The 56,962-nt window shown below is 59.8% G+C and carries 56 protein-coding genes and 1 tRNA gene; 36 read left to right on the top strand and 21 right to left on the bottom strand.

The genetic code is table 11. The features are described 5' to 3' along the window. The first annotated feature begins 97 nt into the window (after positions 1–97). A tRNA-Met gene (locus CS919_RS01870) sits at positions 98–174 on the top strand. Between the two features lie 300 nt (positions 175–474). Here CS919_RS01870 and CS919_RS01865 read toward each other — a convergent pair. The 5 genes from CS919_RS01865 to CS919_RS01850 form a co-directional block, all read right to left on the bottom strand. Further along, on the bottom strand, positions 475–876 hold the full coding sequence (locus CS919_RS01865) for a cupin domain-containing protein (RefSeq protein ID WP_234990741.1): 402 nt from the start codon (positions 874–876) through the stop codon (positions 475–477). Positions 877–895: 19 nt separating this feature from the next. Next, positions 896–2,263 carry a DUF6114 domain-containing protein gene (locus CS919_RS01860; protein WP_099297716.1) on the bottom strand — a complete coding sequence of 456 codons (1,368 nt, stop codon included), beginning with the start codon at positions 2,261–2,263 and terminating at the stop codon, positions 896–898. Further along, positions 2,253–2,567: a DUF6230 family protein gene (locus CS919_RS10995; protein WP_306345832.1), complete on the bottom strand. Its 315-nt coding sequence runs from the start codon at positions 2,565–2,567 to the stop codon at positions 2,253–2,255. The genes CS919_RS01860 and CS919_RS10995 overlap by 11 nt, the downstream gene beginning before the upstream one ends. Then, on the bottom strand, positions 2,568–2,744 hold the full coding sequence (locus CS919_RS10990) for a hypothetical protein (protein WP_306345831.1): 177 nt from the start codon (positions 2,742–2,744) through the stop codon (positions 2,568–2,570). It lies immediately after the preceding gene. Positions 2,745–3,010: 266 nt separating this feature from the next. Beyond that, positions 3,011–4,726: a dihydroxyacetone kinase family protein gene (locus tag CS919_RS01850; RefSeq protein WP_099297714.1), complete on the bottom strand. Its 1,716-nt coding sequence runs from the start codon at positions 4,724–4,726 to the stop codon at positions 3,011–3,013. A 190-nt stretch (positions 4,727–4,916) separates the two neighbouring features. Between CS919_RS01850 and CS919_RS01845 the strand changes: the two genes are divergently transcribed. The 3 genes from CS919_RS01845 to CS919_RS01835 all read left to right on the top strand — a co-directional run bounded on the left by CS919_RS01845 (position 4,917) and on the right by CS919_RS01835 (position 8,429). Then, positions 4,917–6,032, top strand: a complete 1,116-nt coding sequence (locus tag CS919_RS01845) for a glycerol dehydrogenase (RefSeq protein WP_099297712.1) — start codon at positions 4,917–4,919, stop codon at positions 6,030–6,032. A 202-nt stretch (positions 6,033–6,234) separates the two neighbouring features. Further along, the gene (locus CS919_RS01840) at positions 6,235–7,419 is read left to right on the top strand and encodes an acid phosphatase (protein WP_370737742.1); all 1,185 of its coding nucleotides are present in this window, start codon (positions 6,235–6,237) and stop codon (positions 7,417–7,419) included. 170 nt (positions 7,420–7,589) lie between these two features. Continuing rightward, positions 7,590–8,429, top strand: coding sequence for a S1 family peptidase (locus tag CS919_RS01835; RefSeq protein ID WP_143341737.1), 840 nt, complete (start codon positions 7,590–7,592; stop codon positions 8,427–8,429). Positions 8,430–8,512: 83 nt separating this feature from the next. On the opposite strand, the gene CS919_RS01830 is transcribed toward CS919_RS01835, so the two are convergent. Next, complete coding sequence (locus tag CS919_RS01830) at positions 8,513–8,812, bottom strand: chorismate mutase (RefSeq protein WP_099298018.1); 300 nt, start codon at positions 8,810–8,812, stop codon at positions 8,513–8,515. Positions 8,813–8,985: 173 nt separating this feature from the next. Between CS919_RS01830 and CS919_RS01825 the strand changes: the two genes are divergently transcribed. Continuing rightward, complete coding sequence (locus CS919_RS01825; RefSeq protein ID WP_099297708.1) at positions 8,986–11,655, top strand: UvrD-helicase domain-containing protein; 2,670 nt, start codon at positions 8,986–8,988, stop codon at positions 11,653–11,655. Between the two features lie 107 nt (positions 11,656–11,762). On the opposite strand, the gene CS919_RS01820 is transcribed toward CS919_RS01825, so the two are convergent. Then, positions 11,763–12,506, bottom strand: coding sequence for a M23 family metallopeptidase (locus tag CS919_RS01820; RefSeq protein ID WP_099297706.1), 744 nt, complete (start codon positions 12,504–12,506; stop codon positions 11,763–11,765). Between the two features lie 378 nt (positions 12,507–12,884). On the opposite strand from CS919_RS01820, the gene CS919_RS01810 reads away from it, so the two are divergent. The 6 genes from CS919_RS01810 (at position 12,885) to CS919_RS01785 (ending at position 19,966) form a co-directional block, all read left to right on the top strand. Next, complete coding sequence (locus CS919_RS01810; protein WP_143341736.1) at positions 12,885–14,705, top strand: cell division protein PerM; 1,821 nt, start codon at positions 12,885–12,887, stop codon at positions 14,703–14,705. Beyond that, positions 14,692–15,321, top strand: a complete 630-nt coding sequence (gene purN / locus CS919_RS01805) for a phosphoribosylglycinamide formyltransferase (RefSeq protein ID WP_234990740.1) — start codon at positions 14,692–14,694, stop codon at positions 15,319–15,321. The genes CS919_RS01810 and purN overlap by 14 nt, the downstream gene beginning before the upstream one ends. Further along, on the top strand, positions 15,318–16,901 hold the full coding sequence (gene purH / locus CS919_RS01800) for a bifunctional phosphoribosylaminoimidazolecarboxamide formyltransferase/IMP cyclohydrolase (RefSeq protein ID WP_099297700.1): 1,584 nt from the start codon (positions 15,318–15,320) through the stop codon (positions 16,899–16,901). The genes purN and purH overlap by 4 nt, the downstream gene beginning before the upstream one ends. A 36-nt stretch (positions 16,902–16,937) precedes the next feature. Next, positions 16,938–17,741 (top strand): hypothetical protein, encoded by an 804-nt coding sequence (locus CS919_RS01795; protein ID WP_099297698.1) that lies wholly within the window; start codon positions 16,938–16,940, stop codon positions 17,739–17,741. A gap of 105 nt (positions 17,742–17,846) precedes the next feature. Further along, complete coding sequence (locus tag CS919_RS01790; protein WP_200818322.1) at positions 17,847–18,659, top strand: serine hydrolase family protein; 813 nt, start codon at positions 17,847–17,849, stop codon at positions 18,657–18,659. A gap of 116 nt (positions 18,660–18,775) precedes the next feature. After that, positions 18,776–19,966, top strand: a complete 1,191-nt coding sequence (locus tag CS919_RS01785; protein ID WP_099297696.1) for an acetyl-CoA C-acetyltransferase — start codon at positions 18,776–18,778, stop codon at positions 19,964–19,966. 16 nt (positions 19,967–19,982) lie between these two features. Here the strand turns inward: CS919_RS01785 and CS919_RS01780 are convergent, their stop codons facing one another. Beyond that, positions 19,983–20,927: an AEC family transporter gene (locus CS919_RS01780; RefSeq protein ID WP_099297694.1), complete on the bottom strand. Its 945-nt coding sequence runs from the start codon at positions 20,925–20,927 to the stop codon at positions 19,983–19,985. A 159-nt stretch (positions 20,928–21,086) separates the two neighbouring features. On the opposite strand from CS919_RS01780, the gene CS919_RS01775 reads away from it, so the two are divergent. Next, positions 21,087–21,872, top strand: coding sequence for a hypothetical protein (locus CS919_RS01775; protein WP_099297692.1), 786 nt, complete (start codon positions 21,087–21,089; stop codon positions 21,870–21,872). Here CS919_RS01775 and CS919_RS01770 read toward each other — a convergent pair. The 6 genes from CS919_RS01770 to rpmB all read right to left on the bottom strand — a co-directional run bounded on the left by CS919_RS01770 (position 21,869) and on the right by rpmB (position 24,483). Then, positions 21,869–22,432: an RDD family protein gene (locus tag CS919_RS01770; protein ID WP_099297690.1), complete on the bottom strand. Its 564-nt coding sequence runs from the start codon at positions 22,430–22,432 to the stop codon at positions 21,869–21,871. The two genes, CS919_RS01775 and CS919_RS01770, sit on opposite strands and share 4 nt — an antisense overlap. Before the next feature lie 139 nt (positions 22,433–22,571). Further along, entirely contained in the window at positions 22,572–23,273 is a 702-nt protein-coding gene (locus CS919_RS01765; RefSeq protein WP_099297688.1) for an RDD family protein, read from the bottom strand. 233 nt (positions 23,274–23,506) lie between these two features. After that, the gene (rpsR, locus tag CS919_RS01760; RefSeq protein WP_099297686.1) at positions 23,507–23,755 is read right to left on the bottom strand and encodes a 30S ribosomal protein S18; all 249 of its coding nucleotides are present in this window, start codon (positions 23,753–23,755) and stop codon (positions 23,507–23,509) included. Positions 23,756–23,769: 14 nt separating this feature from the next. Beyond that, positions 23,770–24,075 (bottom strand): 30S ribosomal protein S14, encoded by a 306-nt coding sequence (gene rpsN, locus CS919_RS01755; protein ID WP_099297684.1) that lies wholly within the window; start codon positions 24,073–24,075, stop codon positions 23,770–23,772. 3 nt (positions 24,076–24,078) lie between these two features. Further along, positions 24,079–24,243 carry a 50S ribosomal protein L33 gene (gene rpmG, locus CS919_RS01750; protein WP_099297682.1) on the bottom strand — a complete coding sequence of 55 codons (165 nt, stop codon included), beginning with the start codon at positions 24,241–24,243 and terminating at the stop codon, positions 24,079–24,081. A gap of 3 nt (positions 24,244–24,246) precedes the next feature. Beyond that, positions 24,247–24,483, bottom strand: coding sequence for a 50S ribosomal protein L28 (gene rpmB / locus CS919_RS01745; protein ID WP_099297680.1), 237 nt, complete (start codon positions 24,481–24,483; stop codon positions 24,247–24,249). 365 nt (positions 24,484–24,848) lie between these two features. Between rpmB and CS919_RS01740 the strand changes: the two genes are divergently transcribed. The 6 genes from CS919_RS01740 to CS919_RS01715 all read left to right on the top strand — a co-directional run bounded on the left by CS919_RS01740 (position 24,849) and on the right by CS919_RS01715 (position 30,172). Further along, entirely contained in the window at positions 24,849–25,118 is a 270-nt protein-coding gene (locus CS919_RS01740) for a type B 50S ribosomal protein L31 (protein ID WP_099297678.1), read from the top strand. A gap of 14 nt (positions 25,119–25,132) precedes the next feature. After that, positions 25,133–25,303 carry a 50S ribosomal protein L32 gene (gene rpmF / locus CS919_RS01735; protein WP_099297676.1) on the top strand — a complete coding sequence of 57 codons (171 nt, stop codon included), beginning with the start codon at positions 25,133–25,135 and terminating at the stop codon, positions 25,301–25,303. 208 nt (positions 25,304–25,511) lie between these two features. Further along, a complete protein-coding gene (locus CS919_RS01730; protein WP_099297674.1) occupies positions 25,512–26,207 on the top strand; it encodes a response regulator transcription factor in 696 nt (231 codons plus the stop codon). Further along, positions 26,204–27,886 (top strand): sensor histidine kinase, encoded by a 1,683-nt coding sequence (locus CS919_RS01725; RefSeq protein WP_234990738.1) that lies wholly within the window; start codon positions 26,204–26,206, stop codon positions 27,884–27,886. Before CS919_RS01730 ends, CS919_RS01725 begins: the two co-directional genes overlap by 4 nt. A gap of 118 nt (positions 27,887–28,004) precedes the next feature. Further along, positions 28,005–29,426, top strand: a complete 1,422-nt coding sequence (locus tag CS919_RS01720) for a S1C family serine protease (RefSeq protein WP_099297672.1) — start codon at positions 28,005–28,007, stop codon at positions 29,424–29,426. Positions 29,427–29,590: 164 nt separating this feature from the next. Further along, entirely contained in the window at positions 29,591–30,172 is a 582-nt protein-coding gene (locus CS919_RS01715; protein ID WP_194186968.1) for a MogA/MoaB family molybdenum cofactor biosynthesis protein, read from the top strand. 299 nt (positions 30,173–30,471) lie between these two features. On the opposite strand, the gene mscL is transcribed toward CS919_RS01715, so the two are convergent. The 3 genes from mscL to CS919_RS01700 all read right to left on the bottom strand — a co-directional run bounded on the left by mscL (position 30,472) and on the right by CS919_RS01700 (position 32,653). Beyond that, positions 30,472–30,957: a large conductance mechanosensitive channel protein MscL gene (mscL, locus tag CS919_RS01710; RefSeq protein WP_099297668.1), complete on the bottom strand. Its 486-nt coding sequence runs from the start codon at positions 30,955–30,957 to the stop codon at positions 30,472–30,474. Between the two features lie 119 nt (positions 30,958–31,076). Then, positions 31,077–31,715 carry a 5-formyltetrahydrofolate cyclo-ligase gene (locus CS919_RS01705; RefSeq protein WP_099297666.1) on the bottom strand — a complete coding sequence of 213 codons (639 nt, stop codon included), beginning with the start codon at positions 31,713–31,715 and terminating at the stop codon, positions 31,077–31,079. Between the two features lie 2 nt (positions 31,716–31,717). Beyond that, complete coding sequence (locus CS919_RS01700; RefSeq protein ID WP_234990737.1) at positions 31,718–32,653, bottom strand: hypothetical protein; 936 nt, start codon at positions 32,651–32,653, stop codon at positions 31,718–31,720. Between the two features lie 140 nt (positions 32,654–32,793). Between CS919_RS01700 and CS919_RS01695 the strand changes: the two genes are divergently transcribed. From CS919_RS01695 to CS919_RS01670, 6 genes are all read left to right on the top strand, one after another. Then, positions 32,794–33,741 (top strand): UTP--glucose-1-phosphate uridylyltransferase, encoded by a 948-nt coding sequence (locus CS919_RS01695; RefSeq protein WP_099297665.1) that lies wholly within the window; start codon positions 32,794–32,796, stop codon positions 33,739–33,741. 72 nt (positions 33,742–33,813) lie between these two features. Further along, positions 33,814–35,121, top strand: coding sequence for a molybdotransferase-like divisome protein Glp (gene glp, locus CS919_RS01690; RefSeq protein WP_099297663.1), 1,308 nt, complete (start codon positions 33,814–33,816; stop codon positions 35,119–35,121). Between the two features lie 86 nt (positions 35,122–35,207). Further along, positions 35,208–35,894 carry a GNAT family N-acetyltransferase gene (locus CS919_RS01685; RefSeq protein WP_099297661.1) on the top strand — a complete coding sequence of 229 codons (687 nt, stop codon included), beginning with the start codon at positions 35,208–35,210 and terminating at the stop codon, positions 35,892–35,894. 137 nt (positions 35,895–36,031) lie between these two features. Beyond that, positions 36,032–37,387 carry a divisome protein SepX/GlpR gene (gene sepX / locus CS919_RS01680; protein ID WP_099297659.1) on the top strand — a complete coding sequence of 452 codons (1,356 nt, stop codon included), beginning with the start codon at positions 36,032–36,034 and terminating at the stop codon, positions 37,385–37,387. Positions 37,388–37,399: 12 nt separating this feature from the next. Continuing rightward, a complete protein-coding gene (locus tag CS919_RS01675; protein ID WP_306345830.1) occupies positions 37,400–37,822 on the top strand; it encodes a DoxX family protein in 423 nt (140 codons plus the stop codon). A gap of 18 nt (positions 37,823–37,840) precedes the next feature. Next, positions 37,841–38,635 (top strand): zf-HC2 domain-containing protein, encoded by a 795-nt coding sequence (locus tag CS919_RS01670; RefSeq protein ID WP_099297657.1) that lies wholly within the window; start codon positions 37,841–37,843, stop codon positions 38,633–38,635. A gap of 16 nt (positions 38,636–38,651) precedes the next feature. Here the strand turns inward: CS919_RS01670 and CS919_RS01665 are convergent, their stop codons facing one another. After that, a complete protein-coding gene (locus CS919_RS01665; protein ID WP_370737738.1) occupies positions 38,652–40,241 on the bottom strand; it encodes a dolichyl-phosphate-mannose--protein mannosyltransferase in 1,590 nt (529 codons plus the stop codon). 51 nt (positions 40,242–40,292) lie between these two features. On the opposite strand from CS919_RS01665, the gene rsmI reads away from it, so the two are divergent. Continuing rightward, complete coding sequence (rsmI, locus tag CS919_RS01660; protein ID WP_099297655.1) at positions 40,293–41,171, top strand: 16S rRNA (cytidine(1402)-2'-O)-methyltransferase; 879 nt, start codon at positions 40,293–40,295, stop codon at positions 41,169–41,171. 175 nt (positions 41,172–41,346) lie between these two features. Continuing rightward, on the top strand, positions 41,347–43,254 hold the full coding sequence (locus CS919_RS01655; RefSeq protein WP_099297653.1) for a BCCT family transporter: 1,908 nt from the start codon (positions 41,347–41,349) through the stop codon (positions 43,252–43,254). A gap of 108 nt (positions 43,255–43,362) precedes the next feature. On the opposite strand, the gene CS919_RS01650 is transcribed toward CS919_RS01655, so the two are convergent. Both CS919_RS01650 and CS919_RS10695 read right to left on the bottom strand, forming a co-directional pair. After that, a complete protein-coding gene (locus CS919_RS01650; protein ID WP_099297651.1) occupies positions 43,363–43,824 on the bottom strand; it encodes an RrF2 family transcriptional regulator in 462 nt (153 codons plus the stop codon). A 145-nt stretch (positions 43,825–43,969) separates the two neighbouring features. Further along, a complete protein-coding gene (locus CS919_RS10695; protein ID WP_159460942.1) occupies positions 43,970–44,200 on the bottom strand; it encodes a hypothetical protein in 231 nt (76 codons plus the stop codon). Between CS919_RS10695 and metG the strand changes: the two genes are divergently transcribed. From metG to CS919_RS01600, 10 genes are all read left to right on the top strand, one after another. Continuing rightward, positions 44,199–46,043, top strand: coding sequence for a methionine--tRNA ligase (gene metG / locus CS919_RS01645; protein ID WP_099297649.1), 1,845 nt, complete (start codon positions 44,199–44,201; stop codon positions 46,041–46,043). The two genes, CS919_RS10695 and metG, sit on opposite strands and share 2 nt — an antisense overlap. Positions 46,044–46,070: 27 nt before the next feature. Then, complete coding sequence (locus CS919_RS01640; RefSeq protein ID WP_099297647.1) at positions 46,071–46,946, top strand: TatD family hydrolase; 876 nt, start codon at positions 46,071–46,073, stop codon at positions 46,944–46,946. A gap of 277 nt (positions 46,947–47,223) precedes the next feature. Beyond that, the gene (locus CS919_RS01635; protein ID WP_099297645.1) at positions 47,224–48,396 is read left to right on the top strand and encodes a resuscitation-promoting factor; all 1,173 of its coding nucleotides are present in this window, start codon (positions 47,224–47,226) and stop codon (positions 48,394–48,396) included. A 124-nt stretch (positions 48,397–48,520) separates the two neighbouring features. Beyond that, positions 48,521–49,480, top strand: a complete 960-nt coding sequence (rsmA, locus tag CS919_RS01630) for a 16S rRNA (adenine(1518)-N(6)/adenine(1519)-N(6))-dimethyltransferase RsmA (RefSeq protein WP_099297643.1) — start codon at positions 48,521–48,523, stop codon at positions 49,478–49,480. Between the two features lie 3 nt (positions 49,481–49,483). Continuing rightward, on the top strand, positions 49,484–50,479 hold the full coding sequence (locus tag CS919_RS01625) for a 4-(cytidine 5'-diphospho)-2-C-methyl-D-erythritol kinase (RefSeq protein WP_099297641.1): 996 nt from the start codon (positions 49,484–49,486) through the stop codon (positions 50,477–50,479). A gap of 30 nt (positions 50,480–50,509) precedes the next feature. Continuing rightward, positions 50,510–52,393, top strand: coding sequence for an ABC-F family ATP-binding cassette domain-containing protein (locus CS919_RS01620; RefSeq protein ID WP_099297639.1), 1,884 nt, complete (start codon positions 50,510–50,512; stop codon positions 52,391–52,393). A gap of 77 nt (positions 52,394–52,470) precedes the next feature. Beyond that, positions 52,471–52,680, top strand: a complete 210-nt coding sequence (locus CS919_RS01615; RefSeq protein ID WP_099297637.1) for a heavy-metal-associated domain-containing protein — start codon at positions 52,471–52,473, stop codon at positions 52,678–52,680. Between the two features lie 30 nt (positions 52,681–52,710). Beyond that, a complete protein-coding gene (locus tag CS919_RS01610) occupies positions 52,711–53,286 on the top strand; it encodes a YdhK family protein (RefSeq protein ID WP_099297635.1) in 576 nt (191 codons plus the stop codon). Between the two features lie 73 nt (positions 53,287–53,359). Continuing rightward, entirely contained in the window at positions 53,360–53,683 is a 324-nt protein-coding gene (locus CS919_RS01605) for a putative quinol monooxygenase (RefSeq protein ID WP_099297633.1), read from the top strand. Positions 53,684–53,739: 56 nt separating this feature from the next. Beyond that, positions 53,740–55,194, top strand: coding sequence for an L-serine ammonia-lyase (locus tag CS919_RS01600; RefSeq protein WP_099297631.1), 1,455 nt, complete (start codon positions 53,740–53,742; stop codon positions 55,192–55,194). Between the two features lie 245 nt (positions 55,195–55,439). Here CS919_RS01600 and CS919_RS01595 read toward each other — a convergent pair whose 3' ends face one another. Next, a complete protein-coding gene (locus CS919_RS01595) occupies positions 55,440–56,096 on the bottom strand; it encodes a putative endonuclease domain-containing protein (RefSeq protein ID WP_099297629.1) in 657 nt (218 codons plus the stop codon). Between the last annotated feature and the right edge of the window lie 866 nt (positions 56,097–56,962).

Here is a 56,962-nt window from a genome sequence, read left to right as displayed (position 1 = left end):
TCCTGAGCAGGCGATTTCACTATTTGTCCACTCTGCGTTAGAGTAAATGAGTCGCTAACAAGGGCAATCGAAATGGTTGAACTAGTTAAGCACTCGACGCGGGGTGGAGCAGCTCGGTAGCTCGCTGGGCTCATAACCCAGAGGTCGTAGGTTCGAATCCTGCCCCCGCTACCAACTTCAAGTCCCGATCAGCTTCGCGCTGATCGGGACTTTTCGCTTTCTTGATCTATAGCTGCCTTTAGGTACCTGTGATCAGGCCAGCAATGATCCATCCGCCTAGGTCAATCTTGGCCCGACTCGCCTGCACCCAGGCTCTTCCAAATTTTCCTACCATTCCTTCACTGAGCGGTTCACATGCGTCACATTGGCCTGCGGAGATGCGTCGCCCTCTTTGAGGATTGGTACAGAAGTATGAAGAGGGGCGAGGTTGGCGTCGGAAAAGAAGGGGCAACGAAGGCCCAATAGTCACCTAATTTAATCAGCCTGGAGGATGACTAGCGTCGCGGTCGCCGGATTGTCTGCGCTCAAGCTGTGTACTTTCCTAGCGGCGATGTGAAGGGCAGTTCCTCGCTCAAGGCTAACTGTCGAAGTTTCGCCGTCGTCGTCGGAAATCGTGACCGCAATCTCCCCAACTTGCCCGAAGATGAGAATCGGGGACGGGGCCGTGTGATCCGCCATCGAATCTCCGGGGCGGAATGCCAGGCGAACCACGGTTGCGCCGTCAAGGCGTTCAATGACCTTGAGATTTGGTACTGCTCGCTGATCGTCAGTCCGTGGGATGCGATAGGGGTGATGCGAGATGGCTTCTGCGTCGCCGGGGTAAGGATTGGCGAGCCCAGTGAGTAGGGTCCATGATCCGTTGGATGGGTTCGCCATGGTGATTCTCCCTAACAAATTAAGGCGCAATGGTGGTTCCGGGGCCTTCGACGAGGTCGTCCGCGGAGATGTAGTACGTTACCATCGTACCGTCGAGCATCACCGTTTGCGAGGAAACAGCGTCCGGCAGCCCAGCGCCGATCTTCTTCAGCTCCTTGCCGGTGTTTTCCGGCACATCGTCCGCACTCACTGGAACCGCGAAGGGAAGCGGCACACCTGCAAGCTGCGGGGTGACGTCCAGGGAAGCCACGATGATGTGGAAGTTACCGTTCAGCGTACTGATCTGGCCTGGGCCGAAACGTTGCCAGATGTCCACTCCGATGGCGTGATCGCCGGGGAAGCGCACGCGCAGGTTGTCCAGGATCACGCGGTCGGAATCGATGCGAATGGCAGGCTTTTGTCCCTGAGCGGTGTCGAGGCCGCCGATTTCTGGCAGCGCCAGTCCGGAGAATTCTTTCGGCAGATCGACCTCGGCGTTAGGGTTCGGTGCCGGTAGGCGCGGAGCCTCCGGCAGCTTTGGTAGTTCGGGTAGATGTGGGACCGTCGGTGCCGATGGCGCCGGATTCTGCGTCAGTGGGTTCTCGTTCAGCTGGTCAGGGTTCTGCTGCTGATCGTTCTGATTAGGCAAAACGTCGTCGATGCCAGGCAACTGCAGGTTGGGCAGCTGTGCCTGGGCGTTGGACATGTGCGTGCCGGTGCCCACAGCCAGCGCGGTAAGCACAGCGATGACCGTCGTTGCCCCACCGTGTCCGCCGCGCTTGAAGAAGCTGCTTCCCTTTGGTGCCTGAGCCGCGGATTCCTGATCGTTGACGGTGGGGATTTCGGTGGTTTGGTTGTCGTCGAATTCTTCGTTCGACGCCACCTCGTCCTCGTCCGCTACAGTGAATCCTTCCGGCTCTTCATCAGCGGACTCGTCGGTGGGCTTGTCTTCGTAACCGCTCTCGCGCAGGCGCTTGCGCTCCTTGCGGCTCAACCGTTCTTCGGGGTCCCAAGACAAGGAAATTGCACCTCCGATGAGGGCCAGCATGGTGCCCAGAACGAAGCCGCCGAAGTTCGCGGCGGGCAGGGGGACGATGCCCAGCACCATCGCGGCCACACCGGTGAGAATGCGGCCTTCCGTGCGGGTCCAGGTGGAAATGCCACACGTGATCAACAGGATGCCCAGCAAGGCAGTGGAGACTCCGGACAAGGTGGAGATCTGCACCTGGATATTAGAGACCTTGAAGGACAGGTAAGCGGGGGCGAGCATAACCAGGCCGGAGAGGATCATGGCCAGGCCAGCGCCGAAGGGGCGGCGCTTACGCCACGACTTGAAGCGGCGGTTCCGTGGGCTGTCCTCTACTACGGCTTGCTCGTTGTCGGTGAGTTCAGGCTGTTTAGCAGGCACTATCTTCACTGTCTACGATGCTGATCTTTCCGCCCTTGGCGGTGAGCTTATCTGCAGCGATGGAGGTGGCGTGGATCGTCTGGTCGGAGGCTTCTAGGCCTTCGGAGACGATACCGCCGGAGCCGGGCACCGCAGAATCAGAAAGCTGACCCGCATCCACACCGATTTGTGGCTTGATCAGCGTCAGGGATCCAGCGAGGTCCTTGGCACCGATGACTAGGTTGGATGCGGTGGTGCCGTCATCCGGAACCAGCATCTGGAACTTCTTGTCTCCTACACCGGGCATGGAAATCGGGGCGGTCATTCACATGTCCGTAACCGTGGCCTGACCGATGCGCAGGCGGGAAACGGGAACGTCATCGGAGACATTGATATCGTGATCCACGAAAAGGCTGAAGCCGTCGCCATCGAGTCCGCCGACCTGCTGGGTGAAGATTGTGTCGGACAGTGCCAGGTTGGCGGACAGGCCGTTCTGTGCCATGGATACACCCATGCCACCAGAGACGAGAAGGCCGATGCCAAAAATTCCAGCGAACCTCAAACGTCGAGTGTGTCCCGTGATGACTTCCTTATTATCTTGAGAACCGGCGCTTCCTGAGATGCCTCAAGGGCTCATTACTGTGCCCAGTAGCGAGAAAAACTGCACTGTTGCGCAGCCCACGCTTTCGCGCCGGTGAATTTCAAAAGACTAGCGCTTCCACACCGCGTTTTCACTACTCTTGGCTCATAAGGACTAGAAAAAGAACTTTACTCCCCCGTGAAGTCTTTAACCTGGCCTGTTCCGCCGAAAATCCAGGACACAAGGATTGCGCCGGGATCGACCACTCCTTGGGATGCGGTGCCTAGATAGCTGGCGCGTCCCTTCTTGGCGATCATCGCGCGAGTTTTCTCTGCGCCTTGGGCTGCGGCCTCGTTGCACGTCCGCAAGACATCCTCGAAGGAAGCAGAATCCTCGGCGATTTCAGCTGCTGCTCGAGCTGCTGGCAAGAGGGCATCAACCAAGGTGTTGTCCCCCTCCCTGGCGCCGCCGAGTTCGGTGATGGCCTCGCAAGCCTTCGCGATCCCATCTCGCAAACCGATGACGTTAGACGGAGCATTCTCCATAGCCAAGGCGACCTCGCGGAACAGTGTGCCCAAGACTGCACCGGAGGTCCCGCCGGAACGGATGAACAGCCGGTGGGCGAGGGCGCTTAACACAGCAGAATCTTCTCCGCGAAGGGGAAGCTCAATGTCTCCAAAAGCCGCTTCCATGTTCTGCCCGAAGTCTCCATCCCCGGCCAGCCGGTCCAATTCGGTGAGATCGCCCGTAGCGTTTTGGACTCGCTCTACGAAGTTGCTGAGCCACGTGTTGACTTCGCCGGAAGAGGGAAGCTCGTCGTCGAACACGGTGCGCGCTGCTTCGTAACGCATCGCAGCGTCGCCGCCCTCCGGTGACTGACCACCCACTACGCGTGGCCAGGCGGGAGCGTCGGTGGGAGCGTCAAGAAGTTCCACGAGTTCATCGGTCGCCTCGGTAAGGGTGAGGGAGACACCCGCCATGTTCATTGAGGTCACGTAGGTGCCCACCATCGCACGGCGCACTGTGATGCCCCGCTGCTCTAGCTGGCGCAATGCAGAGCCGAAGACCAAGGAGAGCTCCAGCGGAGTGGTGCCGCCCAGCCCGTTGACGAGGCAGATATAGCTGCCCCTGCTGGCGTCGATCCCATCGAGAAGGCGCGTGACCACCTCATCGGCAGGCTCCACATCCACCCGATCCACGCCGCGTTCGCCGTGGATACCTACGCCGACCTCGATTTCGCCGGCGGGGAGATCAAAAGTGTCGCGGCCGTTCGTGGGCAGGTGACCTGGCGCGATTGCCACCGCCATGCTGCGGGAATGATCGGCGACCCACTGGCCCAGCTGGGCGACGTCGTCCAGGTTGTCACCGCGCCTAGCTGCCGCCCCGGCGATCTTTTCCACCAGAATCGTCGCACCGGTGCCGCGTCGTCCGGGGCCTTCCGATTCGTTGTCCTCGCCCTGTTCTGTGGCGACGTCATCGTCGACCAGAATCACTCGCGCTTCCACGTCCACGAGAGCCTGACGGGCGACCTTGAAGTTCATTACATCGCCGGTGTAGTTCTTCACCACGTGAACCACACCCGCTCCTTGGTCGGCCCACCGAGTGGCCTCGGTGATCTGCACTGCGTTTGGAGAGGTGAATAACAGGCCCGGGACGGCCGCTGCGAGCATTCCGTCGCCGACGAATCCCGCGTGCATGGGTTCGTGTCCGGAACCGCCGCCGGAGATGACAGCGACGGAAGGGGTGCCCTCGGCGGTGACGATAGGGGAGGACTGTCCGATGAAGCCGCTATCGTGCCATTGGGCATTGGGGTGCGAGGCTACGAATCCGCCGATTGCTTCGGGAAGGAAGTCAGCGGCGTGATTGCGAAAGGAACGGAGGGGTGAGCGCTCGGTGGAGTTCATATTTTCAAAGAGTAACAAGGCTTGCGCTGCCCAGCTAACTTCAAAAGATCTAAGGTACTTATTAGGAAAAATTGGCGGAGAACGCCTAGCGGCGCGAACAGAGCCGAGCGTAGGCTGGGCAGTGGAAAACCGAACCTCGCTACCCCGCGCTCCCGTACACAGGAGGTGGGAAAAGGAAGTGACCACCGACATGTCTGACCAGATGTTCACCAGCCCCAGCCGCTACGTGCAAGGCATCGACCTGCTGGAGCGGGCCGCGCAGTACGTCCGTCCTCTCGGCAGCACCCCGTTAATCATCGCCGACGAAATTGTGTGGGATATCGCTGGCGCTCGTTTGCAAGAGTCTTTGCGCGGCGATGAGTTGCAGGCCACCAAGGAGATCTTCGGTGGTGAGGCGTCCATGAATGAGATCAAACGCATCGCCGAGAAGGTCGAAGAGGCTGGCAATGACGTGATTATCGGACTGGGCGGTGGCAAGACCATCGATACGGCCCGTGCGGTGGCGGACCACGCGAAGTTGCCTGTGGCCATTTTTCCCACGGCCGTGTCTGCGGATGCGCCCACGGCGCGCGTGTCCGTGATTTACACCGATGAGGGAGTGTTCGATTCTTACCTCTTCTATGAGAAGAATCCGGAGCTGGTGGCTGTGGATACCCGCGTGATTGCCAACGCTCCGGTGCGCACGATGCGCTCTGGTATTGGCGATGCGTTGGCGACCTGCGTGGAGGCCCGTGCGGTCAATCGTGCCAATTCTCGACGCATGGACGATACTGCCCGGCCTACCCTCGCCGGCTTGGCTCTGGCCGAAATGTGCGAGGAGACGCTGTTTGCCTACGCGCACCAGGCTCTCCGAGACAACGAGGCACATATTGTCAGCCGGGCCCTAGAAAATATCTGTGAAGCGAATACCTTGCTCTCCGGGCTGGGCTTCGAAAACGGTGGTTTGGCGGCCGTGCACGCCATCCACAATGGGTTCACCGCGCTAAATGGCGATATCCACCACATGACGCACGGAGAGAAGGTGGCGTTTGGCATCGCGGTGCAGTTGATGTTGGAAGGCGCCGACGAGGCAGAGGCGGATCGTTACATCGGATTCATGCAGTCCGTGGGGCTGCCCACCACTTTGGAGGAGATCCACCTGCAGGATGCTTCTGAGGAGGATCTGCGCCGTATCGCGGAGCTGGCATGTTCCGAGGGCGAGACCATGAAGCAGATGCCCGGAGAGATCACGCCGACTGACGTGGTGGAAGCGATCAAGGCGGCGGATCTCTACGCCCGGGGGCTGCAGGAGCGCCTAGCGAAATGATGCGCGGTTGCGCTGCGGTATTTCGCCCTGCGGAATCCCACGGGGCATGACAGGATAAACAGGATGTAGAAAACCTGTGGAGATCCTGTCTCTCCCCCTGAAAGCTTGAAGGAAAGACTGCCCCGTGAAAATCCAGCGTCGCGCTCACTCGTACAAGATGGCTGCAACCGCAGCCCTTGCCGCTTCTGCTATCTCTTTCGGCATGGTGACTCCCGCCCAGGCTGAGCAGACTCTGCCCGCTATTGCTGGCGCAGAGGCTGTGCCTGGTTACCCCCTGCCTGTGCAGCACCCAGGAGCACCAACTCCCGCTCCGTTTAGCCCGGACTACGTGGGCGGGTTCATCTCTGACATCAGCTCCCACGACTATGGCGTGTACGTGGATGTCATTGATGGCTTCAATGATCTGCGGGCCAATCACCCGGAAGTGATGCGGCAGAACTTGGCGACCACCATCCGGATCAACAATGAAGCAGCCGGAAACCCTGCTGCTATTTCTCGCGCGCAGATGGATGCTGCCGCTGATAAGGACGGACTGCTCACTGCATTCTCTGACGCGTTGGGTGAGGAACTGGGCGGCCACTTCCGTGACGCACTGCGCGAAAACCGTCTGCCGAAGACGAACTACCTGTTTGGAAATGGTTACCTGGCTCGTGCGGGCGGATTGGCATCCTCGACCTTCGCAGAGAAGACCTACTACGGCTACGAGCGTCCATTCGTTGTCGCTCCGGACAAGATCAACCGCTACAACCTGCCGGGCGAGGACTTCTACGGAGATTCCAAGGCCTTCCCATCCGGTCACACCAACCAGGCAACCTGGTCCACCACGCTGCTGGCATTGGCTGTTCCAGAGTTGGGACCACAGCTGGTTGCACGTGGCTCCGAAGCCGGTTACAACCGCATGGTCATGGGTGTGCACTACCCATTGGACGTCATCGGTGGCCGGATGACCGGTAGCGCTGCAGCAGCGGACAGGTGGAATGACCCGAAGATGCGCGATGCTGTTCGCCAGGCTGGACAGGAAATCAAGGCAGAGCTGGAATGGCGCACCGGAAAGCCACTAGCTCAGGCTGTTGCGGAAGATTCTCCGTACCGCTCCACCGACGTGGCCGTGGATGAATACACCGAGCGCATGACCAACGGTTTCCAGCAGGTCTACCGCAATGATGCACCGATGATCGTGCCGCAGGCAGCGCCGGATCTGCTGCTGTCCGCTCACCCTGAGCTCAGCTACGCACAGCGTGCCTCGGTTCTACGCCAGACTGCTATTCAGTCCGGCTACCCGCTGGATGACCAGAGTCCCGAAGGCTCTTGGCAGCGCCTGAACATTGCAGCAGCAATGGCGGCCTATGTGCGGGTTAACGCCGATGGAAGCGTCACCGTGAAGTAACTGCTTCCTCGCCGGGCACAATCATTTTGTGTCCAAATTGTGACTTCCGTTCAGTCTGATATCGCGCATCAACGCGATATGCTGGACGGAATTCTGTTTGTTGGTGAGGTTTGCTTCTCCGATTGCGAGCCCGCGCGGACAGGTGATGACGTTGACGAAGAAGGATGGAAATGCGTAGTTTTACTCGCGGTTTTGTTGGATCCACACGACGGCGAGTATTTGCCGCATTTGGGTGTGCAGCGGTTCTCATCACGGGCAGCCTTTCGGCTACTGCCCAAGCCGAAGCGCAGTCTTCCGTGCCCTCCCCGGCGCAAGCTGCGGATATCTTTCTGACGCTCACGGGAGAGCCAGGCCCGCACCGCGTTCCTGGACACTACTTCACCTCTCCAGTGCCACCGAAGGCGCAAAATGATATCCGCCCTACGGCTCTTGTTGGCCCATCGACTCCCATCCTGGTGGGCGATAGCCTGTGCACCATTGCGGTTTCCGGATTCGATGCACACGGCAACAAGGTAGCCATCACCGCTGGTCACTGCGCTAACCCGGGCACCCCAGTCACCTCTGGTGACGCTCCAGAAGCTGGACGCATCGGCACCTATGTCCGCACCGGAAGTCCGGATTACGGCGTGATCAAGTTGAACAACAATGTGCGCCTGACTAACACTTACGGTCGCGCGTCCATCGGTCAGTTGGGCGGAGCGGTGCCGGCCACTCTGCAGCAGATCTGCAAGACAGGCATTTCCACGGGCACCTCGTGTGGCCCCGTGATCGGTGTTGATGGTTCTTACCTGCTGGCTCATCTCTGTGGCTCTCACGGAGATTCCGGCGGACCGATCTACGCTGGAAACCGCCTGGTAGCAATTGTCAACGGTGGCCTCGGCAACCTCCCGAGCTGCACCACTCCTTTGCAGGGCCCAGTCCACGCACCCGTGGCTGGCGCTCTATGGACCGTTATTCAGCGCAGCCTGGATGCCAACGGTGGCGTGGGCGATGGCTTCCGCCTTCCTTGATGAACTAAAGACAGGAGCACCCGCGATTACCAAAGGTCGCGGGTGCTTCTGTCTTGGGGCAGCTCTAATCAGGGAGCGGTTTCTTAGCCCAAGCGTCCTCGGCCAAGCTGCAGCAGTGCCTTGGCGATCTGCACGCCCTCGGTACCAAATTCCTCCCGGAACTGGTTGATGATGGCCACCTCGCGGGTGTGCACCAACTTGGTTCCACCGGAGGTCAACCTCGTTTTTCCGATGGCGCGGGAGACTTCCGTGCGACGATGAATAGATTCGCGGATGATCTTGTCTAAGCGATTGATCTCTTCGCGGTAGGTCTGAATCTCCGCATCGGAGAGTGGATCATCGGTCCCCGAAGGCATGCGGATGTGGAAGTCGCCGTCAGTCATGTATCCGATCATACGACGTTCCTGGTCAAAGTCTTCAGTGATTGTTGCAACAGATACCAGACTCATAATCGCTCATATGCTCGCCAGGAATGCAGAATTGTCTCGGGTGGAATGTAGCCTTGTGCATGCCAAGTAAATAACACCCGGCACATATCCAAGCGAATGAGGAGATCATGCGAAAGTCCGAGGAGCAGCCCACCTTCCAGGAGCAGCCCAACCTGTTTTCGGATTTCTCTGAGGTTCCCCTGCCAGAGGAACCAGTGGATGACGTGCCACCACCGCCGGAAGAAGATCTGCCACCGGAGGGCTACGATCAGCTCTTCGATAGCACGCGGGACAGTGCGGCAATTGTGCCGAGTGGGCGTCGGGAAAAAAGGGAGCAGATCCCACCGAAGAAGGCAGATACAGACCTGCTCACGGGGCTGAACCCACAACAAAAAGAAGCTGTGGAGCACCGCGGGTCGCCGCTGTTGATCGTGGCGGGCGCAGGATCTGGCAAGACGAGCGTGCTGACCCGGCGCATCGCCTACCTGCTCCACCAAGGTGCCGCTCCGTGGGAGATCCTCGCGATCACGTTCACCAACAAGGCCGCCGCGGAGATGCGTGAGCGTGTCATGGACTTGGTGGGTCCGCAGGCGGAGCGGATGTGGGTCTCCACCTTCCACTCCATGTGCGTGCGCATCCTGCGCGCTAACGCCCACCTCGCGGATGGGCTGAACTCGAACTTCACCATCTACGATTCCGATGATTCCAAGCGTCTGATCTCGATGGTGATCAAGGATCATGACTTGGATCTCAAGGAATTCAGCCCGCGTGGCACCCTGAGCGTGATTAGCAATTGGAAGAACGAGCTGGTCGGGCCAGATGAAGCGTTGCAGGATGCGAAGGTCAGCAGCAACTTTCACCGCGAGAAGATCGCCACGTTGTACAAGGCCTACCAACAGCGTCTCCGTGCTGCTAATGCGGTGGATTTCGATGACATCATCGGGGAGGTCGTTGCGATTCTGCGGCGCAGTCCTGAAGTCACCGATCATTACCGACGCCGCTTCCGCCACGTCCTAGTGGATGAGTATCAGGACACGAACCACGCCCAATACGTGCTAGTCAGCGCGCTGGTGGGTAAGGGGCCAGACATGGCAGAGCTCTGCGTGGTTGGTGACGCGGACCAGTCCATTTATGCTTTCCGCGGTGCGACGATTCGCAATATCGAGGAGTTCGAGCGCGATTACCCAGATGCGCGGACCATTCTGTTGGAGCAGAATTACCGCTCCACACAGACGATTCTCACCGCAGCCAATGCGGTAATCGATAAAAACCAGGGCCGACGGCCGAAGAAGCTGTGGACTGATTTGGGCGATGGCCAGCTCATCGGTGGATACGTGGCGGATAACGAGCACGACGAAGCCCGATTCATCGCCGAGCAGATCGATGACCTAGTGGATAACGAAGGCTTCCAGCACAAGGACATCACCATTATGTACCGCACCAACAATGCGTCGCGCGCGTTGGAGGATGTACTGGTGCGCAGTGGGCTGCCGTACAAGGTGGTTGGCGGTACGCGCTTCTACGAGCGCAAAGAGATCCGCGATCTGGTGGCGTACCTAAAGGTGCTGGATAATCCGGACGTTACGGTAGCTTTGCGTCGAATTATTAACACTCCACGGCGAGGAATCGGCGACCGAGCATTGGCGCTGGTCACGGTACACGCAGAGAATCTGGAGATCCCGTGGGCGGCGGCACTGCAGGACGCGGCTGAGGGCAAAGTGGCTCAGCTTTCGGGCCGCGGACGAAACGCCATTGGCGGGTTCCTCGAGATGATGACGGCACTGCGTAAGGAAACCGAGAACGCGGACATGCAGGCCTCGGACGGCACCAGCTTGGGCCTGCCGGATCTGGGCAAGGTCGTCAACGCTGTACTGGATATGTCCGGGTACCGCGCGGAATTGGAGAAGTCCAACGATCCGCAGGACGGCGCCCGCTTGGACAACCTGAACGAGCTGGTGGCCGTGGGCCACGAGTTCAGCCAGGAATCGGCCAACCTCAAGGCATACATCGATATGCCGGGGGACACCGACGGCGAATCCGAAGCCGAAGCGATGCTGAGCGAGGGCGAGGCACCCTTGGGCAGCCTGCAAGCCTTCCTGGAGCGCGTCAGCTTGGTTGCGGACGCAGACCAGATCCCGCCAGAAAGTCAGGACATGATCACGCTCATGACCCTGCACACCGCCAAGGGACTGGAGTTTCCCGTGGTGTTCCTCACCGGCTGGGAGGACGGGCAGTTCCCACACATGCGTGCTCTTTCTGATCCTACGGAGTTGGCGGAAGAGCGGCGCCTGGCCTACGTGGGCATCACTCGTGCCAAGCAGCGTCTGTTCATCTGTCGGGCGGTCACTCGGTCCGGGTGGGGGCAGGCTGTTAATAACCCGCCGTCTAGGTTCCTGGCCGAGGTGCCAGAAGAGCTGTGGGAATGGATTCGAGAAGAACCTACCTTCGCTGGCGGTTCGGGGAGTTATGGCTCCGGCAGCTATGGGTCAGGCTATGGCAGTGGCTCGGGTGGCTGGGCCGGTTCTGGTGGGTCGACCAGCTTCGGCAGTACGCCGATGTATCGCAACGGTGGCAAGGCTGCGAAGCAGCCAGCACCGAGTACCCGCAGCTCTACCGGCCGTGGAGGCAAGCCATTGGAGTTGGCAGTGGGGGACCGCGTGAACCACGACAAGTACGGCTTGGGTTCGGTGAAGTCCGTGGACCGCGTGGGAACGCATGCCACCGCGATGATCGATTTCGGTGGATCCGGAACGGTTCGCTTGATGCTGGTCGGTGGGCTGCCGATGGAGAAGCTGTAGTTGAGTACTGACTGACCGGCCAACGAAAGGGGCACCGAGACTAGAAAGTCTCGGTGCCCCTTTTTTCGAAGAAGGTAATTCCTAGCGGATGATCGCTAGAGTTATCCTTACTGGATGGTGATGCCGCGCTCCTGCAGCCAAGGCACTGGATCAATAGCGCCGCCGCCTGCTGGGTGGACCTCGAAGTGGAGGTGGGAGCCGGTGGAGAAGCCCTCAGAGCCCATGCCGGCGATCTTCTGGCCAGCGGTCACGTGCTGGCCAACTGCAACGTCCAGGGTGGACATGTGGCCGTAGACGGTGACGGTGCCATCGTCGTGACGGATACGGATCCAGTTACCGAAGCCGGATGCTGGGCCGGAATCGATGACGATGCCGTCCATTGCGGCCAAGATCGGGGTGCCGATGCCGTTGGCCAGGTCAATGCCATTGTGCATGGTGCCCCAACGCATTGAGAAAGGGGAGGTGTAAGAACCCTCAGCTGGCTTTGCAGCCAAAGGAGCGCGAGCCAGAAGATCGGCAGCCTCGCGAGCCTGGGCGAAGCGGAGAGCGGAGCTCAGCTGGTCAGACAGCTCGGCGATGGGGGCGTTCTGTGGAACTTCCAGAATCTGTGGAGCCTGAGCTTCGGCAGCCTGTGGGGCTGCGCTGCCTTCAGCACCTTGTGCAAGAAGGGTGGTGTTAGAAGCCAGGGAGACATCATCTGCGTTCGCCTGCTGTGCGCCGGCGGTAGCGCCAGCTGCACCGGCGGAAGTCACTGCGGACGCGGCAACTGCGACCATGGCCATGCGGCGCTTGGCGGCGTTGTCGGTCTTGCGGTGAGCACCCGCCTTGCGAACTTCAGTGGTCTTCTGCACTTTAATTGCTACCTTCCTGTCGGGGACGTGGCTACCGCCCCTACTGGGCGCAAAATTGTAACCACTTCGTTATCAACGAGATGTAACACTAATGTTTTGTAACGATTCGGGCAAGCGAATCAGTAAGAAAATAACGATTCGTAACTTATTGCACCGCTGTAGTTTTTGAGTACATGTGCAAAGGGCAATCGTTTCCCCAGCTCGCGCCGAGTAGTATTGGTTACTTTGTGACATTCAACACTTTTAAAAAAGTTACAAATTGGCCACGAATTGGGGTTCAACCATAGGTTTAGCGTTTTGCGCCGCTGCGCGCCCATACCCACCCACTAACGCGAGTCACAACTCCAGCTTGCCTCGCCCACGGTGCACAATAGGCGTGTGAATATTCCATCCGATGCTCAGCGTCCGCAGCCCCGTCGATCGTCTTCTCGACGTCGCAGAGGCGCGCGCCAGGTTTCGGGCTCACCTCAAGATGCGCGTGATAGAAGGAAGGCGTCTCAAGCTCGAGCCCAAGCTGCCCGCGAGGCAGCGGCGCGTGAAGCCAGCCGTCAGGAGCAGGCATCAGGCGCTGCTGCCAACAGATCTGCCCAAGCGAGTGCCAACTCTCGGCGTGAATCCACTGAACAGTCGGCTCACCGATTCGTCGATGAAAAGCACGGCGAGCGTCACCGAACCGCCGCAGCGACCGCTTCACTACATAAAGGAGAAGAGCCCAAGGGTGCGCTGGCGAGCCGCTGGGCGCTGTGGAAGCCCCACGTCAAGCGTTTTGCTGGGCCTCTGCTCATTAATTACGGTGTGACGTTAGGCATCATCGTTGCCTTGGCTGTGGTGGTGGGAATCGGCGCGGGCTTCCGTCGGGTGCCCGCCACAATCGGTTCGCTGTGGATGGTCGTCAACCTGGGCACGTTGAACATGACTGGCGCTCTGCTGGGCTTTTTACCGCTGGCGCCTGCGCTCATCTATATATGGGCCACGGCCCGCAGAACCACCAAGATCATCGGTAAAAGTGTCAGCGTTCGGGGCCTGCGAGTTTTCATCGTGCTGAGCCTGCTGATCCCACTGTTGATGACTCTTCTGGCGTGGTTCATGTTGTGGGATGCCTCCAAGGTCTTTGATCTGGCCGCGCCGAATGTGGGGGAGGCGTTGGTTTCTACCGCGTTGGTCAATGGTGCTGCCGTGGTTATTGGTCTGCGCTCGCGTATCTGGCGTGCGTTGCTGTTGCGCCGCGGGCTGCCCACCTGGCCGGTGGAGGCGTTCCGCCTCGCTGCGTCATTCTTGCTGCGGATGATGGTGGCAGGTGGTGTGGCTGCCTTGGTGTACGCGGCGACGAACATGGGCGCCGTGGTGGATTCGTATGGAATCACCAGCAGTCTTACCGGCGCGATCGGTTTGAGCTTGCTGGCGTTGCTCTACCTGCCCAATATCGCCATTGGTGCAATGGCCGTCTTGTTGGGCGGCGAGTTCCACGTGGGCGATGGCGCGGTGTCCTTGTTCACCTCCACGAACGTCAACTTGCCTCCGTTGCCGATCCTCGCGGCCGTGCCGAATCAGACAATCCCGGGCGGTCCGTTCTTCCTAGCTGTGACTGCCTTGGTGGCAGTGGCCACGGTGTACCGCTTCGTTAAGACCCGCGGTTTCATCGAGGCTCCCGTTGCCTTGGCCGTGGGATCCGGCGCGGCCGTAGCGTTCCTCGGGTTCTGTTTGTCGTGGTTGGCCGGCGGCGAGCTCGGTGTATACGGCAGTGCAGGCGCCCTGGAGTGGTTGTTCGCCGCAGAGTGCGCTGCCTGGCTGATGGTCCCCGCCCTCGTGTTCATGCTCTACGTTTCCCGTGCCGGTTCGGTTGTCGTGGAAGATGTTGAGGATTCTTCGTCGACGCCAACATCGACCGATTCCGACGAGGACCGCACCGAGGAATCAGAGGATCCGGGAGACCAGGACGATCGGAACAAGCACGTCACTCAAGGCGAGCAGAATGACCAGACTGAGGGCGTCGAGGATGACGAAGTGCCTGAAACCACTGAGGACGCTGAAGACACGGAGGCCACAGACTCTTCCGTAAAACAGGAATCTGACGAGCATTCCACTGGAGTTTCCGAAGCCGACACCTCAGATAAGCCCGCCGAGGCCCAGGAATCCGAAAAAACCCAGGAATCCGAACAAGAAGAGTCCGCCAGCGCACAAGACGATGACAAAGAATAGCGAGATTGAGACAGAGACGATGAGAGTAGTCATGCTGGCGTCGGGCCAGGGGACCTTGTTGCAATCGGTAATCGATATGGCACCAGAGAGCGTGCAGATCGTGGCCGTTGGGACGGACCGGCAGTGCTCAGCGCTGGAACGTGCGGAGGCCGCGGGGCTGGAGACTTTTCTCGTTGAATACTGTCCGGGGCAGACTGACCGCGCGCAGTGGAATCGCGACCTCGCGGAGGCCATTGCCGCCTTTGAGCCGGACGTTGTGGTGAGCGCAGGTTTCATGCGCATCATCGGAGCGGATGTGGTGGAGCGTTTCGCCGGCCGCATTATCAATACTCATCCCGCGCTGCTGCCGACCTTCCCCGGTGCGCATGCGGTGGAGGATGCAGTAAATTACGGTGTGCGGGTCACGGGGTCTACTGTTCACATAGTGGACAGTGGCGTGGATACCGGTCCCATCCTGGCTCAAAAGGCCGTCGCGGTGGAATTGGACGATACCCCGGAATCGCTCCACGAACGCATAAAAACGGTTGAACGGCAGCTACTAGTAGACGTGCTCACACAGGTTGCTGCACACGGAATCACAATTGACGGACGAAAGGCCTGGATCACGCAGTCATGAACGAGAACAACGGTCGCAGAAACATCCGCCGCGCACTGATCAGTGTGTATGACAAGACTGGTTTGGAAGAACTGGCCACCGGTCTGCACGAGGCTGGGGTGAGCATCGTTTCTACCGGCTCTACCGCGTCCAAGATCGCTGCAGCCGGAGTTCCCGTGACTGAGGTGGAACAGCTGACGGGCTTCCCCGAGGTGCTTGAGGGTCGTGTGAAGACCCTGCACCCACGCGTGCACGCGGGAATTTTGGCGGATACCCGCAAGGATGATCACCTGCAGCAGCTTGAGCAGCTGGAGGTCGAGGCCTTTGAGCTGGTCGTGGTGAACCTGTACCCGTTCACACAGACCGTGGCCTCTGGCGCGTCCTTTGACGAGTGCGTGGAGCAGATCGATATCGGTGGCCCATCCATGGTGCGCGCCGCTGCGAAGAATCATCCTTCCGTCGCGGTTGTGGTGGACCCTCGTTCCTATGGTGATGTCATCGAGGCAGCGAAGAACGGCGGTTTTTCCCGCGCCGAGCGCACCAAGCTGGCCACCGAAGCTTTCCGTCACACCGCTGCGTATGACGTGGCCGTTGCCAACTGGATGGGCGAGTCCGTACTCGAGGAAGGCGAGATCTTCCCCGAGTGGATCGGCAGCAGCTATGAGCGCACCAACGTGCTGCGCTACGGCGAAAACCCTCACCAGGCAGCTGCGTTGTACTCCACCGGGACGGGCCTGGCCAGCGCCAAGCAGTTCCACGGCAAGGAAATGAGCTACAACAACTACACGGATTCCGATGCTGCATGGCGCGCTGCGTGGGATCACCAGCGTCCGTGCGTGGCCATCATCAAGCACGCCAATCCGTGTGGCATCGCGGTGTCTGACACGTCCATCGCAGAGGCCCACCAGCTGGCTCACGCGTGCGACCCGATGTCCGCGTTCGGCGGCGTGATTGCCGTGAACCGCGACGTGTCCGTGGAGATGGCGGAGCAGGTCGCCAAGATCTTTACCGAGGTCATCGTCGCGCCGGGCTACGAAGATGGCGCGGTGGAGATCCTCAGCCAGAAGAAGAACATCCGCATCTTGCAGGCTGAAGCGCCTTCCTCCGAGGCCGCCGTGAACGTGGAGCGCCGCGAGATTTCCGGCGGTCTGTTGGTGCAGCAGCGTGATGTGATCGACGCCAAGGGCGATGACACCGCCAACTGGACCCTAGCCGCAGGCGAGGCAGCGGACGAAGCAACGCTGGCTGAGCTGGAATTCGCCTGGCGCTCGGTTCGTGCCGTGAAGTCCAACGCCATCCTGCTGGCTCGCGATGGCGCGACCGTGGGCGTAGGCATGGGGCAGGTCAACCGCGTGGACGCGGCCAAGCTTGCCGTCGAACGTGCGAATACGTTGGCCGAGGATTCCCAACGCGCACAGGGTGCCGTGGCGGCATCAGACGCGTTCTTCCCCTTCGCTGATGGCTTTGAGGTGCTGGCAAACGCCGGTGTCCGCGCGGTGGTGCAGCCGGGCGGTTCCGTGCGTGACGCGGAAGTCATCGAAGCGGCCAATAAGGCAGGCGTGACGATGTACCTTACTGGTGAACGCCATTTCGCTCACTAGAGCGCAGTAGGGAAAACGAGAGAAAGGTCGGAAGCCGTGAGTGATCCGCAACAGCCGAATGGAGGCTGGCAGAACTTCGGCTCCCGGAATCCAGATTTCAACCAGGATCCGCCCACCCAGGAGATCCGGTTGGATCAGGCGCAGGCGCAGCAATCCCGGCAGCAATCGCCGCAGCAGCCTCAACAACAGCCGCCGCAGTACCAGCGGCCCAATAATGGATGGCAGCAGCCCCAGTATCAACAGGCCCAGTACCAGCAGCCCCAGCAGGCTCCTCACCCGGGACCGTATGGCCGTCCGCCGCAACGTCCGGCGAAGAAGAAGTCAGACGCGGGGATCATCATTGCGCTGGTGGTTTCCATCGTGGCGGTGTTGTTTGCCATTGGAGTGCTCGGAATGAGCCGCGGCTGGTTCGATTTCGGCAGTAGTTCTGGCTCGTCGTCCTCTAACCAGCAGACCAGCGGGCAGGAATCCACCGGTTCGGACTCCGCTACACGGGAATCTTCTTCCTCGTCCTCCAGCAGTACTACGGTCTCCACGGAGGCACGTCCGAAGACCCCGTCGCTTCCTTCGGGAGCTATCCCGGCGAATGAATCGGCCCGCAACAGTGAGCCAGCAGGAGATTTCAACAACGTCTACCGCGGAACGGAAATCACCTCGGAGCCTTTCGCTCAGTCGGTGCGCGATGCGTTTGTGGAGCACTATCTCGATACAAAAAACACCAGCGGAACCATCGAGGCATACAGCTCTGTTACTGGCACGAGCTACACGATGAATTGTCGCGACAATAAGCAGTACGTCACGTGTACTGGTGGCAACAACGCCGTGGTGTACATCTCCTAAGAGCGCGCGGAGAAAACAACAGTGGCAATAAGGACCAATACTGAGAAGCAACCACGCCGGATAGTGTGCGCTGCGGCGCTCGCTGTCCTATCCTCTGGCTCGCTGATGCTTGCAGGATGCACTATCGGTGATGTCGCGGAAGATATCCCTGCGGACGTGATGAGCTCCGAGGATGGGCCGGCGCCCACGCGGGGAGGGGTGGCGTCGGAGGAAAATAACACGAATAGCGGCGAGATCACCGCCACCGACCTGCAGGACTTGGCGCTGCCAGACACGACCATCGCCGTGGCCGGAGTGGGCAGCACGCAGGAGGTGTCCGTGCCGGCGTGGTCGACCATCAAGGTGCCGCTGTCCATCGCAGCGGTGCGGGACGGATCCGCGGACATGAGCGCGCTGACCTCGGCGATTACCGTCTCAGACAATGCAGCCGCAGAGCAGCTGTGGGAAGGTCTGGGGCAACCTGCAGAGGTCGCGGAAAAAGTGGAGCGAGTGCTGAGTGAAGGTGGCGTGCAGACACAGGTCAGCGCGCAGGTCACGCGCCCAGGTTTCAGCGCGTTTGGGCAAACGATGTGGACCACGGAAGGCCAGGCCACCTTTGCCTCGCACCTGCAGTGCCTGGCGGGCGCGCAGTCAGTAATGGAGGCGATGGGATCGATCGCCGGTGGGCAAAACTACGGTCTGGGGCAGATCCCTGGCGCCATGTACAAGGGCGGATGGGGACCTAACGAGTCCGGTGCGTACGGCGTGCGTCAATTCGGGCTCATCCCGCGCGGTGATGGCACCTTTGCCGCAGTGGCCATCGCTGCGGTCTCCCCAGATGGCAGCTACGAATCCGGCCAAGCCCAGCTCAATCAATTGGCGCAGAAGCTTTCGGAGCGAGCGGCAGACCTGCCCGCCGCGGAGTGCTCCGGTTCCTAGAGCAAGCCCAGGCTGCTCCTGATTTCGCCCAAGCGTGCTACACAAGTAGATATATAGATTAAGAAGGCACTGTTAGTCGCCACAGAATTTATTGACCATGAAAGGGGCAATGAATCATGACTGAGACCAACCCGCAGGATGTCGTTATTGTCGGAGCCGTCCGTACGCCACAGGGTCGTATGCTCGGTGCGCTGTCCTCCCTGTCCGCCGTGGATCTCGGTGCGCACGTGATTAAGGGCTCTTTGGACAAGGCCGGTGTGTCTGCCGATGACGTGGATTACGTGCTGATGGGGCAGGTCGTGCAGGCCGGTTCCGGTCAGAATCCGGCCAAGCAGGCTGCCGTGCAGGCGGGCGTTCCCGTTAACGTTCCTGCGCTGACGATCAACAAGGTCTGCCTTTCCGGTCTCGATGCGGTGATCAATGCGTCCCGTTTGCTTCGTGTGGGCGACGCAAACATCGTGGTTGCCGGAGGTCAAGAATCGATGACCAACGCTCCTCACATCGCCGCTGGTGTGCGCGCTGGTAAAGGCTTTGGTTCCCTGAACCTCGCTGATTCCTTGGAGCGCGATGGCTTGGCTGACCCCATTGCCGGTACCTCCATGGGATTCGATACCGATGGCCACGCTGCGAAGGCGGGCCTGACCCGTGAGGAGCAGGACGAGATCTCCGCACAGTCGCACCAGCGCGCCGAGGCAGCGACCAAGGATGGTGCGTTTGCCGAGGAGATCCTGCCCATCGAGGTTAAGAAGCGCAAGGAGACCGTCACGGTCTCCGAGGACGAGGGCATTCGCCCAGGTACGACTGTCGAGGGCTTGAGCAAGCTGCGTCCGGCCTTCGTGAAGGACGGCACCATCACTGCTGCTTCTTCCTCGCAGATCACTGACGGCGCTGCTGCCGTGGTGCTTACGACCCGCAAGTACGCAGAGGATAACGGCTTGAACATCCTCGCGACCCTGGGCGAGTACGGACAGACCGCTGGCCCAGATACCTCGCTGTTGTCCCAGCCATCCCAGGCTGTGAATGCTGCACTGCAGAAGGCTGGTTGGTCCGTGGATGACCTGGACTTCTTGGAGATCAACGAGGCTTTCGCCGCTGTGGTGGCCCAGTCCGTGAAGGATCTTGGCTACGACCTGGAGAAGACCAACATTCACGGTGGCGGCATTTCCTTGGGTCACCCAATCGGTGCCTCTGGCGCTCGCCTGGTGGTTCACGCGGCGCACGAGTTGGCTCGCCGTGGTGGCGGCAAGTCCGGCGTGTCACTGTGTGGTGGCGGTGGACAGGGCGACGCCCTGCTCCTGTGGGCTTAAGCTTTTCGCTCGAGCTCTAGTTCAGTAACAACCAGACGACGGCCATGGCAGGTAATGCCATGGCCGTTGAAATAACCACGGTGTCCCGTGCCAGCACGGTATTGACGCCGAACCGCTGCGCGTAGGTGAATACATTTTGGCCAGTCGGAAGCGCTGCGACCAAGACCATCGCCAGCAACATTGGGCCGTTTGCGCCAAAAACTAGACTTCCGAGGCACCACGCGATTGCCGGATGAACAATAGTTTTCACTGCGGAAGCGGCAAAAACCGCCTTGATCGGGGAAGTACCTCGCTGTAGAACTTTGATCTCTGCCATGGACATACCGAAGGCGATGAGCGCGACAGCAATGGTGGCGGAAGAAATCATGTCGATCGGCTCCGCGATGACATCGGGTAGAACCCAGCCCGTGCGTTCACGGATGATGGCCAGCGCAATTCCCGTGGTAGCACCGATAATCAACGGATTTCGAATGATGGATAGCGCCAATTCGCGGACGATGCCGTGCCGTGCCCGATCTCCTGAGTTCATGTCCAGGAGCAACACCGAAAGCGGGCCGTAGAAGCCCACTTGGAACATCACCACCGGCAGTGTCACGGTGGGATCGTCCAACAAGTGCACCATCAGTGGTATGCCGAGGTGCGTGCCATTGCAATAAGAACTAGCGAGCATCGCCACGAGGGAATTATTGGGGGATTGGCGAGCAAAAACCCGATAACCCGCGTAACCGAGAATTCCTGCGAGCACAGTACTGAGGGCCACTACCGCGAAATTGGCTCCAAAAAGGAGGCTCAAATCTGCCGTCGAAAGAAAATGAATCAGCAACATGGGCAGCGCGATCCAAAACACGAACATGTTGAGCGTGTAGACCGCGTGGGAGCCCAATAGGCGTAGGCGTCCGACGATGAAGCCGAGGGCCATCACGATGATTACGACGGCAAAGCCGGAGAGGACATCTAGCATTGCTTCAGGATAGCGGGAGTAGAAGGCGTGTCCCCCACCTGCCATTGCTTAAGAAATGAATTAAAAAGTGATAAGTTGTTGGTGATAATTCACCCCCGGTGATTAATTAATTGAATTTTCAGAGTGAAGATCTTGAAGGTGTGGATAGGATTCGCCTTTATGATTCTTACTCAGAATCCACGCATGTTCCGCACCTTCGGAGCAGTAGCGTGCCTATCCATCCTTTCCTTCGCCACCGCCTGTGGAAATAATTCCGATAAGGCCAACGACGAGACGGCAACCGCCAACCAAACCTCTGTGGAAGTGAACCACGATCCTCTGCCTGAAGGAACTGCACCTGCGTCGCTGATCCTGAACGGCGATAACACGCCAGCTGGATACACCCACGAGCCGACGAGTGCAGAATCTCAAGGAGCAACCCAGGACATCTTCGGAGACACCAATGACGATGATCGTCCCACCACCGTGCCTGAACAGTGCGCGGGAGCAGTGGTTGATGGCACCACGTTCCTAGACTGGCTCTTCCAACCTGCGGAAACGACAGCGGTCACGAGTTTCACCCGGACCGATAACGCGGATGCAGCCGTGCAAGTCATGGTGAGCACCCAACCGGCGGACCCAAGTCAGTACCCGAAGGACGTGGCAGAGTGCGCAACCACGACGAGAACCTCAGACCGGAGCGAGTGGGCAACTGCCAAAGAATTTGAAGTCAGCCCCGTGGACCTTAACGTCCAGGGCGCGGACACCCTCGTGGCAGCTCGGACGAAGTTAATATCCAATAAGCTCAACGGCGAAGAGGTTGGCGAAGGTGGAGAAACTCTCTACGTCTATACGGGTTCCGTTCGCGGGGCTCCCTTCACCATTGCTTCCACGATTACCATGACCGCCGATGAGTTCTCTGCCTTGGCCACAGCTCAGGCCAAGAAGATCTCCGAAGCCAGCTAGGAGTTGGAGTGTGCTCGGTCGGCTTGATGATTAGGTCGGCCGACCGGTACTTGGTTCACGACGATGGTCTTAGACAGCTTGTCTATAAGGCTTTGGTTGTGGGAGCTTGCGAGAATGGAGACGCCGAGGATGAAGATCGCGGTGCTTCTGAGGGAATCGCCGAGGTCATCGCTAAAGAGTGAACCTAGGGTGAGGAGAGCCCAGGAATTTCTCACGAGAGCCGCTACGCACGTCACGCGCCCGCCGTCCATCATCGTGACCTTGACGTCTGTCATTGACTTGCCGAGTGAGGTGCCCGTTTTCATTTCTGCCCAGATGCGGTGAACCATCCACACGATCACCCAGGAGATGATCATGACTGCTTCATTCCACGATTCTGCTCCGGGGAAAAAGCGAGAAATATCTGTGGGGGCGAGACGGTCGAATGCTCCGAGATGGTGCAGTGCGCCGGCGAGTAGCGCGCTCAGAAGCGCGGGGACTAATGAATCGACGAAGACTCCCAATCCACGCCGAAGGAAACTGGGGTAGAGGGGCGGTGTGGAATCGACTGGCTGACTCATGGGGACTGGGGAATCTCGTTGGAAGCGGGAGTGTGGTTATCGCTCATCGCGTGTTCCTGAAAATGTTGCAGGCCCGTCCCAAGGGGGAGCGGGCCTGCGGCGTGTTTGATTGGGCTGTAGTGGTTTCAGCCTCGTCGGATTACTTGTCTACAACGATGGCCTTAGCCCACTTGTCAGAGAAGCTCTGCTTGTTGGGGCTTTTACCGATGGTCACGCCCATTGCGATGGTGATGCCCAGGGAGATCAACGATCCAATGATCGGGATGATGTTTGTGACAGTGGAGATCAGGTACCACGAATTGCGGACAAACGAAGCGCCGTAAGTGATAGGGCTGCCGTCTTCCATCGTTACGCGAGCGCCAATGGCCATCTTGCCCACAGTTCCACCGTTGTTGACCTCCATGATTAGACGGTAGGCGAACCACAGGACGATAGTGATGATGCCAGAGCCAATAGAAGCGCTGATTGGGAAATCTGGAGCAGTAGCGGTAGACGACGATGAGTTAGCAGCGTCCATGGTCTGCTCCCACCAATTGGCGATGTCGCTGCCGAAGAGTAGCCAAGTGATGATGCCGCCAACGATGGCAAGGATGATGTTGTCAAGGACCAGCCCCAAGAAGCGCTTCCAAGCACCTGGGCGGAGTGCTCCGGGAGCCATCTGGTTAGCGCCAGGGAAGCTAGCGTACTGGCCACCCTGTGGCTGCTGCTGGCCGTAACCGCCCTGGTCGTAGCCGTTCTGGCCATATCCGCCCTGTGGCTGCTGGCCGAAGCCGCTTTGCTGGCCACCGGTGTAGGGGTTGTCATCCCCGGAGTTTGGGAATGAAGGATAGTTATTGCTCATGATTTGCTCCTTAAACACCGGCTGAATGCTCAGCGCATTCCCAGCCTGCTTGCTGTAATGGACAAAAGATTACCCCGCTATTGTAGCCATCAATTGTCTACATAAGCAGGAGATAATAAATCCTCAGCAAGTGCAAGAAAAACACTGGAGGCCCGCCCCAGCAAAGGGGACGGGCCTCGAGTGTGTCTGTGAAACGTCTAGAGAGCTGCTGCTAGATCTTCGCTAAAGAAAGTTTAGCGAGCGTTGAATGGCAGCAGAGCCATTTCACGAGCGTTCTTGATTGCGGTGGCAACCTGACGCTGCTGCTGAGGGGTCAAACCGGTGACGCGGCGAGAGCGGATCTTTCCACGGTCGGAGATGAACTTACGCAGCAGAGCGTAGTTCTTGTAGTCAACCGACTCAATGCCTTCGGCCTTGAGTGGGTTCTTCTTAGGGCGGCGGGACTGCTCCATCCGCGTCTTCTTAATATTGGTGCGCTTCATGTTGAAGTTCCCCCTTACCAGCTGGACTTGCGGACGCCCGGCAGCTCACCACGGTGAGCCATTTCGCGGACGCGGACGCGGGACAAACCGAACTTACGCAGGTAACCGCGTGGACGACCGTCAGCAGCGTCGCGGTTGCGTACGCGCACTGGGGAAGCGTCGCGAGGCTGACGGTTCAGCTCCCACTGTGCTTCCGTACGGTCCTCGTCAGAGGTGTTCGGGTTCTTGATGATGGCCTTGAGCTCAGCGCGACGCTCCGCATAGCGGGCGACGATTTCCTTGCGCTGCTCGTTCTTAGCGATCTTGGACTTCTTAGCCATAGATTATCGCTCCTCGCGGAATTCGACGTGCTTGCGGACTACCGGATCGAACTTCTTGAGGGTCATGCGATCCGGGTTGTTGCGCTTGTTCTTACGGGTGACGTAGGTGTAACCGGTGCCAGCCGTAGACTTCAGCTTGATGATTGGGCGGATATCGTTACGTGCCATTTGTTAGATCTTCTCCCCACGGGCGCGGATCTTGGCAACGACAGACTCGATGCCGTCACGGTCGATGGTCTTCAGGCCCTTGGTGGACACGTTCAGCGTGATGGAACGGCCTTCAGAGGGCAAGTAAAACGAGCGACGCTGGATATTTGGGTTCCAGCGACGGCTCGTGCGGCGGTGCGAGTGGGACACGGTCTTACCGAAGCTTGGCTTGCGGCCCGTGACCTGGCAATGTGCCGACATGGGTTTCTCCTTCCGCCTCGCAGAGTTTCAAGCTCATGTTCGGCGAAATTACCTACCGGTTAGACGGGCCGATTGGGCATACCGAAGAGCGAGCTGCGTGGCGATGACGTTTACATAGACAACAGCAAGCGATAACCCTACCGTTTGTCCCGCCGAAATCCTAATTCCTCTTCTTGCCGGCTCGCGTACGTAGAGGGTGCAGGTAGGAAGCCTTCTCGACGCCAAGCTCTAGCGGCGTCAGGTGATTTCAATTTCCCACCCAAGGGCTGTAAGATGCTTCGAGTTGTACGTTTCCAACCCAACTCAGGCACGATCTGCACTTCGTGGAGAACCGGCCTGATGTAACCACCTTAGGGATTAGAAGTATGAAGAAGGATATCCACCCCGATTACCACCCAGTGGTATTCAAGGATGCCAGCACCGGACACAGCTTCCTGACTCGCTCCACCGCGAGCTCCGACCGCACGGTCGAGTGGGAAGATGGCAACGAGTACCCGCTGATCGTCGTTGACGTGACCAGCGAGTCTCACCCATTCTGGACCGGCGCTCAACGCGTCATGGACACCGCAGGCCGCGTCGAGAAGTTCCAGCGTCGTTACGGCGCTGTTGCTCGCCGCAAGAAGAAGACTCAGTAGGAGGGTAGAAAACAATGGCAGTTCCAAAGCGTCGTTTGTCCCGTGCGAATACGCACTCCCGTCGTTCGCAGTGGAAGGCTGACAATGTCGCCCTCCAGAACGTGAAGATCAACGGTCAGGAAGCTCAGATTCCTCGCCGTCTGGTCAAGGCCGCTCAGCTCGGCCTTGTGGATCTGGACAAGTAAGCCTCCAGTTCACTAGCTAGTAAGTGAAGCGTCATCCCCTCTCGGGATGGCGCTTCAATTGCGTTTCGGGCCAGGGCGGTGGCGTCGAAACAAAGAAAAGAAAGAAACCGCTGAGAGAACATGAAGGTTGCAGCCGCAATTTTTCTAAGGTCTCAGTAAGTTCGGGTCTCGATGTTAAAAACTCGGCGCGGACGTGCACAATAGTCGTATGAAGATACTCATTGCCGATGATGATCAGGGGGTACGGGAGTCCCTGCGGCGCTCGCTCATTTTTAATGGCTACACCGTGGTGCTGGCTGAAGATGGTGCGGAAGCGCTCAAGATGATCGAGACGGAACAGCCGGATCTGGCCATTTTGGATGTGATGATGCCGAAGCAGAGCGGGCTCGAGGTGTGCCGCGAGTTGCGTAGCCACGGCGATGATCTGCCGATCTTGATCCTGACTGCTCGCGATACCGTGTCTGAGCGCGTGGCGGGGCTGGACGCTGGTGCGGACGATTACGTCCCTAAGCCTTTCGCCCTAGAGGAGCTGCTGGCGCGCACGCGTTCGCTGTTCCGCCGCGCGACTCGGCCGTCTATCTCCGAAAACTCCGGCGCAGAGCCGATGCGTTTTGAGGATCTGACCTTGGATCCTGAGACCCGCGAGGTCACGCGCAACGGTAAGCCCGTCAGCCTCACTCGCACGGAGTTTGCGCTGTTGGAGCTGCTCATGTCCCACCCACGCAAGGTGATGGCACGCAACAGCATCCTCGAGGAAGTGTGGGGTAGCGATTTCCCTACATCCGGCAATGCGCTGGAGGTTTACATCGGCTATCTCCGACGCAAAACCGAAGAGCACAACGAGACACGTCTGATCCACACCGTCCGCGGCGTGGGCTACGTGCTGCGTGAAAGCGCTCCGTGACAGAAGGGCCAGCGAGTAACCCCACACCGGATCCGCAAGGGTCCGGCTATTCGCATGCCCTAAAACAGGACGAACTGAAGAAGAAGGTTACGCCGGAGGAAGAGAAGGGCTCGATTTTCTCCCTGCGTAGCTGGTCCCTGCGCACGCGCTTGGCCGCGCTGACTGCGGCGGTGGTGATTGTGTCCATCGTGGTGATTACCCTGGCGGCGTTCACGTCCGTCAGTCAGATTCTGTATTTGGAGATTGATAAGAACCTGCAGAATCAGGCGCAGAACATCATCGATTCCGGGGTGGAATTCCCCGCCGAGCATTCCTATGAAGACGGGCGTTACGTGCCCAACTTCCAGCAGGCCTCGAACCGCATGAACGTCCTGGTCATTCCAGCGGCCGAGACGGGGAACAAGCAACCGGGTAGCAGCTCTGATTCAACCCAAGCCACCGATGCAGAATCAGAAAGCTCCAGCTCCTTGGAGCCGGTGACGCCTGGCATCCAGGGCACCCAAGGCCTATCGACGTTCACTGCGGATCCGGACAGCCCAGTCGATCATGAATTCGACAATGAAGAGGTCTTCGAGGGCGTGCTCTCGCCTGTACAGATGGCTGTGGTCAGGGGAGAGCAGTCATTCTCCTTCAGCACTGAAGGCTCCATGCGCATCTATGCGGTGCGTGCTCCGGATTCCCGCGTGGTGGTCGTGCAGCAGGACATTGAGTTTTCCAAGGAAGCGCTGAATTCTCTGCGCATCGTGCTCATCCTCATCGGTGTGACCGGCGCGCTCGCGGCAATCATCGCCGGCATGGCCGTGGGATCCGCCGGTGTGCAACCGATCGACAGGTTGCGTCGCGCCGCCAACCGCGTGGCGGAAACTGGCGAGCTGCGGCAAATTCCCGTGGAAAGTAATGATGAGCTGGGCTCGTTGACTCGTTCCTATAACGCCATGATGCGGGCGCTGCAGGTCTCTACGGAGAAGCAGCGGGATCTGGTGGCTGATGCTGGCCACGAGCTGAAGACTCCGTTGACGTCTCTACGTACCAATATTGAGTTGCTGGTGATGGCTTCTCGCGCCGAAAATCCCGCGCTGTCGGAGCAGGATCGTGCGGACTTGGAGCGGGACGTCATCGCACAGATCAACGAGATGTCTACCTTGATCGGCGATCTGGTGGATCTCGCCCGCGAGGACAGTATGCCTCTAACCACCGCGGAGGTGGACCTAGAGGAGGTCTTTGCGGACTCGCTGGAGCGTGTGGAGCGCCGCAGGCCGGACGTCCACTTCGATGTGCACCTGGTTCCGTGGGTGGTTGTCGGCGACGAGTTCAGTTTGAGCCGAGCAATCAGAAACCTGCTGGATAACGCCGCCAAGTGGTCGCCGCAGGGTGGCACGGTGCGGGTGTGGATGCAGCCCATTTCCGACGCCAACTCCGACACACCCACCGCGGTGGAAATCCGCATTGCTGATTCCGGACCGGGTATTCCGGAGGAGGATCGAGCGAAGGTCTTTGAGCGTTTCTACCGCTCCATTCAGTCCCGCTCGATGCCGGGTAGCGGACTGGGGTTGGCGATCGTCAAGCAGGTTATTCTCCGGCATAATGGGGCAATCATCGCCGATGCTTCGGATGATGGCGGAGCGCTCATGCGAGTGGTGCTTCCCGGTAAGTCTGGCAGTCCGCTGGACATTAACTGAATACATCAGGCAGGGTTTTCGTTTTAACTAGCAGGCACTGTCCAGCGTCTCTTCGAGGATTTCGGGGGATAGGGAGAGACAATGAATTTCATGCAGTCATGCGAGGAAAGGACACACGATGACTAACGGCCCAGCAGGCAATGGCCAGTTCCATCCCAACCAGCAGGGAAATGGGTGGAATAACCCAGCACAGGGTGGCCCGCAGCCCGGACCTCAACCAAGTCAGCAGCACGGTCAGCAACCAGGACCACAACCAGGTCTTGGACAGCCCGGACCACAGCAGAACCCGCAGCAACCAATCCCACAGCAACAGTCGGGCGCGCACCAGAATCCGCACCCCCAAGCATTCCCCGGCCCACGTGCTGGAATGGGACAGCCGCCTCAGGGACCATTCGGTCCTCAAGGTGCCGCAGGCCTGCAGCACAATCAGCCGGGTGACGGCGGGGTGGCAGTCAAGGAAAAGCAGCGCTTTTCCACGCCCGCCGTGGCCGCACTTCTCCTCGTCGGAGCAATCGCAGCTAGCGCCACCACCGCCGTGGTGATGGATCAGACGGGCGCCACCCACAACGTAACTAGCTCGTTCGATAGTCAGTCCTCCAGCAGCGGCGAGAATGCTTCGAACCCTATTGACCCAGGCACCACGGAAGATATCGCTGCTCGTGTCCTTCCGTCCGTGGTGTCCATCCAGGTGACCACCGCGCAAGGCGGCGGCGAAGGCTCCGGATCCATCTTCACTTCGGACGGCATGATCGTCACCAACAACCACGTGGTCGCTGGCGCAGAAAACGGCAAGATCCAGGTCCGTCTCAACGATGGCCGGATACTGGACGCCAAGGTAGTGGCCGCCGATCCACAGACGGACATCGCAGTGATCAAGGCCGAAGGTGCCACGGACCTCCAACCCATCGAGCTCGGCGATTCGGACGCGCTGAACGTTGGCGAATCTGTCGTGGCTATCGGTTCCCCGCTGGGACTGGCATCCACCGTCACCACCGGAATTGTTTCGGCGAAGAACCGCCCCGTGCAGGCCACCGGTGAAGACGGTGGCGAGGCCTCGTTGATCGATGCGATCCAGACCGATGCCGCCATCAACCCCGGTAACTCCGGCGGCGCGCTGGTCAATATGGAAGGAAAGCTGGTGGGCATCCCATCGGTCATCGCGTCTCTCGGCGGCAGCCAGGGCCAATCCGGCTCCATCGGTCTGGGCTTTGCGATCCCGTCGAACCAAGCGCAGCGCATCGCCCAGGATCTCATCGAGACCGGCAAGACCTCCCACCCCATTATCGGGGCCAAGGTGAACACCGGATCGGACATCTTCGGCGCAGAAATTGCCGATGTGGATAGCGGAAGTCCCGCCGAGGAGGCTGGTCTGAAGAAGGGCGACGTGGTGACGAGGGTCGATGATCGCCCTGTGGAGTCTGGCGTCGGACTGATCGCTGCAATCCGTTCCCATAAGGTAGGCGACACGGTAGAGATGACCGTCACCGATTCCAACGGGCGCAATGAACACACCGTGAGCGTGACCTTGGGCGCAGAGTAGTACACCCTAAGGGGTAGCCAAGTTGTGAAGTACCTTACGCACAGGTGCTGCAAACGATACGGTAAATGAACACTGTTAATCATTGACCGAACACCCGATTGGAGCCCGATTCCATGAGCCCTCACCACTCCGCGAAGGTGGCCGAGGACGTTCGCCTGCCCGTCATGGACAACGTGAACCCAGAGGATATCGACCGTCTCGATGCTCGTGTTGAAGAGCCCGATGATCAGGTCTTTCACCAGTTAGACATGAATTCTCGCAGCAACGGTGAGCGCCGCGATCACAGCCTGCTGCACGCCATGGTGGTCATCGTTTCAGACCGCACGGACGGTCAGGATCAGTCCGGCGAGCTGGTCACAGAGCTGCTCACCGAGGAGAACTTCTTGGTGGACGCACTGGTGCACGTGGAATCCCGCAAGCCGGCGATTCGCAAGGCGATCCAGACCGCTGTGGTGGGAGGCGCGGACCTCGTCATCACGGTGGGCGCCACGGGAATGGGCTCGCGAGATAAGGCCCCAGAGGCAGCTCACGCGGAGATGGATCGCAAGGTGCCAGGTATCGCGGAGGCGCTGCGTTCCTCCGGTCTGGCTGCGAATTCTTTGGAGGCTGGCTTGTCCCGCGGTGTCGCGGGCGTGTCCGGTTCCACCCTGGTGGTCAACATCGCTGGTTCTCGTAGCGCGATCCGCGACGGCATGGCGACCCTGTGCCCTCTGGCCCGGTACGTCATCGCGGACATGAATCGTTAGTTTCGCCGTGGGGGACCGTTCTTCTTCTCGACGCCACGCTCGCAGAGTTCCGCGCCGGACCTTCGGCAAGCTAGGGGCCCGCGAGGGGGAGAGCGCCGATAATCAAGGATCCGCGTTATCTTCTGTGGACGGCACCGACGTACCAGAGACGCCGGAGGAAGCTCGTCCCATCAGCGAGGACTTCTGGAAAGAGCAGAGGCCGCCACACTACTAGTTGCGGCGAAATGTTTGGCAAGAGCCAAGGCCAGCCGGGAAAACCCCTGCTGGCCTTTGTTGTTTCGGCGATTACTCTGCGGAAATTACTCCGCGGAGTGCTTACCTGCGCCGTATGGGTCGACGTTGTTGTTCAGAGCGTCGTATGCAGCAGCGCTGCCGGTGGTGGAGTTTCCTGCCTGCTGCTCCTTGAGTAGGTCGCGGATCTCGGCGAGCAGCTCGAGGTCGGTCTGACCCGCTTCTTCTGGCTGGATGCCCTTACGACGTGCCTGCAATTCGGCGAACTTGTTCATTGGGGCGATCATCAGGAAGTAGATGACTGCAGCAACGATCAGGAAGTTGATCACGGCGGTGATGATAGCGCCGAAGTCGAGGGTGGAAGCAGGGATATCGTCCCGAATGCGGTAGCCGAGACCCACCTCTGGACTGCCACCCAGGGCAGCGAGCAGGGGTTCGATGAGGCCGGAAGTGAAAGCGGTGACGATAGCGGTGAAGGCGGTGCCCATGACCACAGCAACTGCCAATTCTATGACGTTGCCTCGCATGATGAAATCTTTAAAGCCCTTGAGCATGTAAGAAACTTCCTTAAAAGTAGTAACTCTGACATCCCCAATCTGGAGAGTCTCGGTAGACAATACGATTGACGAAGGTGTGATGTTACTTACCTTCAATTGTTACTAAGGAATAATACCTAAACCTGCAGCCTCGTGAAACCATCTTCTGTCAGCACTGAAGTGACGCGCAGGTCCCACGGCTCGGTCGGCACGTGATCGAGGTACTCGTGTGCGTAGACAATGGCGCACACTTCGGCATCCGGAGCAAGTTCGGCGAGGTTCGTATCGTAGTAGCCGCCACCTTGACCTAGCCGCGCTCCTGTTGAATCCACCGCGAGCGCAGGGATGAAGAATAGGTCAATGCCAGCAGGAAAGCCGGAAAATGCGGGTCCAGGCGGTTCCAAGATCCCCATCGGGCCGGGCACTAGTTGCTCAGTGCGTGGATCGAATGCGCAAAAGTCCATCAGGGGAGGCCCATCGTTGGCCGTCGCGATCCGCGGCAACAGTAGGTGTTGCACCTCGTTAGCCAGGGCAAAGGGAAGCTCCACACCGCCGGGTTCAAAACGCATAGGGACATAGGCAGTGGCCACCGAAATGTCATGGGTGCGCAGATACTCCACGGCATGTGAAGCAATCAGGGAATCTTTGTCCGCCTTGATTGCAGAGGAAAGCGCACGCCGATCACCTCGAATTGTGGCGCGCAATTGCTGCTTGCGCTGAGCACTATCCGATTGTGGGGAGTGATCGGAGTTTGCGTCAGGAAAATCGAAATTCAACGTTAACGACGCTTGTGCTCACCGTAATTGATACCGCAGTGTTCCATGGTCGGATTCAACGGCCACTGGCGCATCCACGGTGCGCACGCGGAGGACGGGAGAATTTGCTTCCACTCCGGATTCTGTGGACTGTAGGAGGCCATCTCCTTTTCCTTGATCATCGAATCGTACTGATCGATGGAATCTTCCAGCGTGTTGGCTTTCAGCACCACTTCACGCTCATAGAACTCGCAGTTGGACTTCAAACCGGGGATCTTGGAGAGCTCAGGCTGCCAAGAATCCCTCGCCATGTCGTTTTCCGAAGAAATCCACACGCCATCGGAAGTGTTGATGCACAGCGAGTAGTTACCGTCCGTGTGGCGGGGAGTCCACAGCAGAGAAATACCCACGCCAACTTCCACATCGCCCGGGAACGTGGCCAGGACCTCGCGATCCACGCCGCGCATGGTCTTGTTGAACCACTTGGGGCCGTTACCGGAGCCGATCAAGTTACTGTAGAAACCAGCCTTTTTGGAGCCGTCTGCCACCGTGGGCTCCCACACCAAGGTGCGAGGAACACCGTTAAAGTCCTTGTACTGAATCACCATCATGCGGTTGATGATGCTGATCAATGGGTTGACGTAGCCCGAGTAAATCTGGAAGGCGTACTGGGAAGGATAAGGAGCCGCGGCGATATCGAAGGACTTCACGCCCAGGACGGTGCCCTGGTTGATGAAGCGCTCGCGGTAGTTCTGAGCTGTCTCGCGAATAGCGGCCAGGCGGTCGCCGCGGGGCCACACGTTGTGGACACCCTCGAATTCCGGAATCGGGCGGAACGTGGGGCGGTCGACTAGATTGTGCCTCTCCGCGAAGTTCGGGTCATTGGAGTAGGGCAGCGATTTGTGTCTATTACTGGTCCAGGTATCAACGCGTCCGGAGTGCTGATCCGCGTGCGACATGGAGCCCCATTTCCTTAGAGACAGTGAATTACCTCTAACTTTAGGCACATGGTAGCGCCTTCGTGCCCAAATACAGAGAAAACGGCACGCAGTAGATGCAGTTCCAACTGTCTGGGCCGTTCAGGCGGTACCATCGCCACATGACTTCCGATGAACAGACGATCGCTGGTCTGCGCACTGTCGTGGTTCCAGCTGCCGGACTGGGAACCCGATTCCTGCCTGCCACCAAGACGGTGCCTAAAGAATTGCTGCCAGTCGTCGAAACTCCAGGCATTGAGCTCATCGCCCGCGAAGCAGTCGCCGCCGGAGCAGAGCGTCTCGCGGTGATTACCGCACCGAAGAAGCAAGGTGTCATGGGGCACTTTGCTACCGATGAGGAACTCGAAGCCACGTTGGAAGCACGCGGCAAGGAAGACCAACTGCGCCGCGTCAAGGGCGTCAAGGGCATGATCCACGCTCAGGCTGTGGAGCAGGAAAAGCCATTGGGCTTGGGCCATGCCATCGGTCTGGCCGAGCAGGTGCTGGATGAAGACGAGGACTGCTTCGGCGTGATGTTGCCGGATGACCTGGTTCTCCCCTTCGGTGTGATGGAAAAGATGCAGGCCATCCGCGAGGAGTTCGGCGGCTCCGTGCTGTGCGCTTTCGAAGTGCCAGAAGAAGACGTCTCCAACTACGGCGTGTTTGACGTGGAAGAGTGCGGACGCGATGACGTGCGCCGCGTCACCGGCATGGTGGAAAAGCCAGACACCAAGGATGCCCCGAGCAACCTGGTGGCAACCGGCCGCTACTTGCTGGATCGAAAGGTGTTCGACGCGCTGCGCCGCACCGAGCCAGGCAAGGGCGGAGAAATCCAGATCACTGATGCCATCGTGCTGATGATCAACGAGGGCCACCCCGTGCACATCGTGGTGCACAACGGATCCCGTCATGATCTGGGCAACCCCGGCGGCTACATTCGCGCCTGCGTGGACTTCGCCCTGCGTGACGATACTTACGGTCCGTCGCTTCGCCGCTGGCTCGAAGAGCGCATCGAGCAGCCCGATGACAAGGAAGTAGTCAGCGGCCTGGAGCTCGCTCAGCGCGATTAATTGTCGTTGTACCAGCGGCAGCATCGTGTCGCTGGTACCCCACCACAGCGTTTCAGAAAGGTAGAAGGCACCGTGAGATCAGTCGAGGAGCAGCTTGCTCTGATCACCGCTGCGGCCGTGACCCCAGAGCCCGTCCGCATCGCCATTTCTGAGGCGCTGGGTCTGCGCTGCGCCGAGCAGGTCGAGGGCACCTCGCCGATCCCCGGGTTCGATCAGGCCGCCATCGATGGTTTCGCGGTGCGTTCCGTGGACGTTCGCCAGGCCTTCGATGTTGCCCGACGCAATGGGGCGCCTGCCGAAGACTCTGCAGATCAGCCTGCAGATATCGTCCCGCAGGACGTGCGCCCAGTGTTGCCCATCGTGGGTGAAGTTACCGCCGGTTCACACCGGCCTGTGCGCCTGCAGCCCCGGCAGGCTGTGCGCGTGCACACCGGTGCGCCATTGCCCACTTTGGCCGATGCCGTGATTCCGCTGGACTGGGCTGACGTACAGGGGCGCCGTATAGAGCCGCTGGAACTGGTGCATTCCGGACAGTTCGTGCACCGCAAGGGTTCCGATGTTCAGCCCGGCGACGTCGTGGTGGAGCAGGGCTCCGTCATTGGCGCTGCCCAGGTGGGCCTGTTGGCCGCTGTCGGCCGTTCCAAGGTGCTCGTATATCCACGTCCGCGCCTGTCCGTGCTGAGCTTCGGCCCGGAGTTGCTGGATATCGACCGCGACCCAGGCTTGGGTCAGATCTACGATGTCAATTCTTATGCCCTGTCCTCGGCAGGCAGAGAAGCTGGCGCGGAAGTGCACCGCATCGGCATTATCTCTGGCGAGGCGCGCAGACTTAAAGACATCATCGAAGGCCAGTTGCTGCGCTCTGAAGTGGTGGTCATCAGTGGTGCGGTAGGCGGAGAAGCCTCCGATCGCCTGCGGGAAGTTCTCGGGGAACTGGGGGACATGGATGTCTCCCGTGTGGCCATGCACCCAGGCTCTGTGATGGGCTTTGGCCAGCTCGGTCCGGACCGGGTCCCCACCTTCCTTTTGCCCTCCAACCCATCCGCCGCGCTGGTGGCCTTCGAGGTGATGGTTCGCCCGCTGATCCAACTCATCCGCGGTCAGCGCCAATCCGGACGTCGGATCATCAAGGCCCGTACCATCGCCTCCATTGAATCCGCCGCCTACCGCCGCGGATTCATCCGCGCCCAACTGATGCGCGACCGCGACACCCGTGAGTTCCTCGTGGATCCACTGGGCGCCGGTACCGGACGCGGTGAGCCACTGCACTTGCTGGGCAGCCACGGCCAGGCCAACTGCCTGATCATCATCCCCGCAGATGCCACGAACGTCGCCCCCGGACAGGTAGTCGATGTGATGTTCCTATCGAATCGCTCCTAATCTGAAATGCATAATGGAAGTTTTCCGCAGCCAGGCGTGCTGGCAAATTATCGTCGCGCGTGCCTTCTGCATCCAGGGAGGAAATAATGAGTAAGACTCCTCGCTCCGGTTGGCCGTTTGGAACCACAACTGTGCTGACCCGCGGTGGAGATGGTGCGGAAGTCCGCCTGCGTTCGCTGAACCGTAAAGACGGCGTGGAGTGGCGCAGAATGCGTATCGAGGACGAAAAGTACCTGCGCGCCGTGGAGCCCACGGTGGATGGGGACTGGGCGGAGGCACACTCATCCAGCCAGTGGCGTAAGACCTGGGGCAACCTCAAGGGCGTGGCCAAGGAAGGAACTGTGGTTCCGGCCGTCATTGAAGTTGACGGTGCCTTCGCCGGGCAGCTGACTCTGGGAAACATTCAGCACGGCATAGTCTCCAGCTGCTGGATTGGCTACTGGGTCCATTCAAAGCAAACGGGTCAGGGAGTAGCCACGGCTGCGGTGGCGCTTGGCGTCGATCATGCAATGAAGACCTTGGGACTTCACCGGGTGGAAGCCACGGTGATGGGAGAAAACGCCTCCTCCCGTGCGGTTTTGAAGAAGGCGGGGTTCCGCGAGGAAGGTTTCCTCAAGCGCAATCTCCACATCAACGGTGAGTGGACCGATCATTACCTCATGGCCGTCACTCGCGAGGAGCTTTTCGGCGAGGAATCCCGCGGACTCGTGGAGCGCATGGTTCACGAGGGCGAGCTTGTCTACGTGCCGCCAGGGAAGCGTAAGAAGTCCTAACATCCGGTGGCTCGGACGGCTCACAGCGAGTTCCCAGAAGAGTCTTCGGCGTGGCACGGCCATAGGTCAGCGCGGTAGCGATAACTTGGAATCCAACTGCTGCCGCATTCAATAACCTGTTGGGAGGACATCTCGCCGTGTCCGGATCATTACTGCTCATTGCCGTCGTGTGGATCGTGCTACTCGCACCACTTCTGCTCCGTAATCAGTCGCCCGTTCGCCGTACCGCGAAGGCACTCACCGAGACCCGTGTTCTGCACCAAGGTGGCGAGGCGATGAGTCGTAAAAAGCGCCTCGCACCTGCGGCGGAGAGCTTTCGCGTCTCCGATGCCGACGAAGAGCTGGAGCTGGTGGACGCGGAGCCGGAATTCTTCTTGCTCGACGACGAGGACGAGTCACGTCCGCTGAGCCTCAAGGACCGGGCCGGGCTGTCCGGACGCGGCCGCAACTTCTCCCGTGCAGCCAAGAACCAGGATTTCGCTGAGGCAGCGGAGCCAGAGACCGTGGACGCGGAGTCTGTCGAGGCAGAGCCAGTTGATGCAGAGATCGTGACTGAGACCGCCGACGAGGATTCCGCTGTGGCAGCTGCGGAGACTATCGATGGCGAAGTGGTCGAATCAGACGCAGACCCAGAGGCAGAAGCTGAGGCTGAGTCCGCTGATGCAGCTGAGTCCTCCACGTTCCGCTCCCACAGCGAAGCCGATACGGGCTCCTTCGCGCCAATCCGTTTGGTGGCAGAAGCTGAGAAAGATGACCAGGCTCACGACGCGGAAGACGACCAAGCCGAGACCTCTCGCCGCCAGGTCCGCAGTATTTCCGACGCATACTTCCGCGGCTCAGACCTGGACCCGGAAGCTTCAGTGGAAGAGGCTGAGCGTGGCGTCGAAAATGGAGAAAAGGAAGCCGCCGCGCACGCTACGGCGATGGCGCGGAAGCTGCGCGAGGAAGAGGAATCCACTCGCGCCGAGCTGGACGATGAAGACATGCAGTACCTGGCCGCGCGCAAGGGCCGCGGTGTTTACGACCCAGTGGCTTCGCAGGCGGCTGCGCAGCGTCGATTGAAGCGACGTAAGCAGATGCTGCTTGCCCTGCTGGTGCTGTGCATCGTGTCCGTGGGCGCCGGCGTAATCTTCGGATCTGCCGCGTGGATCGCTCCCGTGATTGCCCTGGGCATGACCGCGATGTACCTGTACTTCCTGCGTCGCAGCGCGATCGAGGAGGCGAAGATGCGCCAGCGTCGTATCGCCCGCATGCGCCGCGCCCGCCTGGGCGTGCGCAACACGGAGGACGAGGAGCTAGGCGTGCCTGACCGCCTGCGCCGTCCGGGTGCCGTGATCGTGGAAGCTGACGATGCTGATCCCGAGTTCGATCACCTCAGCTACATCGATTCCCGCGATTACTTCGACTACCACGACGAAGATTCCTACTACGCGGACGATGCCGCCTACGGTCGCGTGAACTACGGCTCCCAGCAGCGCATTCACGCTGTCTAAGGTTCTGTTCTCATGATGAACCACCAGGTTTTGCGCGATGCCGTTTTGCTGCTTGTCCGCCTCGTTCTGGGCGTGAGCTTTATCGCCCATGGCTGGGAGCTGGTGTTCCAGCGTGGCATGGATGGGACTGAAGGCACCGTGGAGCTCTACCGGACCGCGGAGGTCCCTGCCCCGGAGGTTTTGGCGTGGTTCTCCGCAATCACCCAGATGCTGGGTGGGGCGTTGCTCATTACCGGCCTGCTGGCCACCGCCGCGGCGGGAGCGCTGGCCATCGTCACCTTGATCAACTTCTATGTCCTGCACATGCCGCACGGTTTCTACGCGGTGGACAACGGCGTTGAGCTGCCGCTTGTGTTGCTTGTCTGCTGCCTGATTATTGTTGTCTTCGGAGCTGGACGAGCCAGTTTGGATCGCGCACTGTCCCGCTTTGCGTGAGGGAGGAAGTGACCAGTCATGAATTGTGATGACGTGCGTACCGCGTTGTCCGCGCGGCTGGATGGCGAAACTCCCACTCTTCCCGATGATGTGGTGGACGCGCACCTAGCGGGCTGCGAGGAGTGTCAGCGCTGGTTTTCCACGGTCTCTTCGCTGGGCCGCCAGCTGAAATTCAATTTGGACCCCGAGCCACAGCCCTCCCGCGACGCGGATGAAGCTGCCGCGCGCGTCCTCGATGCGACAGTCGATTTCCCGCAGGTGGCAAACACTATGCGCGCGCGTTCACTGCCGCTGACGCTGTCTCGTGTGGTGTTGGCCGGGCTGGCCGTGGCGTTTTTGGTGTGGGCGGGCGTGTTGTTGTTTGGCTCGACGCTAGGAGCCAGCCTTCCCACGGGGACCGGCTCATTGCCCACTGTGGACACCTCCGATACCCAGGATGCGGCGATAGCCCGATTGGTGATGGATGCCGCGACCACTCGTTTTGCGCTGGGGATTGGCTTGGCGTGGGCCGCGTGGAAGCCACGGGTGGCGGGGGCTTTGCTGCCGATCTACCTAGCGATGTGGGCATTCGGCGCGGGCATTGCCACCCGGGACATCGTGATGGGGCTGGTAGAGACTTCCGTGGATGTCCCGAGCGTGCTGGGCACCTTGGCTCTGCACTTGGTGGCCGTTATTGCTCTGATCACGTGCTGGCTCGCGCGAGTGCACACGGTAACGCCGCTGCGACAGTACTGGCGGTGGCTGACGGCCCAGCCAGTGAGCTTTTCTCGGTTGGATGTGGAGACGAACTCCACTTTCCGCGCCGGCGATTAACCAGCTTTCAGACCGGTTATGCCCAGCTAGGCAGCCATATCCGCGAGTACCATTCCAACGCAGTTAGCGGCATGCCCGTGAACATGGGCAGGAAGAATAGGAAGTTCCACACGCAGAACGCCGTGTAGGCCACCACCACGATCCGGCCCGTGTCGTTCTTCCACCAATTGACGGCCTTGTACTGCGAAGGGACCTGGCCGGGTTGAGTAATCTGCCACGTGCTGATCTGTCCGAGCGCTAAGGCCAAGGCGATGATCAAGAACGGCGCCAAGTTCACTGCGTAGAACAGGTACATCTGCCGGTCCATGACTGGAAGCCACGGTAGGAATCCTGCGGCAAAGCCCACCAACGGAATGGTCCAACGGCCGTCGCGGTGAATGAACCAGCACCACAGACCCCACAACAACACCGGCACGCATGGCCACCAAATGGCGGGAGTGCCGACCAACAACACGATGTGGCGCATGCCTTCGGAATCCACATCCGGGTTGTAGTACATCAGGCTGCGCGAGCTGACCAGCCAGGACCACGGCTTGGATTCCCACGGGTGCACGTGCCCCGCAGAGTTGGTCAGCTCCGTGTGAAACTGCAGCACGGACTGCTGGTAGTACAGAAAGTTCTGTAGCGCCTGGGGAAGCAACCCCACTAGGCCGTCTGCGCTGAAGCCATCAGCCTTGCCCGCTTCTACGGCGTGCCGGTAGACAGAGGAATCGCCCGCGAACCACGCACGGAAACTCAGCAGATAGATGATGACCGGAACGATGACCAGCGAGGCAAACGCGGAGACAGCATCCAAGCCCAGCATTCCGAGAAGAGGTTTGCGCACGCTGTAGCGCTTGCGTCGGAAATAATCCGCCACCACAAAGGCCACCCCGGCGAAGGCCATGTAGTAGAGCCCGGACCATTTCACGGACAGGCTCAGCCCCAGCGCCACCCCGGCGGCAAACCGCCACCAGCGGAAACCTGCACGCGGACCAACGGGAAAGTCTGACATGCGGCCTTGCGCCAGCACCCGAGAAAACACGGTGTCCATCTGCTGGTGGTCTCGCACCGCGAAGTACGCCGCTGCCACCAAAAACAGCGTCTGCGTGTGATCCAGCATGCCGGAGCGGCCGGTGACGAACAGGATACCGTCCGAAAGCGCCAGAATGCCCGCCAGCAAGCCAACCCACTCGGAGCCAGAAATGCGCTTGGCGATGGCCGCGATCAGAAGGATGACCACCACGGACAGCAACGCCGTGACGATGCGCCATCCCACCGGCGTGTAGCCAAACACCCACATGCCAATTGACTGCAGTTGCTTGGCAAGCGGGGGATGCACCACCAGGCCAAAGCCGGGGTTGTCCTCAATCCCGCCGACAAACAGCCCGTCAAACCCACGCAGGATCTGCCACGCCTGGGGGACGTAGTGTTTTTCGTCGAAAATGGGGGTTCCGGCATCCGTTGGCCGGCTCAGCATCGGCAGACGCAGCGCCATCGCCAGCACCGCCAGGCTGCCTAAGATTGCTTGCCACCGGCTCCACTGCAGAAACCGCGACAGTCCGCGGGCTGGCGTGCGAGCAGCACGCGCGGACGAGGGCGGGGGAGCGAGGGTGGCAAGAGGCACGAGGTCTTAGTCTAGTGAACCCGGCGGACACCGTGAAGTACCGTGGAGAACATGGAAAGTTTGTTGGCCACTGCTGCTGCTCGCCGCCCGCTGCCACAGGGTGGAATCATTTTGGCGGCCACACCGCTGGGCAATCCTCTGGATGCGTCGGTTCGCTTGATCGATGCGTTGGGCAGTGCGGATGTCATCGCCGCGGAGGATACGCGGCGGACACGAGCTCTGGCTGATGCCCTGGGAATTCAGATCCAGGCGCTGGTGCTCAGCAACTTTGATCATAACGAGAATGACCGGGCCAGCCAGTTGGTGAACTTCGCCCGCGAGGGCAAGCGCGTGCTGGTGGTCACGGATGCCGGCATGCCGTCTGTGTCCGACCCTGGCTTCCCGGTGGTGCAGGCTGCCTACGACGCTGGCGTGCCCGTCACCTGCTTGCCAGGCCCGTCCGCCGTGCCGACCAGCCTTGCTTTGTCCGGATTGGGAGTGGGCAAGTTCGCGTTCGTGGGGTTTGCGCCCCGCAAGGACGGTGCGCGCCGTACGTTCTTTTCTTCCTTTCTTGGCGCCGCCCATGCCACCTGTTTCTTCGAATCGCCACACCGATTAGCGGACACGCTGGGCATCGCTGCTGAAGTGATGGGTGGGGATAGGCCTGCCGCTGTGTGCCGGGAGTTGACGAAGCGCTTTGAAGAGGTCAAGCGGGGAACCCTGGGCGAGCTCGCGGAATGGGCGGCCGAGGGTGTCAAGGGCGAGATCAGCGTGGTCATCGAGGGGTGTAACGAGGCCATTGTGGTGGACCCGGAGCAGTTGGTGGACCAGGTGGAGGCCAAGGTGGCTGATGGGCAACGGCTCAAGGACGCGTGCGGAGAAGTGGCGCAACAGACGGGCGCGAGCAAGCGCGAGCTTTATGAGGCGGTGTTGGCGCAACGGAACGGCTAGTTTCTGGCCGTTTCGCAGTCTGTCAGTATAAGTTTATCGATTCTTGATGAACGGGCATGGTCTTGCGCCTGACCTGCAGTTTACCGGGGTAATAATTGGAAAACTGCAGCTCATAGACCGAAATCTGGCTTCTAAGAAGTTGATTAGTGAGCCGAAACACAGCAGTGTAGAAGGAATGACTGACGTTCATGAGAATACGAGACATGTAGAGAGCGAGGCAGACCAGGACAATATGTCCATCAACTGGGTCGTGACAATCACGGCCGTAGTGTTGGTGGCTGCGGTAGTTCTGTGGGGCCTCATCGGCAAGGATTCCTTCGCGGAAGTATCAGGAAACGTCTTGAACTACCTGGTGGAAGACTTCGGTTGGCTGTTCATGCTGGCCGGAACTGCTTTCGTGGGATTCGTCCTCTTCGTGGCTATGAGCAAGTTCGGCCACATCCGTTTGGGCAAGGAAAACGAACGTCCGGAATTCAGCACGGTGAGCTGGATTTCCATGCTGTTTGCTGCTGGCATGGGCATTGGCCTGATGTTCTACGGAACCACCGAGCCACTGACGTTCTTCCGCAACGGCGTGCCAGGACATGAAGCGGAACAGGCCGGACCTGCTTTCGCCTCCACAATCTTCCACTGGGGCCTGCACCCATGGGCGATCTACTCCGTCGTGGCGCTTGCCATTGCCTACTCTTCCTACCGCCTGGGTAACAAGCAGTTGCTGAGCGCTGCCTTCATCCCGCTGATCGGCAAGAAGCGCGCCGAGGGGCCTATTGGTTCGGTCATCGATATTTTGGCGATCTTCGCCACGGTGTTCGGTACTGCGGCATCTCTGGGTCTTGGTGCGCTGCAGATTCGCTCTGGTCTGGAAGTTAATGATCTGGTGACCAACCCAAGCCAGATGGTTATCGTCGCCATCGTTGCCGTGCTGGGTCTGTGTTTCTTGGTGTCCGCTGCTTCTGGCGTGGGCAAGGGAATTCAGTACCTGTCCAACTTCAACATGGTGCTGGCACTGATCCTCGCGCTATTCGTGTTCATCGTGGGCCCTACGGTGATCATCCTGAACTACTTCCCGAACGCTCTGGGAAGCTACCTATCTGAGTTCTTTGACATGGCATCCCGCTCTGCCAATGCTGGTGAAGAAACTGAGTCTTGGCTGAACGCGTGGACGATCTTCTACTGGGCATGGTGGACCTCGTGGTCCCCATTCGTGGGCATGTTCATCGCCCGCATTTCCCGCGGTCGCACGATTCGCGAATTCGTCATCGTGGTGCTCTTGGTGCCAACGATCGTTTCCGTCGTATGGTTCTCCATCTTCGGTGGCACGGCGATCACCTTCGAGAAGGAAGGTCGTTCAATTTGGGGAGACGGCGACGCTACCTCCCAGCTGTTCACGCTGCTGCACGAGTTCCCAGGTGGCGTGGTCGTGAGCCTCATCGCCATGCTGCTGCTGGCGACGTTCTTCATTACCTCCGCGGACTCGGCATCCACCGTGATGGGCTCGATGTCGCAAAACGGTAAGGAAACAGCTTCTCGTTCGGTCACCGTCGTGTGGGGCCTGTTGACGGCTTTGATCGCCGTGGTCATGCTGACCACCGGTGGAGAAGACGCGTTGACCAACCTGCAGAACCTGACGATCATCGCGGCCAGCCCGTTCGTGCTGATCATCATCGGTCTGACCTTCGCCATCGCCCGCGGTCTCGCGAACGATCCTGCGCACCTTGCAGAAAAGGAGTACCGCAAGTACACGCTGCGTCAGTCCCAGATGCGCCGGATCGGTCAGAAGAAAAAGGAGACCTGGCACCGCCAAGAATTCGATGAGTCACCCGCTGCTGCAGTGGGTACCACCGAAGAGGAAGGCTCCGTGTTGCCGATCCACGATGTGGAAACAGATGAGGGCGTGGTCAACGTCATCAAGGTGGAAGACATTCAGGACATCGTGGAGCAAGCACAGGCTGCTGTGCACGAGGCACGGCAGGCAGCTGATACTGCTGTTGCCGCTGCTGATGATGCTGGTTCCTACTCCGATGAAGAGTTGTTTGAAGCCTACGAATCCACCACGCCTAGCGTGGTCAAGGACAAGTCCTAGGTTCTTAAACTAGCGAGCGCCCGGGTTTCCTGGCGCAATGCAAAAGGAGGCGCTCCGCACTAAGTGCGGAGCGCCTCCTTTTTGTCTGGGGAGACCGAGATCTTGCCGTTAGTCCTTCATGAGGAAGTGCTGGCCGGAAATATCGAGATCGAGAACGTCTGCCACCGTGAACTTATCCAGCTCGGCGTAGAAGCGATCTTCGGCTTCTTGCAGAACGAGTTCGAAGGGCCTCTGCGCCTCGGAACTGGAGCCGTTCGATTCGGCGACGAGAGGCTGAATGTATCGGTCAACCTGTTCCACTGGGCCTTCGAGCTTGCGGATCAATTCCCCGAGACGGAAGCGCAAGCCGCCCTTGATGATGTGAATGCCTCCGGCGCGACCTCGGGAGGATTTAATGATGCCGATTTCCACGAGTCGCGAGGTGAGTTTGGCGACGTGAGTGGGGGAGGCACCGAGAGCTTCTGAGATGCCTGCGGCGGTCAGCCGGGTTGTCTCACCCGCCTGTGCTTGCTGGCGAGAAAGCTCTGCAATGATCTGCAGACCTAGGTTGGTCGAACGTGAGAGATGCACAAATTTCCTTCAGGAAAAGCAGGTGGAGCCCAGCGGAAGGAGATCAACTTGCGCCGGACTGGGTGTAACAAACAAACCGAAACTTTACACTAGTGGATTAAACAGGGGTAAAGAAATGATGCAGAACGTTGAAAACCTCACACTATTAGTTTTGTTCAGAAATAAAAAAGTGGCTACTTACTAAGTGCAAGAACTGCAGGCAGAAACGTTTGCTACGTGCAATTTCATCCTTGCCCTCGGGTGTAATCTTAGATATTGGAGAAAATTTTTTCTTTTGGAAGGCAAGATATGGAAATGGGGGAACGGCGCGACTTTCGCGGCGTGCACCCAGCCCGCATTCACCATCTGTCGCGCCATCTAATACGCTAGGAGCCATGACGAAACGCGTTCTCACCTCCGTTGCTTGGCCATATGCCAATGGCCCTCGCCATATCGGTCACGTTGCAGGCTTCGGTGTCCCCTCGGATGTTTTCGCCCGCTACCAACGCATGGTGGGCAACGAGGTGTTGATGGTCTCCGGCACCGATGAGCACGGAACCCCTCTGCTGGTACAGGCGGAGAAGGAAGGCGTGAGCGTTCAGGAACTTGCGGATCGCTACAACCGCATCATCGTTGAGGATCTCGCAGGACTGGGTCTGTCCTATGACCTGTTCACTCGCACCACCACGCGCAATCACTACGCCGTGGTGCAGGAACTGTTCACCGGCCTGAATGACAATGGATACATGGTCAAGGAGACCACCCGCGGTGCTATCAGTCCATCCACGGGTCGCACCTTGCCGGACCGCTACATCGAGGGAACGTGTCCCATCTGTGGCGCCACGGATGCCCGCGGAGATCAGTGCGATACCTGCGGCAACCAGCTGGATCCAGCGGATTTGATCGATCCGCGCTCCAAGATCAACGGCGAGACCCCAGAGTTTGTGGACACCGAGCACATCATGCTGGATCTGCCGTCCCTGGCTGGTGCACTGGAGGCGTGGCTGCACGAGCGCAAAGACTGGCGTCCGAACGTCCTGAAGTTCTCTTTGAACCTGCTCAAGGACGTGCGTCCCCGTGCGATGACCCGCGATATCGACTGGGGTATCCCCGTTCCCATCGAAGGCTGGCAAGACAATAACGCCAAGAAGCTCTATGTGTGGTTCGACGCCGTGGTGGGCTATCTTTCTGCGTCGATCGAATGGGCATGGCGTACCGGCCAACCAGAAGCATGGCGTAAATGGTGGAATGATCCCGAGGCTCTGAGCTACTACTTCATGGGCAAGGACAACATCACCTTCCATTCCCAGATCTGGCCAGCAGAGCTGCTCGGCTATGACGGCAAGGGAACCAAGGGTGGAAAGCCCGGTCCGTTGGGGGAGCCGGCCCTAAACCTTCCGACAGAGGTTGTCTCCTCGGAATTCTTGACGATGTCTGGTTCCAAGTTCAGTTCCTCCAAGGGCGTCGTGATCTACGTGCGCGACTTTCTCCGCGAATTCGGCCCAGACTCCCTGCGTTATTTCATCGCCATGGCCGGTCCAGAGACCACGGATACGGACTTCACCTGGGACGAGTTTGTACGCCGCATCAACGGTGAGCTGGCCAACGAATGGGGCAACTTGGTTAACCGCACCGTCTCCATGGCGCATAAGAACTTTGGGGAAGTTCCCACTCCCGGTGAATTCACCGCCGAGGATCAGGCACTGCTGGACGAAGCAGCCCAGGCTTTCGATGTGGTGGGACAGGCGCTGGATAAGTCCCGCTTCAAGGCGGGCATCACCGAAGCCATGCGTATCGCAGGGCGTACCAACCAGTACATCGCCGCGATGGAGCCATGGAAGCTGGCGAAGGATGAAACGCAGCGCGAGCGCCTGGCGACTGTCCTGTACGTGGCGCTGCAGATTGTCTCGGACGTCAATACCCTGCTGACCCCTTACCTGCCGTTTAGCGCGCAGAAGATCTTCGAAACCTTGGGTGGCAAGGGCGTGTGGGCTGCGCAGCCGAAGATCGTGGAAGTCACGGACGAGTCTCCACGGACACCTGTTGGCGTCGGCTTGCCAGAACAAGGACGCTCGTACTCCGTGATCATGGGAGACTACGACGACCAGCAGGCCACTTGGGCCCGCCGCGACTTGCGGCCGGGGACCCCACTGTCCAAGCCGAAGCCGCTGTTCCCGAAGCTGGAGCCAGAGTTGGGTGTTACCGGGCCGGAGTGGGCGCCGGTAGCACCTGTCGAATAGTGCGCTGAGCGCGCTAAGTTGGGGGACATGTCTAAGAAGTCTCGGCCAGTCGCAGTCCCTCCGGAAAATCTCTACCCGCTGTTTGATGCGCATACGCATCTGTACTCCGCATTTGGCAAGAGCGAACAAGGAGGCTCGCCTGAGACGTATCGCGACGGGGTGGAGCGTCTCATGGATCGTGCCGCGGGATCTGGCCTGGTCGGCGTGTGCACAGTGGGGGATGGACTCGAGGAGACCGCACGTGCTCTCGAGGCTGCACACTTCCACCCGCGAGTGTGGGCAGCCTGCGCGATCCACCCGACGCGCGCGCACGAGCTCGATGAAGCGGCCCGTGCCCGGCTGACGGAGATGGCTGACGACCCACGTTGCGTGGCCATCGGAGAGACCGGGTTGGATATGTACTGGCTGAGCAAGGACGAGTCCACGCCCAGCTTGGATGTGCAGGAAGAGGCACTGCGCTGGCATATCGATCTGGCGGTCAGCTCGGGCAAGCCATTGATGATTCACAATCGCGAAGCAGACGAGGACCTGATGCGGGTGCTGGACGATGCGCCGCGGCCGGTCAACGTCATCCTGCACTGCTTCTCCTCGCCGTTGGATGTGGCGAAGGAAGCGTTTGAGCGTGGCTATATTCTCTCCTTTGCTGGCAATTCCACGTTCAAGCGCAATGTGGAGATGCGGGAGGCAGCGAGGATCGCGCCCGCAGATCAGATTCTGGTGGAGACTGACGCGCCATACATGACCCCGGAACCGTTCCGCGGACAGCGCAATGAGCCCAGCTTCGTGGGCTATACCGCACGGATGCTGGCGGATGTGCGTGACGTGAGTGCCGCTACGTTGGCGGCGCAGGTGACGGAAAATGCGCGCAGGATCTACGGGCTCGGGGAAATTACGGAGATGTAATCCTTGTTGCTTTTGTTATAAAACGGGGCGCAAGCTCACTGCTGTGCGCTCATGTTTACGGCTGTTAACTCGTGTGGCTGGATTGTTTGTGCAGATGGGGGCGAATTCTGTGATTTGTCTGACAATCCTGCCGAGATTTTGCACGTAACCATTTCGTTATCGTATTGTGACAAAAGATTGTTTGAAGGATCCCGAGTCCTGCCTCTGCGAGGCGGGAAATTTCTGAAATTCTTCGTCGCCACACAACGGTGATGAAGCTGTGAGAGGCAAGAACCGAGTGTCACCAAAGAAGAAGTCCCACCTGCACCGCATTAACCACACCAACTCCACCCCGCTGCGCCTGGCAACGGGCGGTATGCTGGCCACCCTGGTGGTCGGCGGCGGAGCTGCAGTGGCAACACAGAAGGACGTCACGCTCGACGTCAACGGCGAGATCATGCAGGCCTCCTCCATGTCCTCCGACGTGCAGGGAATCCTGGATTCTGCCGGCGTAAACGTGGGCGACCAAGATCTGGTTACCCCAGCCCTCGGCGAGTCCGTGGACAATGACGAGACCATCACCGTCCGCTCTACCCGTCAGGTCAACCTCATCATCGACGGCAAAGCCAGCGAAGTAGACACCACCGCGCTGACCGTCGGCGACCTGCTGAACCAGATTGGTCGCGGCGACTCTAATGATGCGCTGTCTACCGCTTCCAACCAGTCCATCCCTCTGGAGGGCATGGACCTGAAGATCTCTACCAATAAGTTCTTCACGATTAACGATGGCGGAAAGGAAGGCCGCATGAGCCTTCCTGCAGCCACCGTGGGCGATATCTTCAAGCTGCGTGGCACTCCGCTGGGTCCAGACGATAAGGTCACCCCTTCCGCGGACACCCCACTGACGGAGAACATGCACGTCGACGTGCTTCGCGTGAGCAACAAGGAAGTCACGGAAGAACGAGACATCGAGCCTCCAGTTCGTCGCGTGGAGGATCCCAACGCTCCTGAGGGCGAAGAAACCGTGGTCAACCCAGGTGCGGCAGGTCGCGAGCGCGTGACTGTGCGCATCCGCGAGGTCAACGGTGAAGAGGCTGGTCGCGAGGTCATCAAGCGCGATGAGCTCACCCCAGCGCGTGAGCGCGTGGTCAGCGTTGGCGCCAAGCCTGCCGCACCAGCAGCCGCGAGCGCTCCAGCAGCCGCGAGCGCTCCAGCGGTTGCTGGCGGAACCGTGTGGGACGAGCTCGTTCAGTGTGAGGCCACTGGCAACTGGGCTATCAACACCGGCAACGGTTTCTACGGCGGCCTACAGTTCACCCAGCAGACGTGGGAAGGCTTCGGCGGCACCCAGTACGCTCCACGCGCTGACCTGGCTACCCGCGAGCAGCAGATCGCTGTGGCAGAAAAGGTACAGGCTGCACAGGGTTGGGGCGCATGGCCTGCATGTACCTCCAAGATGGGCCTGAGCTAACTTTCACGCCACCACCCACAAGTCTTGAGGTGCAGGCCCATGGGGCCGTCAGTCACGTGCATCGAGAAATTTAGCCCAGCGCTTTGCTGGGCTATTCTCATGTGAGAAGTCGCAAAGGAGACACATGACTGACCCGGACGCCGCCCGTGCGCAACTTTTGGGCCCCATCCAGGTGCGGGAACTAGCCGAGGAGCTGGACATTTCCCCCACGAAGAAGCTGGGGCAAAACTTTGTGCACGATCCCAACACGGTGCGCAAGATCGTCAGTGCCGCAGAAGTGGGCGCGGAAGATTCCGTGGTGGAAGTCGGTCCCGGCCTCGGATCTTTGACCCTCGCCTTGGTGGACACGGTGGGCTCTGTCACCGCAGTAGAGATTGACCCGCGCCTCGCCCAGCGCCTTCCGGCAACCATCGAGCATTTCGCGCAGCCCTTCGCGGATCGCTTCCACGTGATCCTCAAGGATGCGCTGCGCATCACTCGGCAGGATTTCGAATCCGCGGATCGCCCACTACCCACTGCACTGGTGGCGAACCTGCCGTACAACGTCTCCGTGCCAGTCTTGCTGCACGTCATGCACGAGTTCCCGACGATTGATCGAGTGCTGGTGATGGTGCAGCTGGAGGTCGCGGATCGACTCGCAGCCGGTTCCGGATCCAAGGTCTACGGCGTGCCGAGTGTCAAGGCCGGATTCTACGGCCGCGTCACCCGCGCGGCGACCATTGGCAAGAATGTGTTCTGGCCGGCTCCGAAGATCGATTCTGGCCTAGTCAAGATCGTTCGGTGGACCGCGGAGACCCGCCCGTGGTCGTTGGAGGACCTGCCCGCAGGCACCGGCGAGGAGGATCTTCGGCGCACCGTTTTTTCTCTTGCCGACGCCGCCTTCCTCCAGCGCCGCAAGACTCTCCGCGCAGCACTTTCTGGCTGGTTCGGCTCTGGTGTGGCTGCGGAAGCGGCTTTGGTGCAGGCCGAGATTGACCCGAAGGAGCGCGGCGAGAAGCTCTCCACTACCCAGTTTGTTGCCTTGGCTAAGGTGGCGATGCACCAGGGAATCCACGCCCCAGAACGCGCAGGACAGGAAGGCTAACTGATGGCAATCACTATCTCGGCGATCGCGCACGGCAAGATCAACCTGCATCTGGGAGTCTCCGATGTGCGGGATGATGGCTATCACGATCTGGAGACAGTCTTTCAGTCTGTGGCTTTGCAGGAGACGGTGCATCTGACGGAGGTGGCGTCGGAAAAAGGAGCGACCGTGACCGTGGAAGGACATGACGCACATCTGGTGCCCACGGACGAAACGAACCTCGCGGTGCGCGCAGTGGCCGCGGTGCAGCAGCGCGTGGCGCAGCAGATGGGCGCGGACTTTCAGGTCCCGCCCGTGGCCATCCACATAGATAAGGGTGTGCCGGTGGCGGGGGGCATGGCCGGAGGCTCGGCGGATGCGGCTGCGGCGCTGGTAGCGGCCGTGGAGTTCTACTGCTCGCGGCATCACGAGACCCGGGACCACGTGGTGCTGAGCCGGGACGAGGAATATCGGATTGCAGCCAGCCTGGGTGCCGATGTGCCGTTTTGCCTTCTGGGCGGGACTGCTCTGGGCACCGGACGCGGCGATGAGCTGGTCAGCGTGATGGCTCGCGGCCCGTACCATTGGGCGATCGCCACGGACAAGCGCGGGCTGTCCACTCCGAAGGTGTTTGCGCAGCTAGACAAGCAGCGGGAGAGTGGGCGCTCGCACTCCCACGCAGGCTCTACTGATGAGCTGATCCGCGTGCTGCACAGTGGCGATCCTGAACAACTAGCTCCGTTGCTGGTCAACGACCTGCAAGCGCCAGCCATCAGCCTGCTTCCCTCGCTGCGAGAAACCTTGGCCGCGGCCAAGGAAGCAGACGCGTTGGCGAGTATCGTGTCTGGTTCGGGCCCCACCATCGCGATGCTTTGCCGCGATGCGGAGCATGCACTCGAGGTGGCCACCGCCGTGTCCGTGTCTGGCAAGGCCAGTGCGACGATGACCACCACCACTCCGGCGGGACATGCGCGGCTGGCGGACGTTGCGGTCATCCGCGAATCTGGCTTGACCGAATAAATAACCACACAACCCTGAAAGGTTCACTGCGTGACCAACCTCATCAACTTGGAGAACGTGTCCAAGTCCTATGGCCTCAAGACTCTCCTCGACGGCGTGAGCTTGGGTATTAACTCCAGCGATCGTGTGGGGGTGGTGGGCCTCAACGGTGGAGGAAAGTCCACGTTGTTGCGCATTTTGTACGGTGCGGACACGCCGGATTCCGGTCGTGTGTCGCGCAACAATGACCTGCGCATGGCGATGGTGAACCAGGACGTGCTTCGCGAAGTGCTCACCGATGACACTCTCGCCGAGACCACCGTGGGGGATGCTGTGCTCAAGCCGTTGGGCGTGGAGACCTACGAGTGGGCGTCCAACCCGCGGATTCGTGCGGTGCTGCATGGGCTGGGCGTCGCGGAGTTGGGGCTGGACACGAAGGTCCGCGAGCTTTCGGGTGGTGAGCGCCGCCGCACCGGCCTGGCAGGTGCCTTGGTGCAGGACCTGGACCTGTTGATTCTGGATGAGCCGACGAACCACCTGGACGTGGAGGGCGTGCAGTGGCTGGCGGAGCACCTACTGCAACGCAATACCTCGCTGGTGGTGGTCACCCACGATCGTTGGTTCTTGGACACGATTGCCACCACCACGTGGGAAGTTCACGACGGCGTGGTGGACGTGTACGAGGGTGGCTACAACGATTGGACGTTTGCCCGCGCGGAGCGTGCGCGCCAGGCGGATGCGGCGGAGCAGCGTCGGCAGAATTTGGCGCGCAAGGAACTGGCGTGGTTGCGCCGCGGAGCTCCTGCGCGCACGTCCAAGCCGCGCTATCGCATTGAGGCTGCTGAGGCGCTGATTTCAGATGTGCCACAGCCGCGTGATTCGGTGGAGCTGCAGAAGTTTTCTATTCGCCGCCAGGGCAAGAAGGTCATCGACTTGGTGGATGCTGAGGTGGCCACCCCGGACGGGCGCACCTTGGTGGACGATCTGACCTGGCGTCTTGGTCCCGGTGAGCGCATTGGTTTGGTGGGCGTGAATGGCTCTGGCAAGACCACGTTGTTGCGCACCATCGCGGGTGAATATCCGTTGGTTTCCGGCCGTCGCGTGGAGGGCAAGACGGTGCGTTTGGGTTGGTTGCGGCAGGAGTTGGATGATCTTGATCCTTCCCGACGCCTACTCGACGCAGTCCAGGATGTGGCCAGTTACGTCACTATTGGCGACAAAGAAATGTCCGCCTCGCAGCTGGCTGAGCGCCTGGGATTCAGCGCCAAGCGGCAGCGCACGCCCGTGGGTGATCTGTCTGGTGGCGAGCGCCGCCGCCTGCAGCTGACGCGCGTGCTGATGGCTGAGCCGAACGTGCTGCTGTTGGATGAGCCCACGAATGATTTGGATATTGACACCCTCCAGGAGCTGGAGTCCTTGTTGGACTCGTGGCCGGGCACCATGGTGGTGATCTCCCACGACCGCTATCTGATCGAGCGCGTGTGTGACTCCACGTGGGCGCTGTTTGGGGATAAAAATCTGACGAACTTGCCGGGTGGAATTGAGCAGTACCTGGAACGCCGGAAGAAGCAGGGTTCCACGGCGCCCGATAACAAGGCACTGGGCGGGGAAGCGGCGCAGGCTACGGATCGAGGTGCGACGGTCGCTGAGGTGGCGTCGGAAAACCACAACAGCGCACCGAGAACCACGCTGAGCGCGCAAGAGGACCGCGAGCTGCAAAAAGAGATGAATGCCGTGGAACGGAAGATGGGCAAGGTGTCCAAGGAACTGGAGAAGCTGCAGGCAAAGATGGCAGAGGTGGCCGAGCGTATGGCTAGCGATGCCTCGGCGGCGGATGAGCTAACGGAGCTGGATGCCAAGGTCAGGGAAGCGCAGGAGCAGCACGAGGAGCTGGAAATGCGGTGGTTGGAGATAGCGGAGCAGCGCGAAGGGTAGTTGTTGAGAGCCTTGCCGTATACCCTATGGGGGTATAGGCTTGTTGGTGAAGCAATCATCAACGAGGAGGATTCACCATGGCTACCACTGAATACACCGTCACCGGAATGTCCTGCGGACACTGCGAAAACGCCGTCCGCGAGGAAGTCTCTGGCATCGATGGGGTCACCGGAATCGAGGTCAGCGCAGACACCGGACGTCTCGTGGTCACCAGCGAACAGCCCGTGGACGATCAGGCCGTCATCGACGCTGTTGACGAAGCAGGATACAGCGCCACCCGCAGCTAGACCGCACAACCACGAGCAACGAGGAGAACAATGAACAAGCGAACGCTGACCGGCCTCGCTCTGAGCGCCATGCTGACCGGCGGGTTGGTAACCGGATGTTCCCAAGCTGAAGAAGCTGCGGAACAAACCACCCATGATCACAGCACCATGGAAAACAACGCGAGCCACGAAATGGAACATCCAATGGACGGCGGACCGGCACCGGAAGGCATCACCGATGCCACCGACCCGAAGTTCCCCGTGGGCACCGACGTGCGACTCACAGCCGACCACATGGAAGGCATGGACGGGGCGAAAGCCACCATCGTCGGAGCGTTTAACACCTACACCTACTCGGTGAACTATGACCCCACCGATGGCGGCGCCCGCGTGGAAGACCACCGATGGGTCGTGCAAGAAGAGCTGGAAAACGCAGGCGACCAGCGCCTCGCAGACGGCACGCCCGTGACCATCCTCGCCGACCATATGGCAGGCATGAAGGGCGCCAAGGGAGACATCGCCTACTCCACGGACGAGACCGTCTACATGGTGGACTACCAGGCCGATGGCATGACCATGAAGAACCACAAGTGGGTCGTGGAAAGCGAGATCGAACCACTGGACTAGTTGGACAAAGCCCTCCTGTGCGCAGAGTACGATGGGCGACACTCATGCTCACAATGCACAGGAGGCCAACCCTATGATTCTCATCAACGTCCGCTTCAAGCCACTGCCGGAATACGTGGACAACTTCCGCGACGTGGTGGCGGAATTCACCGATGCCACCCGCGCCGAAGAGGGCAACCTCTTCTTCGACTGGTACCGCAGCGAGGACAACCCAGCCGAATACATCCTGGTAGAAGGATTCGAAGACGACGCAGCGGAAGCGCACGTCAACTCCGAGCACTTTGAGAAGGCCGCCGAGCTGTTCCCCACTGTGCTGAAGGAAACCCCAGAGATCATCAACACGCTGATCGAAGGCAAGACGCACTGGGACCGCATGGCCGAATTCCAGGTCGACTAACCCCACACTCAGGTGGCTCGGTACGTGTTCTATCCAGCGGAGAAGGTGGCAAATAAGTGACAGTCAGCGTCTTTGACCTGTTCCAGATCGGTGTGGGCCCATCCTCGTCGCACACCGTCGGACCGATGCGCGCCGGGCTGAGCTTCGCCCGCGAGCTGCGCACAGTGGTGCGCGGTGGCACGAGCGCCAAGTTAGATGTGGAAACCAACCACAGCAAGCTCGCAGACGTAGTCACCCCGCACACAGATTACGGGCTGAGCATCAGCGTGATCCTCTACGGATCCCTGGCCGCCACCGGCACTGGACACGGCACCCTCGAAGCCTGCCTGCTAGGCCTCGACGGCGCTGACCCCTCCGAAATCGATCCGGACTATTCCACCGTGCGGGTCAAAGAGATCCGCGACGGTCGCGCACTTCGGCTCGCAGGCGATGAGTCCATCCCCGTGACCTGCGGTTTCCAAGACATCATCCTGCGCCCCGCCGTCCGCCGAACCATCCACACCAACGCCGTGACGTTCGTAGCCAACCTCGGCGATGGCCAACCGTCCTACAAACAGACGTACTACTCCATCGGCGGAGGCTTCATCCGCACCGAAAACGACATCCCCCAACTCGAAGAAATCACCGGCGAAGGCGTCTCTGAATCCGGTGCGAAATTGGTGGCACTCGCGGAGGCGGGAGAGGTTGGCGTCGGAGAAATTCAACGCCGGTGCGAACGCACCCTGCGGGACGATGAAGGAATCGACGCCGGACTCGATGCCATTGCACAAGCCATGGACGATTGCGCCAAGCGCGGCGTAGCGAGCGATGGGCTACTGCCCGGCATGCTGCAAGTGCGGCGACGCGCCAAGCGCTGGTATGACCAGCTCATGGACGAGGACCCCGGGCGAACCGCGGAATTCTCCGAGGACTGGGTGAACCTGATTGCGCTGGCCGTGAACGAAGAGAATGCCGCGGGTGGGCGAGTGGTTACCGCGCCTACAAACGGGGCGGCGGGGATCATCCCGGCGGTGCTGTTCTATGCGCAGCACTACACCCCGGCGGGGCGCGCATCGCAACGAGATACCGCGCGGCGATTCCTGCTGGCCGCGGGAGCTGTGGGCTCGCTATACAAAGAGCGCGCATCCATTTCCGGGGCGGAAGTGGGATGCCAAGGCGAGGTCGGATCCGCGGCATCCATGGCGGCGGCCGGTTTGGCAGAAGTGCTGGGCGGAACGCCACGGCAGGTGGCGAACGCGGCAGAGATCGCGATGGAGCATTCGCTGGGCCTGACATGCGACCCGATCGGCGGGCTGGTGCAGATCCCGTGCATCGAGCGCAACGCTATCTCCGCAGGTAAAGCCATCAATGCGGCGAAGATGGCTCTGCGCGGCGATGGTGAACACCACGTGAGCCTGGACGAGGTGATCGAGACGATGAAGCAGACCGGCGCGGATATGAGCGACAAGTACAAGGAGACCGCGGGTGGCGGACTGGCGACGAACGTCGCGGTGAACGTGCCAGAGTGCTGAGGTTTTGTGCGCTGGTGGGGGGGTGTTGGTGTGAGGGGTTGGCGCGGGTGTGGCGCCGATGTGGCGCGCTCCTCCATGTGGGTCTGATGCCGGTCAATTGGGGAAGCGCCAGTGAGTGGGGGGTGAGGAAGCGTCATACTTCCGTACCAAAACTCGCAGGTTCCAGTCACATGCGCGACATTTACCATGGGGAATGGCTCTGTCCGATTGAGTTTTGGTACAGAAGTATGAATCCCAGTTGATTTTCACTCCTTCCATGAGCGCCCAGCAGCTCGCCATTGCGCTTTGGGTGCTGAGAAACCTGCGTTCTGCATGTGCTTGAGCAAGTTATGGATCTGCGCTAGATAAGTCTGATCCCAAAAACTATCCGCATCCACGCGTAGAACCACGAATCCCGCGTTTTGCAGGGCTTTCTCTCTGTTTCGCTCGTTCAGAAGTACGTGGTCCAGGGGAGTACCTAGGCTGTTGTCATACTTCACGCGCCCGTCGTATTCCACTACCAGGCCGCACTCAAACATGAAGTCTACGCGGCCGAGTAGTTCGCCTGTGCGTGCATAGATATTGACCTGTTGGTAGGGCACAGGAAACCCGGCTCTCCACAAAGCGACTTTGAGCTCTGATTCCCGTGGGCTCTCAGAAAACGGCGTGACCAGCTTCAATGCCTGTCGTGCTTGAGCCGCACCTTTCCGGCCGGCTACCCGTTCAATGATGAGCTCAACCATTTTCTCCCATTCACCAACGTGCAACGGCCTTCGTTGGAACGCAGATTCGATCGCTGTCACTGCGGCCTGGGTGGAATGCCATAGGGCCATCTCGGCGCAGGTATCGATCAGTGAGCTGGCTCTGACTTCCCCGAATTCTGTCTGGACGGTTTGCGCCCGGCTTTCATGGTCATTTGGCACGTTGCGATACTTGCACCCTCTTTCCGTCCTGCCAGTGCTGGTCGCATTGCCTATTTCTACGGTGATGCCATTTGAAGTGTATGAAGGCGTGGCCAGGCCGTGTATGAGTGCTGCCGATTTTCCCGTCAATATGCACCTCGGCCGTGTCAGGGCGGTGGCTACGATGTGTAGTTTTTCTCGTTGCCTTCTGGTCAACTGTCGGTGCTTTTGCGTGGGCAGATATACGCCTCTACGTACGCGGACGAGTTCCCCCGAAGCGTACTTAGCGTGGATCTGTTGTCTGCCTGCTGTATTAGTATCCCTTAGTAGCACGAGTGGTCCCCCAACCTTTCCCATGACTTAAAGATCTCATGTTGACTTGGAATTCGCCTTGCGAGTTGGAGAATCTTTGGTTGGGGTGTGAGTTGGTGTGTTCGAAGTCGGGTTGGGTGCGATTTATGTGTTGATTCGGTTCGACGTCAGGAGCCTCCATAGTTTCGTACCAATTCTCAAAATGTGTTCTACATTTCCCCAGTTGAAGGTTGCAGGAGTGATCCGCCGTGAGCAGTTTTGGTACAGAAGTATGAGGCTACGCCAGAATTAGGCGGCTGCGGGAGCAGTGGCGGGAGCAGGACAAGCTCGGGAGCGGAATAGAAGGTAGGGCAGAGCAGTGGCGGGAGCAGGACAAGCTCGGGAGCGGAATAGAAGGCAGGGCAGAGCAGCGGCCGGGAGGAGGCGGGGTAGAAGCGAGGGTTTCGCACCTTTGCGGAAATTGAAGAAAACCCTAAGTGCGCAGGTAACATAAGCATTTATGAGCACCGAGTCACGCGCCGCCAGCGCCGCCACCGAACGCGCCGCCGGCGCCACCGAACCAGCCACCACCAAGC

This window comes from Corynebacterium dentalis (assembly GCF_900232865.1).
In the GTDB taxonomy this organism is placed as follows: Bacteria; Actinomycetota; Actinomycetes; order Mycobacteriales; family Mycobacteriaceae; genus Corynebacterium; species Corynebacterium dentalis.
The sequence above is the reverse complement of the archived record's forward strand: the minus strand, read 5'-3'. Positions and strand labels throughout refer to the sequence as shown.

Excerpts from the sequence above, each read along its gene's own strand:
- purH (WP_099297700.1), top strand. The coding sequence starts at position 15,318 with ATGAACGAGAACAACGGTCGCAGAAACATCCGCCGCGCACTGATCAGT.
- mscL (WP_099297668.1), bottom strand. The coding sequence starts at position 30,957 with ATGCTCAAGGGCTTTAAAGATTTCATCATGCGAGGCAACGTCATAGAA.
- rpmB (WP_099297680.1), bottom strand. The coding sequence starts at position 24,483 with ATGTCGGCACATTGCCAGGTCACGGGCCGCAAGCCAAGCTTCGGTAAG.
- CS919_RS01615 (WP_099297637.1), top strand. The coding sequence starts at position 52,471 with ATGGCTACCACTGAATACACCGTCACCGGAATGTCCTGCGGACACTGC.
- CS919_RS01845 (WP_099297712.1), top strand. The coding sequence starts at position 4,917 with ATGTCTGACCAGATGTTCACCAGCCCCAGCCGCTACGTGCAAGGCATC.
- CS919_RS01685 (WP_099297661.1), top strand. The coding sequence starts at position 35,208 with ATGAGTAAGACTCCTCGCTCCGGTTGGCCGTTTGGAACCACAACTGTG.
- CS919_RS01700 (WP_234990737.1), bottom strand. The coding sequence starts at position 32,653 with ATGTCGCACGCGGATCAGCACTCCGGACGCGTTGATACCTGGACCAGT.
- CS919_RS01605 (WP_099297633.1), top strand. The coding sequence starts at position 53,360 with ATGATTCTCATCAACGTCCGCTTCAAGCCACTGCCGGAATACGTGGAC.
- CS919_RS01865 (WP_234990741.1), bottom strand. The coding sequence starts at position 876 with ATGGCGAACCCATCCAACGGATCATGGACCCTACTCACTGGGCTCGCC.
- CS919_RS01610 (WP_099297635.1), top strand. The coding sequence starts at position 52,711 with ATGAACAAGCGAACGCTGACCGGCCTCGCTCTGAGCGCCATGCTGACC.
- CS919_RS01835 (WP_143341737.1), top strand. The coding sequence starts at position 7,590 with ATGCGTAGTTTTACTCGCGGTTTTGTTGGATCCACACGACGGCGAGTA.
- metG (WP_099297649.1), top strand. The coding sequence starts at position 44,199 with ATGACGAAACGCGTTCTCACCTCCGTTGCTTGGCCATATGCCAATGGC.
- purN (WP_234990740.1), top strand. The coding sequence starts at position 14,692 with ATGACAAAGAATAGCGAGATTGAGACAGAGACGATGAGAGTAGTCATG.
- CS919_RS01785 (WP_099297696.1), top strand. The coding sequence starts at position 18,776 with ATGACTGAGACCAACCCGCAGGATGTCGTTATTGTCGGAGCCGTCCGT.
- rsmI (WP_099297655.1), top strand. The coding sequence starts at position 40,293 with ATGGAAAGTTTGTTGGCCACTGCTGCTGCTCGCCGCCCGCTGCCACAG.
- CS919_RS01640 (WP_099297647.1), top strand. The coding sequence starts at position 46,071 with ATGTCTAAGAAGTCTCGGCCAGTCGCAGTCCCTCCGGAAAATCTCTAC.
- CS919_RS01790 (WP_200818322.1), top strand. The coding sequence starts at position 17,847 with ATGCTTGCAGGATGCACTATCGGTGATGTCGCGGAAGATATCCCTGCG.
- CS919_RS10695 (WP_159460942.1), bottom strand. The coding sequence starts at position 44,200 with ATGGCTCCTAGCGTATTAGATGGCGCGACAGATGGTGAATGCGGGCTG.
- CS919_RS01720 (WP_099297672.1), top strand. The coding sequence starts at position 28,005 with ATGACTAACGGCCCAGCAGGCAATGGCCAGTTCCATCCCAACCAGCAG.
- CS919_RS01670 (WP_099297657.1), top strand. The coding sequence starts at position 37,841 with ATGAATTGTGATGACGTGCGTACCGCGTTGTCCGCGCGGCTGGATGGC.
- CS919_RS01695 (WP_099297665.1), top strand. The coding sequence starts at position 32,794 with ATGACTTCCGATGAACAGACGATCGCTGGTCTGCGCACTGTCGTGGTT.
- rpsN (WP_099297684.1), bottom strand. The coding sequence starts at position 24,075 with ATGGCTAAGAAGTCCAAGATCGCTAAGAACGAGCAGCGCAAGGAAATC.
- CS919_RS01715 (WP_194186968.1), top strand. The coding sequence starts at position 29,591 with ATGGACAACGTGAACCCAGAGGATATCGACCGTCTCGATGCTCGTGTT.
- CS919_RS01825 (WP_099297708.1), top strand. The coding sequence starts at position 8,986 with ATGCGAAAGTCCGAGGAGCAGCCCACCTTCCAGGAGCAGCCCAACCTG.
- CS919_RS01850 (WP_099297714.1), bottom strand. The coding sequence starts at position 4,726 with ATGAACTCCACCGAGCGCTCACCCCTCCGTTCCTTTCGCAATCACGCC.
- CS919_RS01740 (WP_099297678.1), top strand. The coding sequence starts at position 24,849 with ATGAAGAAGGATATCCACCCCGATTACCACCCAGTGGTATTCAAGGAT.
- rpmG (WP_099297682.1), bottom strand. The coding sequence starts at position 24,243 with ATGGCACGTAACGATATCCGCCCAATCATCAAGCTGAAGTCTACGGCT.
- CS919_RS01625 (WP_099297641.1), top strand. The coding sequence starts at position 49,484 with ATGGCAATCACTATCTCGGCGATCGCGCACGGCAAGATCAACCTGCAT.
- CS919_RS01730 (WP_099297674.1), top strand. The coding sequence starts at position 25,512 with ATGAAGATACTCATTGCCGATGATGATCAGGGGGTACGGGAGTCCCTG.
- CS919_RS10995 (WP_306345832.1), bottom strand. The coding sequence starts at position 2,567 with ATGACCGCCCCGATTTCCATGCCCGGTGTAGGAGACAAGAAGTTCCAG.
- rpsR (WP_099297686.1), bottom strand. The coding sequence starts at position 23,755 with ATGAAGCGCACCAATATTAAGAAGACGCGGATGGAGCAGTCCCGCCGC.
- CS919_RS01830 (WP_099298018.1), bottom strand. The coding sequence starts at position 8,812 with ATGACTGACGGCGACTTCCACATCCGCATGCCTTCGGGGACCGATGAT.
- CS919_RS01765 (WP_099297688.1), bottom strand. The coding sequence starts at position 23,273 with ATGAGCAATAACTATCCTTCATTCCCAAACTCCGGGGATGACAACCCC.
- rsmA (WP_099297643.1), top strand. The coding sequence starts at position 48,521 with ATGACTGACCCGGACGCCGCCCGTGCGCAACTTTTGGGCCCCATCCAG.
- CS919_RS01770 (WP_099297690.1), bottom strand. The coding sequence starts at position 22,432 with ATGAGTCAGCCAGTCGATTCCACACCGCCCCTCTACCCCAGTTTCCTT.
- CS919_RS10990 (WP_306345831.1), bottom strand. The coding sequence starts at position 2,744 with ATGGCACAGAACGGCCTGTCCGCCAACCTGGCACTGTCCGACACAATC.
- CS919_RS01780 (WP_099297694.1), bottom strand. The coding sequence starts at position 20,927 with ATGCTAGATGTCCTCTCCGGCTTTGCCGTCGTAATCATCGTGATGGCC.
- CS919_RS01840 (WP_370737742.1), top strand. The coding sequence starts at position 6,235 with ATGGTGACTCCCGCCCAGGCTGAGCAGACTCTGCCCGCTATTGCTGGC.
- CS919_RS01675 (WP_306345830.1), top strand. The coding sequence starts at position 37,400 with ATGATGAACCACCAGGTTTTGCGCGATGCCGTTTTGCTGCTTGTCCGC.
- CS919_RS01775 (WP_099297692.1), top strand. The coding sequence starts at position 21,087 with ATGATTCTTACTCAGAATCCACGCATGTTCCGCACCTTCGGAGCAGTA.
- rpmF (WP_099297676.1), top strand. The coding sequence starts at position 25,133 with ATGGCAGTTCCAAAGCGTCGTTTGTCCCGTGCGAATACGCACTCCCGT.
- CS919_RS01655 (WP_099297653.1), top strand. The coding sequence starts at position 41,347 with ATGACTGACGTTCATGAGAATACGAGACATGTAGAGAGCGAGGCAGAC.